This window comes from Lentzea kentuckyensis (assembly GCF_002150765.1).
GTDB classification, from domain to species: Bacteria; Actinomycetota; Actinomycetes; order Mycobacteriales; family Pseudonocardiaceae; genus Lentzea; species Lentzea kentuckyensis.
The window spans coordinates 1-53,954 of sequence record NZ_MUYM01000020.1 but is presented as its reverse complement, the minus strand read 5'-3'; the positions used below and the strand labels follow the sequence as shown (position 1 = coordinate 53,954).

Here is a 53,954-nt window from a genome sequence, read left to right as displayed (position 1 = left end):
CGTCCAGGATCAGGTCGTAGTCGCGGAAGATCTCCAGCGCGTTCTCGGAGTTGAGATGCGTCTGGTGCAGCACGACCTTCACGAACGGGTTGATCTCGGCGACCGAGTCGCGTGCGGACTCCGCCTTGGGGCGGCCGACGTCGGACTGGCCGTGAATGACCTGACGCTGCAGGTTCGACTCGTCCACGACGTCGAAGTCGACGACGCCGAGCGTGCCGACCCCGGCCGCGGCCAGGTACAGCAGTGCCGGGCTGCCCAGGCCGCCCGCGCCGACGACGAGCACCTTCGCGTTCTTCAGCCGCTTCTGCCCGTCCACCCCGACGTCCGGGATGATCAGGTGCCGGCTGTAGCGCGCGACTTCTTCCTTGGTCAGCTCCGCGGCTGGCTCAACGAGCGGCGGAAGCGCCATGCTGGTCCTCCTCGACGAATGTCTCCGTGTCCGAGACAACGTCTACCCTGCCTGGACTCTTCCCGGTTGGAAAGCCGTCTCAGCCAGCGGGAAACGGGTTCGGCTTGCAGATCTTGCCGTCCGCGGGCACCACGTCCTGACCCGCGTTGAGCTGCGACACGAAGTTGTTCGCCACGCCGAACGTCTGCTGCATCATCACCGGCGCCGGTGCGTCGTTCTCCGCACACGCCGCGTGGTTGTTGCCCAGCGCGTGGCCGACCTCGTGGTTGATCACGTAGGTCCGGTAGCCGGGGATGTCGGACCCGTAAGCCATCGCCCCGCGCACCCAGCGGGCGACGTTGATGACGACCCGCTTGCTCGGCTTGTCGTAGCACGACGTCTCGAACGGGATCTCCCGGCCGCAGATGGTGTGCGTCGTCTTCGTGGTGGTCAGGCTCACGACGAAGTCCGGGTTCTGGTTCGCCTCGACCCGCTGCAGCGCGACCTGCTTGGTGCCGATCCAGCTGCGCGGGTCGGACAGGATCCCCTCGACGGTCCGCGCGAACGCCGCGTCGTCGTTGTTGTAGTCGGCGGGCTGCACGCCGTCCTCGATGGCGATGGCGTACTTGCGGAACGTCCGCGCGTTGCCCTCGCCCACCCTGGCCCCGCCGCCCGCGATCGCCCGCCAGGTGCCGACGCCGTTCTCGGAGAACGCCGGTCCGGCCGGCAGTTCGGCGGTGGGGATGTCCAGCTTCGGCTTCTGGGCCTGCACCTCCGCCGGAGGCACCTCCGGCGTGGAGGTGGACGTGTCGGCCCGGTTGTCGGCCGCCCCACCTGCCGGGGGCGTCTTCGGCTGCACCGTGTCGAGCACCACCAGCGCGGTCAGCACGAGCAGGACCGGGATCGCGTAGATGCGCCACCCGTAGTTGGAGACGAGCTTCTTCACGCCGCCGCGCTTGCGGGGTCTGCGGTGCTGGGCCGTGCCGTCGGGTTCCCAGGCAGCCGCGAGCGGTTCGGCGCTGGTCCGGCGCTCGCCGCGGCGATAGCGGTCAGCCGACGGATCAGTTCGTCCTCGCTCGGGGGCGCGATTCACGTTGCCCAGGGTCCCACACCCCCCGTATGGCCGGTGTTCGTCACCATGTGTGTCGGTCGACCGCCTCCCACATGCCCAGCACGGCCCTGGCCACGGTGGCCGGCCGCTCGATCTGGGCGACGTGGCCGGTGCGCGGAAGCACCAACAGTCGTCCCCTGGGCAGCAGCCTGGCCGTCCGCGGCCCCTTCCGCACGCTGACGAGCCGGTCGTTCTCCCCCCACAACACCAGTGTGGGTGGCTTGACCAGCGGCAACAACCGCCAGAGCGACTTAGGGCCCGGTGTGAGCCAGCTCTGCATCAACCCGAACGTGCTGCGGTTGAGCGCCTGTGCCGCCCACTGCTGCCGGGCGCGCTCCTCGTTCTCCCTGATCGACTCCTCGATGCGGTGGTCGGGCACCACGCTCGGGTCGGCGAAGCAGAGGTCGAGCATCTGCTTCGTGCGCTCGTGCGCGGTCAGCTTGGCGAGTTCCCTGCGCACCTTGGACCCGATGATCGGCAGGACCGCGAGGGCCATCCGCGGGTCAGACATGCGGTCGAGCCGCGGCCGCAGATCAGGGACGGCCGGGCTCACGAGGGTGAGCGTCTTCACCAGATCCGGCCTGGTCGCGGCCGTGATGACCGAGATCGCGCCGCCCATGGAGTTGCCGAACAGGTGCACGGGCCCGTTCAGCGTCTCCAGGTACTTGATCACCGTGCGGGCGTGCGTGGCGAGGCTGAAGTCGTAGCCGGGAATCGGCTCGGAACGCCCGAACCCCGGCAGGTCGATCGAGTAGCCGGTGACATGTTCGCGGAGCTGGGCCGCCAGGTCCGTCCAGTTGGTCGCGGACCCGCCGAGCCCGTGTACGTAGACGGCAGGAGGCCCGTCGCCAGGCGTGACCCTGACGTGCACCTCGTGATCATCGACCTGGTGGAACTCACCTGGCCACGGCGTCTGCGACTTGTCCAGCGGCGGCAGGGCGACCGTGGACAGCGGGGCGGGGATCAGCGTGCTCACCGGACCAGGATGCGGGAAAGAAGCTCCGGATGGTTCCCGGATGTGAGCTACCAGCGAGTAAGGTTGCGTCACGCCTCGGTCAGGCCACCCCTCTCCGACGGCCGATCACTCGTGCTGGAGGCACCATGACGGAGACGGCGCAGAGCGCACCCGCAGGCAGGGGCGTTCGACTGCCGCGCACCGCCCGCCGCGCGCAACTGCTGGCAGCGGCGCAGGACGTGTTCGTCGCCAACGGCTACCACGCCGCGGCGATGGACGAGATCGCCGAGCGCGCGGGCGTGTCCAAGCCGGTGCTGTACCAGCACTTCCCCGGCAAGCTGGAGCTGTACATGGCCCTGCTCGAGTCCCATGTGGACGAGCTGGTCGGCCGCGTGCGCACCGCCATCGCCTCCTCGACGGACAACAAGCTGCGCGTGCGCGCCGCCGTGGCCGCCTTCTACGACTTCGTGGACAGCGAGGGCCAGGCCTTCCGCATGGTCTTCGAGTCCGACCTGCGCTCAGAGCCGTCCGTGCAGTCCGCCGTCGAGCGCGCCACCACGGACTCCGTCGACGCGATCACCGACACCATCACCGCGGACGCCGGCCTCGACCCCGAGCGCGCCCGGCTGCTGGCCGTCGGCCTGGTCGGCCTCTCACAGGTCACCGCCCGGTCGTGGCTCGCGGACAACCGCCGCGTGCCCAAGGAAGACGCCGTTGCGCTGATCTCGAACCTCGCGTGGCGCGGCATCGGCGGCGGTTTCCCGCTCCAGCACTGACGACACCACGAAAAGGGCCCGCTCGCGCGGGCCCTTTTCGCTACATCAGTGCGGCGATCCGCCTGGCCACGTCCTCGGACCGTTCCAACGGCAGCATGTGCCCGCTCTTCGGGTAGATCACGAACTCGGCGCTCGGCAGCGCCTCCGCCAGCACCCGCGAGTGCCGCATCGGCGTGAGCAGGTCCCACGACCCGGCCATCACCACGGTGGGGATCTCCGCCAGCACCGCCAGCGCCTCCCGCCGCTGGTGCAGCGTCAGCTCCTCGCGGATCCCGACGAACGCCGCACCGGTCGTGTTCCCCGCCATCGCCGCCGCGGCCCGCACGTCGGCCCAGCGCGGCCGACGCCCGAACGTCACCCGCAGGCCAGGCGTGATCAGGCGGCCGAACCCGACCTTCGGCCGCCTGATCAGCCACTTCCCCGCGAGCCGCTCCACACCGCTCAGCCGGGGCAGGTTCCCGCACGACGTGGCCACGAGCGCCACCCCCGTCACACGCGAGAACAACTCGGGACGTTGCTCGGCCAGCGCCATGATCGTCATGCCGCCCAGCGAGTGCCCGGCCAGCACGATCCGCCCGGTCGGGACGCGCTCCTCCAGCACCGCCGCCAGGTCGTCGGCGAGCTCGGAGATCGTTCCCGCGCCGGTGGACTTCCCGTGACCGCGCACGTCGTACCGGACCACCCGGCCGGGCAGAGCGGCGGTGACGCGGTCCCACGTCGTGTGGTCCATGGTCCAGCCGTGCAGCAGGACCGCCGTCACGTCGGAGGTCGAGTCTCCCGACTCGACGACGTTCAGCCGATCAAGAACGAACGACGCCATGAGCGCATCCCCGGCTTTCCGACGAGTCCGGCCTCATCCAGGAACGACATGATCCGTTCCCCCGACCAGCGAATGGTCTCCTGGAAGCGCTCGTTGCCCAGTGCCTGCCGGCGCGCCTCGCGCACGTCCAGGCCGACGGCGGCGTACACGTCCGGGTTGATGATCGTGCGCGTGATCATCATCGACACGTACCCGACCAGCCACTTCTGGTACGGCAGCTCGTAGCCCTTGAGCTCGCCCATCCCGCGCAGCAGTTCCTCCCGCGCGAACCGCACGTGCCGGGCCTCCTCCAGCACGTGGATGCGGTTCACCATCCGCACGATCGGCTGAACGGTCTCGTCGTTCATCGCCTCGCGCTGCAGCCGGTCGAGGATCTCCTCGGCGACCAGGATCGAGCCGTACATCGCGGGGCCGTAACCGATGGTCGGCAGCAGCTTGCCCAGCCGGTGGGTCGTCCGCACCGGGCCGTAGGGCGGGCAGCCGATCCGTTCGACCAGGCGCGCGAACATCGTCGAGTGCCGGCACTCGTCGGCCACCTCGGTCAGCGCGTACTGGGCGTGCCGCGACGTCGGGTCGGTGTTGTAGACGACCTTGACCAGCATCTGCATCAGCAACAGCTCGAACCACAGGCCCACCGAGGCGATGGACGCCAACTCGTGCTTGGACAGCTCGATGCGCTGCTCGTGGGTCAGGGACTCGTAGAGGGGCGTGCCGTAGAGCGAAATGCGCTGTTCAGGGATGTAGAAGAGACCGTCCACCAGAGGTGCGGACCAGTCGATGTCCACCTCTGGGTCGTAGAACTTCTCCGCGGACGACTTCAGCAGCCTCTCCGCCGTCTTCTCCCGATCGGCGACCCTCATCGGTTGCCCTCCCCGGTAAGTGTTACTTGAGGTAACGGTTACTTCTGGTAGCGTGCGTCACATGGCACGCACTGTCAAGGGGCCGGACGCGCGACGTGAGCGGTGGAAGGGTCATCGCGAACAGCGCAGGGCGGAGTTCGTGGAGGCCACGATCGCCGCCGTGGCGAGGAAGGGCCCCGACGTCGGCATGGAGGACGTGGCCGCGGAGGCCGGCGTCAGCAAGCCCGTGCTGTACCGGCACTTCACCGACAAGTCCGACCTGTACCTCGCGGTCGGCCAGCGCGCCACCGAGCTGCTGATGGAACGGATGGGCCCGGCGCTCGCCGCCGACGGACCGATCAAGGACCGCATCCGGCGGATCGTGGACGCCTACCTGTCCGTGGTCGAGGACAACCCGAACCTCTACCGGTTCGTGGTGAAGGGGTCATTTCTCGACCGGCCGGTCGAGAAGGACGTCGTGCAGGAGGACAAGAACCTCATCGCGAACACCCTGGCCCGGATCCTCGGCGACTACCTGCGGGCGTTCGACATGGACTCCGGCGGCGCGGAGCCGTGGGCGCACGCGCTCGTCGGCATGGTGCAGAACGCGGGCGACTGGTGGCTCGACCGCCAGACCATGTCCAGGGAGAACCTCAGCGATTACCTCGCCACGATCATCTGGCACGCCATCGACGGACTGCTCCGCTCGGCCGGCGTCCAGGCCGACCCGGCGAAGCCACTCACCCCACTCCGATTGGTGGACTAGATGAGCGACGAGCACGACGAAGAGGGCTACACCGGTTCAGCGACCCTCGTCTTCGGTTCCGACGAGGTGAGCGTCGAGGTCGAGCTGCGCGGCTACTTCCAGCCGATCGACGGCCGCTACCACTGGTACGGCCGGATCAAGCAGAACGACGAGGTCACCACCCGCACAGAGGCCGGCACCCGCACCGCTCTCCTGCGCACTCCCACCGGCGAGGCCCAGGGCACCCTGACCGATCCCGACCCTTGGAACCGCTACCGCATCAGCGGCATCTCCACCCCGCCCTACAAGATCCAAGAACCCGCCTAGCAAACGATGAAGGGACCCTTCATCCACGTCAGGTGGATGAAGGGTCCCTTCATCGTTGAACGACTCAGGCGCCGAACCCGACCTTGCGCGAGTCCTGCGGGCCGATCTCCACGTACGCGACGCGGCCAGCGGGCACGACGAACCGCGCACCCTTGGCGTCCACCAGCGACAGCACGCTGGACTTGCCGGACACCGCGTCCGCCACCAGAGCCTCAACATCTGACGGGTTGAGCTCACTGGTCACGACGAGTTCCCGCGGGCTGTCCGCGACGCCGATCCTGACCTCCACGCTGACCTCCGTGCTCAAAGAGAAACTGATCCTGAGCCTACCCAGTGCGGCGACCACAATCACCGCCAGACGCTCCCGGTGCTCAGCAGGGCACCTCGCGGCGCCGACCCCCGCCCNNGGGCGGGGGTCGGCGCCGCGATGCACCCGTCTGACCAGCGGGAATCGTCCGGCGGTGGTTGGTGGTCGCCGCACTAGCCCAGACCCAGCTGCGTCATGCGCCGCGCGTGCGACTGCTGGAGCCTGCGGAACAGCTGACCGATCCCGGCGAGGTCACCAGACCCCCGGACGATGAGCTCGGAGAGGCCGTCCCGCTCCGCCACCACGTACTGGGCCTGCGTCAACGCCTCGCCGAGCAGCCGCCGGCCCCACAGCGCGAGCCGGTCGCGCACCCGCGGATCCGACTCGACGGCGGCCAGAACTTCGCGCTCAGCGAACGCCGAGTGACCCGTGTCGGCGAGCACGGCGAGCACCAGCTCGCGCGTCGGCTCGTCCAGCCACTCCGCCACCTCGCGGTAGAAGTCGGCGGCCAGGCCGTCTCCCACGTAGGCCTTCACCAGCGACTCGAGCCACGACTTGGGGCTCGTCGACTCGTGGAACGCGTCGAAGCCCTTCACGAACGGCGTCATCGCGTCCTCGACGGTGATGCCCTCGGCGGCCAGGTACTTCTGCAACAGCGTGAAGTGACCGATCTCCGCCGCGGCCATCTGCGCCAACGCCGCGCGCCCCGCCAATGTCGGCGCCGTGCGCGAGTCCTCCGTCATCCGGTCGAAGGCCGAGAGCTCGCCATATGCAAGCGCTCCCAGAAGATCGACAACACCCTCCGCAACACCCATGAAAACCAACTCTAGTGGTCAACGGGGTCTCGCCAGGTAGAATGGCCACGGACGCCCGGCGTGACGAGTGTGACGAACCGCTGAGTCCCAATGATTTTTGGGCAGGCGCACGAAATGGTGCGCGTACACCTTTCCCGCAGCTGATCCGAAGCGCGGTCGAGAGGCCCGGCCAGGGCTCGTACGCGCTTGGTACGAGAGAGGCTGATCACCCTGACCGCTGAAGTAGAAGCACATCTGGACCCGGTCCTGCTGGAGCACAGCGAAGCCGGAGTTCCCGAAGAAGACCCGTCGCACCCGCTGCTCGCGGATGCCCCCGTGGACACCGAGTCCCCCACGTTCGCCGAACTGGGAGTGCGTGCCGAGATCGTCAAGGCGCTCGGCGAAGCCGGCATCGTCCGCACGTTCGCCATCCAGGAGCTGACGCTCCCCATCGCGCTGGCCGGTGACGACCTCATCGGTCAGGCCCGCACCGGCACCGGCAAGACCCTCGGGTTCGGCGTGCCGCTGCTGCACCGCCTCGACACGCCCGGCGACGGCACGCCGCAGGCACTTGTGGTCGTGCCCACCCGTGAGCTGTGTCTCCAGGTCGCGCACGACCTCACCGACGCCTCGAAGCACCTGGACGTGAAGGTCGCCGCCATCTACGGCGGCATCCCGTACGAGCGGCAGATCTCGCAGCTCCGCAAGGGCGTCGACGTCGTCATCGGCACGCCCGGCCGCCTGCTCGACCTGGCCGAACAGCGCCACCTGGTGCTCGGCAAGGTCCGCGCGCTGGTGCTGGACGAGGCCGACGAGATGCTCGACCTGGGCTTCCTGCCCGACATCGAGCGCATCCTCACCATGGTCCCCGACCAGCGTCAGACGATGCTGTTCAGCGCGACCATGCCGGGCCCGATCATCACGCTGGCCCGCACGTTCCTGAACCAGCCGACGCACATCCGTGCCGAGGAGAACGACGCAGGCCAGACGCACGAGCGCACCAAGCAGTTCGTCTACCGGGCGCACTCGCTGGACAAGCCGGAGATGCTGGCCCGCGTGCTGCAGGCCCGTGACCGCGGCCTGTCGATGATCTTCGCGCGGACCAAGCGGACCGCCCAGAAGGTCGCCGACGACCTGACCGAACGCGGGTTCGCCGCGGCCGCCGTGCACGGTGACCTGGGCCAGGGCGCACGCGAGAAGGCGCTGCGGGCGTTCCGCAGCGGCAAGGTCGACGTGCTGGTCGCCACGGACGTCGCGGCGCGCGGCATCGACATCGACGACGTGACGCACGTCATCAACTACCAGTGCCCCGAGGACGAGAAGACCTACGTCCACCGCATCGGCCGCACGGGCCGGGCCGGGCGCGAGGGCGTCGCCGTCACGTTCGTCGACTGGGACGAGACGACGCGCTGGCAGTCCGTCAACGAGCTGCTGAACCTCGGCCAGCCGGAGCCGATGGAGACCTACTCCACCTCGGACCACCTGTTCGAGGACCTGGGCATCCCGTCCGGTTCGACCGGCAGGCTGCCGCTCAGCCACCGCACGCGGGCCGGTCTGGACGCGGAGGTCGAGGAGAAGCTGGACCGCAAGGCGCCGCGCAAGCGTCGTCGCAGCGGCAGCGGCAGCCGTTCCGGCGCGGCGGGCGAGCAGACGGCGCCCGAGACGGCCGAGGAGACCCCGACCAGGCCGAAGCGCAACCGCAGCCGCACCCGCAGCCGTGGTGGCGTGCCGGTGGAAGGTGCCGAGGTCACGACCGATGCTCCGGCCGCGGAGGCGTCGGACCAGACCGCGTCGGACAAGCCCCGCAGGCGTCGGCGTCGCCGAAGCTCTGCCGAACAGGCCGCTCCTTCGGCAGACTGATCACATGTCGTCCCCCGGTTCCGACGTCACCGACATCGAGGACGTCCTCGACGAGCCCGCGAACCAGTTCGCACCCGAGCCCGTCGAGGAACGTCCGCGCGCCCGGTCGTGGCGCACCCGCGCCGACTACGTCGCGGTCGCGCTGATCGCCGTTGTCTCGGTCGTCGCGGCCGTGCTGACCTGGGCGTTCAGCGATGCTCGTGCCACGACGTCGGTCACCGGGCCGTCGTCGTGGGACCCGCTGCCCGAGGTGGTCGCGCTGCCTCCGTCGCTCGCCGAGGTCTGGCGCGCGAAGAGCGGCGCGTCGCTGTCGCCGGTGGTCGTGCAGACCCCGCTGAAGGACACGGGCGAGGAGAAGCCGTCGACGGTCGTCACCGGCGACGGCGGCGAGGTCAACGGGCGCGACCCGCTGACCGGTGACATCCGGTGGACGTACCGGCGCGACCTGCCGCTGTGCACGGTGAGCACGGCCTGGGGTCGCGCGATGGCCCTGTACTCCAAGGGCACGAACTGCTCGGAGCTCACGTCGCTCGACGGCATCACCGGCGAGCGCAAGGCGCAGCGCAACGGTGATGCCGAGCCGGGCACGGCGCTGCTCAACGAGGGCTCGCACCTGATCACGACCGGGTCGAAGTTCGTCGAGGTCTACCGGCGCGACGACCTGGTGCGCTCGCTGGAGTACGGCGGCCTGCGCGCGATCGTGAACCCGAACAAGCAGCCGCGGGTCGGCTGCACGTACGGCTCGGTGGCCGTCACGTCCGGCCGGTTCGCGATGGTCGAGCGCTGCCCGGACGACCCCACCGACCGGATCTCGGTGCTCAAGCCGAACCCCGACAAGTCCGACGAACCCAAGGTGTTCGCGAGCACCCTGACCGGCGGCACGAAGGTGCAGGTCGTGGCCTTGACGGACAAGCTCGTCGCGGTGGCGATCCCGAACCCGAGCCGGCTGGTCGTGTTCGACGCGGAGAGCGGCAACCAGATCAGCGACACGCCGATCGACGTGCCCGCGTCGGACTTCACCGACCCGCCGAACCACGTGTCGCGCGGGTTCACGACGAAGACGAACGCCTTCTGGTTCACCGGTTCCAGGACGATCGCGCTGTCCCTGGACACCCTCACTCCACTGTGGACCGCTGACGGCACGCTGGGCGCCGGCACGACGCTCGCGGGCCGCGCGCTCATCCCGGTGAAGGAGGGTCTGCGGGTGTACGAGCAGGCCACGGGCGCGGTCGTGGGCACGATCCGGGTGGGCCGTGAGGGCTACACCGGCCCTGTGCAACTCGCCACAGCCGGTCGCGTTGTGCTCGAGCAGCGTGGCGAAACCCTGGTCGCGCTGGGATAGTTCCCTCGTGTACTCGCAGATCAGCCCGCACCGGGCACAACGTGTCGACCTGCCGGGCCGCTACGGCACGATCGCGGCACTGCGGGCGCCCGCGGTGGGCGACGACGCGTTGCGCACGACGGCGCTGCTCGTGCCGGGCTACACAGGGTCCAAAGAGGACTTCGCGCCGATCATCGACCCAATCGCGGACGCCGGTTTCGAGGTTCTCGCGATCGACCTGCCGGGCCAGCAGGACTCGCCAGGCCCGGACGACGAGGCGCTGTACCGCCCCGGCCCGCTGGGATCGGTGCTCGCCGAACTGATCGGCAAGATCGCCGCGGACGGCCGGCGCGTGCTGCTGCTGGGTCATTCCTACGGCGGTCTGGTGACGCGGGCGGCGGTGTTCGCGGGTGCCCCGATCGCGGGCCTCACGCTGATGTCGTCCGGCCCGTCCGAACTCCCCGCGGGTGAACGGCGCACGGTGCTGGAGGTCGGCGAGCACGTGCTGGCCGAGCAGGGCGTCGAGGGCACCCAGAACCTGAACGAACTGCGGGCCTCGCAGAACCCGGCGTGGGTCGCGCTGCCGCAGGAACTGAAGGACTTCTACCGCAACAGGTTCCTGGCCTCACCGGCCGCGTCGCTGCTCGGCATGGGCAACGGCCTGCGCTTCGAACCGGACCAGGTGGCCAAGCTGTCCCGTGCGCTGCGGTCGTCCGGCATCCCGTGCCTCGTCGTGTGCGGCGACGCGGACGACGCGTGGACCCCGGCCGTCCAGCGCGACATGGCCGAGCGGCTGGACGCGGACTTCGCCGTGCTGCCCGGCGTGATGCACTCGCCGAACACCGAGGCACCGCACGACCTCGTGGCCACTTTGCTGCCGACGTGGCGGGCCTGGCTGACTTCGTGAAGTCACAAGGCAGCCAGGCCCCGTTGTTCACGAGACGATCATGATCTCACGGTCGTCCCTGGCGCTGCCGATCATGGGCGCGCCCAGGAAGGCCTCCGCGTAGGCGGTGCCACGGCGGAATGCGTTGTCGCGGGCCGTCAAAGTCATCGTGACGGTCTTGGACTCGCCGGTGCAGTCGATGCCGATGTCGTCGCTGCCACTGGCGATGCGCCCCCCGGCCACGGCCTCGGTGACCTGCAGGCTCAAGACGACCGTGGTACCCGCCGGGCAGGCGTAGGTGACGTTGACCTTGAGCACGACACCCCGCACCTCGGTCTTCGCGGGCGACTCGACCTGCACCACCATGGCCGACGGTGACTGAGTGCTCACCTGCGCCATGGCCGGTGCGACGGACGCGATGAGCGCGCCACCCGCGGCGGCGACGACCGCCAGCGTCCTTCCCCCAAATGATCTCTTCATGCTGTTGTCCCCTCAACAGTTCGTCCCTTGTGCACGGAAACCCCAGAACGGTCTGGCTGACCTGGAAACGCCGCAGCCGGCCAGACCGTTTTCACCTCACCAGGGGGAGATCCGGATCTCCTTCTCTTCCCTGGCCGCGTTGTTGTTCTGGTAGGTCCGAAGCTCGCTCTTCGAGAAAGCGGGAGCGATCACGTCGAACGGGCGGTCGCTGGCCGTCACGGTGACCGTGGTGGTCTCGAACCCGCCGTTGCAGTTCAGGTTGTCCTTGTACGCACTGCCGACCGCCACCCCCAGGAACTTGGCCTGGTTGAGGGTCACGTTGAAGTACCCGATGTGGCCGGCGGGGCACGCGTAGGTCACCTGCACCTCGACCGCGGCACCCAACGCCTTCAACTTCGCCGAATCCACTCTGATCGCACCCGCGGAAGGCGACTGCGCGCTTACCTCCGCCATGACGGGCGCGATGGAGGCGAGCACCGCGCCACCCGCGACGGCGACGACCGCCGCGGTCTTCCCCATGGAAAACTTCCTCATTCTGCCGCAGTCCCCTCACTCGTTCCGTCCGTTGTGGACGGAAACCCCAGACCGGCGCACAGGCCGGCGACGATGAGCACGACGGGCAGGTGCCACAGGAAGTCGAAGCCGCTGTGCACCAGCACGACGACGACCGCTGCCATCGCCCCCGCCCACAACGACGTGCCGCGCCCTCGCCACATGGCGATCAACACTGCGGCCACGACCCCCATCACCAGCAACAGCCCGACGACCCCCAACTCAACGAGCACCTGGAGGTACTCGTTGTGCACATAACGCATGAACCGCATACCCGCGTTGCCCTGCTCGAAGAAAAAAGATCCGTTTCCTGGCCCGACCCCGAACAGAGGTGCCTTCGAGGCCAGGTCGAGCGCGGCTTGAGTGGCTCCGGCGCGGTCCGGTGAGCTGAACGAGACCCGCGTGGCCAGCCGGTCCGAGAACGCGAACGCCGTCACGGCGCCACCTGCGGCGACCAGCACCGCGACCGGTACGACGAACCGTCCGAGCCTGGGCAGCCCGAGCGCCACCAGGGCACCCAGTATCAGCCCGGAGACGGCGATCAACGGCTGCGGCTCGTCGGCCACCCGCATGGTCGGCAGCAGCGCGGCGACCGCGACCACAGCCCCGAGCAGTGGCGGTGTGGCGGCCACGACGGTCTTCTTGAAGCCGGAGAACACGCACAGCACCAGCAACCCGGCCGCCAGCGCGATCACACCCGCGCGGCTCATCGTGGCGCCGATCCCGGTGCACAGCAGGAAAGCCATCACCGACGTGATCAGCGTCGGCCGCAGGACCAGCGCCAGCATCGCGGCGGCGGCCATCACGGCGGCGGCCGCGTTCGGATAGGTCAGCGTCGACGCGGCCCTCAACAACCCCTCGGCGACCGTCGTCCAGGACTGGATCCGGAACACCACGGCCACCCAGCCGGTGAACCCGACCAGCGCCGCGACGCCGACGATCACCGTGGCGAGTAGTTCGCGTTCCGCGGAATCAGCCTGTGCCGCAACGAGAACCGCCCCGACGAACACTCCGGCGGCGGCCACGGCGGGCACCGCCGAAAGCACATCGCCTTCGAGCAGTCCGCGCACGACCGCCCACAACGCGAACGCCCCGCCCGACACCGCGAGCAGGTTCGGCCGCGGACGGGCGAGCGCGACGGCCACCCCGACCAGCAGCCCGGACAACACCCGGCCGGGCAGGTAGTACCCGCCCTGCGCGACGACAGCGGCCGCGAACCCAGCGACCACCAGCAACACCGGAACCGGCAACGCGACCGAATCTCGGCGCGCGCCAACGACATCCCCCACAGCCATCGAATTCCCCCACCGCTTCACCTCCGCCTCCCCAAGCGGATTGAGAGCACACTGTAGGTGGCGGAACGGCGCTGCGGAAGGGCGAACCAGGCGTCAGCTCAGCAACACCGCGGTGAACGCGCCGAGCAACATGAACGGCCCGAACGGCAGCGTGCTCTTGAGCGTGACCTTCCGCAGGAGCAACAGGACCAGCGACACCACGGCCGACAGGACGAACGCGAGCGCGGCGCCGAGCAGCAGCACCGGCCAGCCGAGCCAGGCAAGCGCCATCCCGACGACGCCGGACAGCTTCACGTCGCCGTAGCCCATCCCCGCCGGGTTCACGAACTCCAGCACCCGGTAGACGAACGCGAGCAGCAGCCCGCCGAACACCGCACGGCCAAGCGCGCCGATGCTGCCACCGGTCAGCGCGGCGACGGTCAGCAGGATCAGCACCGCCGGGTACGCGGGCAGCGTCAGCACGTCCGGCAGCCGCCGCACGGCCGTGTCGATGAACGCGAGCGCGACGCCGACCGCGCCCAGGCACGCGAACGCGAGGACCTCCACCGAGCCGGCGAACTTGGTCGCGAGCACCGCCAGGACGGCGGCCGACACGAGCGGCAACGCGATGCCGGTGCGCGTGAACCGGTTGACCAGCTCGCGCAGCGCGACACCGGAGGCTAGTCCTCCGACAGCGCCTCCGACGGCCCAGAGAAGAGTCATGTGAGCGACGGTAGGTCGCTCTGGTGCACAACGGAACGTGACGAAGGCAGGTCTGGCCGACAGGTCGACAGCGTGTCCCCCGATCGACCGACATGTCCCCCTAACTGCGTGTTCGTTACACCTCTTCGCCCGATACCGAACAATATCGGTCGTCACGCAGAGTTGCGGTGTCCGAATCCGGAATCCAATTCCCCAGGAGACCGTCATGCTCACGTTCCTCAGCTACGTGCAGACGTTCCTCAACCACATCAAGCGCGAGAACGACGATCGCGGCGCCACAGCCGTCGAGTACGGCCTGATGGTCGCCCTCATCGCGATCGTGATCATCGCGGGCGTCGCACTGGTCGGCACCAACCTGCTCGCGCTGTTCAACGAGATCGCGGCAGAACTCACGTGACGACCCGTCGGCGTGACGTTGACCGCGGTGCCACGGCCGTCGAGTACGGCCTGATGCTGGCGTTGATCGTCGTCGCGGCGATGGTGGCCATCACGGCCGTCGGCACCAACATGGCCGCGATGTTCGACTTCATCGCCGACGTCATCGACGGCTGAACGTCTCCTGTCCCGCGCGGCCGGCGAATCCCCTCCGCCGGTCGCGCACCTTTCTTCGGAGCGGTCATGACCAAGAAAGCTCGCGATCGCGGCGCGACCGCTGTCGAAGTCGCTCTGCTGATGCCCATCCTGCTCGTGCTGGTGATGGGCATCGTCGACTTCGGGCTCGCCCTGCGCGCCCAGATCACCATCACCCAGGCAGCACGGGAAGGCGTCCGCGTGACGGCGTTGAAACAGACCGGTGCCGCCAGCCGTGCGGAGACTGCCGCCTCGGGGCTCGACATCGGCGTCTCGGTCGACGCCTGCCCGTCCGGTACGGGCGGCGACGCCACGGTGACGGTCACCCACACGTTCAACTTCGTGACCCCGGTCGGCGGCCTCGCCGGCCTGTTCGGCGACGGCAGCTTCGGCGATCCGATCACGTTGAGCGCCAAGGGAGTCATGCCATGCGAAGGCTGAAAGGCGACGACCGCGGCGCGCTCGGCGTGCTCATCGCCATCCTGCTCGGTTTCGGCGTCCTGCTCGGCATGGGCGCGATCGTCATCGACGTCGGCTTCATCTACCAGGAGCGCGCCGAGCTGCAGAACGGTGCCGACGCGGGTGCGCTCGCCGTCGCCCGCGGCTGCGCCACCGGTGCGTCGACCTGCCTGGTGAACAAGGCCAACTACTACGCGAACCACAACGCCAGGGACAACGTGTCCACTGTGGACAAAGTGTGCGGGTTTGACGGGAGCGGCGTGTTGTCCTCCTGTCCCTCCTCCACCGGCAAGATCACCGACTGTCCCGCGAAACCGTCCTCCAGCACCAAGTACGTGGACGTGCACACCTCGACGCAGACCGCCGGCGGCGACACGTTGCTCCCGCCCTCGTTCGCCCGCGCCCTGGCAGGCAACACCTCCTACGAGGGTTCCCGCGTCCTGGCCTGTGCCCGCGCCGCGTGGGGACCGCCGAAGACCGCGACCACCATCGCGCTCACCATCTCGTGGTGCGAGTGGTCGACGGCGACCTCCGGCGGCACGGTCTACGGCCCGACACCACCCGCCACACCGCCGTTGTCGGCGCACCGCGTGCTCAAGCTGCACACGACGAGCGGCACCGGCTGCCCGAGCGGTCCCTCCGGATCGGACGGCCCCGGTGAGTTCGGCTGGGTCGACGAGGCGGACAACGACTGCTCGGTGCTGATCAACAACAACACCTACAGCTCGGACACCGGCACGTCGGCCGGCAAGGACTGCAAGACCGCGTTGGCCGCGTCGTGGTCCTCGCACCAGCCCGTCTGGCTGCCGATCTACAAGAACGTGAGCGGCACCGGCACTGGCGGCACGTACACGCTGACGGGTTTCGCGGGGTTCGTGATCACCGGGTACTGGATCCCCGGCGCGTCGCAGAAGGACTGGCTGACCAACAAGAACGAGTGCACCGGCTCGGACAAGTGCATCGCGGGTTACTTCGTCCAGGGCCTCATCCCCTCCACCGGCACCATCGGCGGCCCCGATCTCGGTGCCCGCATCGTCCAGCTCACCGGCTGAATCCCAGGAGTCGTCATGAAGAACCGCGCTCTCATCATCATCCTGGCGGTGTTGCTGGCCGTCTGCGGCAGCGCCGGGGTGTTCCTCTACGTCAAAAGTGCCGACTCCCGCGCGATCGCGGGCCAGCAGGCCGTCACCGTGCTCGTCGCGAAGGAACGCATCCCCGCCGGCACGACCGCCGAGTCGGTGATGAAGCTCGTGGACAAACAGCAGATGCCCAAGAGCAGCGTCCCGGAGAACACACTGTCCGAACTGGACACTTCGATCGTCGACCTGGTGACGTCGTCGGAGATCGCCGAGGGCCAGCTGGTCACGAAGACGCTGTTCACCGAGCAGGCCTCACTCGCCAAGGGCATCTCCATCCCCGACGGGATGATCGCGGTGACCGTGCCGACCGAAGCGTGGCAACGGGCCGGCGGGCTCATCCAGAAGGGCTCCAAGGTGGCGGTGTTCGACACCTTCACCGTGATGGAGGGTCAGGGCAACACCCCGGCCGGTGACGGGCTTTCCAAGCAGTACGAACGCAACCAGTCCACCCGGCTGCTGCTGACCGGGCTCGAGGTCCTCTCCGTCGTCGACGAGAAGAAGGCGGCCGAGGACGGCGACGTCGGCAAGGCGATCGTCACGGTCGCGGTCAAGCAGGTGGACGCGGAGAAGCTCATCCACGGCCAGCAGACCGGAACGCTCTACTTCGCACTGCTCGGCGGCAAGTCCGAGATCAAGCCCGGCAACGGCGTCGACAACCGCTCCCTGTTCGGAAACTGAGGCGTGCCATGACGATCCTGTGCGAACCGGCCGCCCTCGCCGGACAGCTCTCCCCCGCGTTCGGCGGTGACGTCCGGACCGCCGAAACGCTGGTGGAGGCCCGCCGGTTGCTCACCGCCGATCCCGCCGAGTCGCTCGTCGTCATCGGCTCGGCCATCGATCTGAACGAGGCACTCGCCTTCACCGAGGCGATGCGGGTCGAACGTCCCGCGGTCGGTGTGGTGCTGCTGCGCGAAGTGCTGGACGTCGTCGTGCTGACGCAGGCACTGCGCGCGGGTGTTCGTGAGGTGGTCGCGCGGGACGACCTCGCGTCCCTGGTCGATGCCTGTGTTCGGTCGCGGGCGTTGTCCGCGCAGGTGACCGGGGTCCCCCAGCCCCGTGTCGACGAGCGCAGGCACGGCCAGGTGATCACCGTGTTCGCCGCGAAGGGCGGCTGCGGCAAGACGACGCTCGCGGTGAACCTCGCCGCGGTGCTCGCGGCCGGCGGTGAGCGGTCGGTCTGCCTGGTGGACCTCGACCTCGCGTTCGGCGACGTCGGCATCTGCCTGCGGGCCGAGCCCGTCCGCACGATCGTGCACGGTCTCGGGATGCTCGGTCACGTCGACGCGACGGGCGCGTCGTCGTTGCTCACCGCCTGCCGGCCGGGGTTGAGCGCCCTGCTCGCGCCGGTCGAACCCGGTGACGCGGAACGAATCCCGGCCTCGCTCGTCACCGAGCTGCTGGAGGTGCTGCCGACGATGTTCGACTTCGTCGTGGTCGACACCCCCTCTGCGTTCAGCGAGCACGTGCTGGCCGCGATGGACGCCTCGCACCACCACGTCCTGCTGACCACACCGGACGTGCCGGCGTTGAAGAACCTGCGCGTGACGCTGGACATGCTGGACCTGCTGTCCTACGCGCACGACATCCGCTCGGTCGTGCTGAACCGGTCCGACGCGAAGGTCGGCCTGACGATGGACGACATCGACCGCGTTGTGCGCAGCGACATCCGCGCGCACGTGCCGTCCAGCCGCGACGTGCCGATCTCGGTGAACAAGGGCAACCCGATCGTGCTGGACCTGCCCAGGCATCCGGTGAGCGAGGCGGTCTCGCGGTTCGCCCGCGAACACGTGCTCGCCGAACCCGTGGTCGCGGCCAAGACGTCGAAGAGGTGGTTCCGATGAGCCTGGCCAATCGCATTGCCGCGCAACGGGAATCCGGTTCGCCGACGCCTCAGCCGCGCCGGCACACCCGCACGGCGGACCCGTTCGCCGAGGTCAAGCGCAGCGTGCACGCGGGCCTGCTGGACGTGCTGGGCCCCAAGCTCTACGACGCGCACCTCGACCAGCGCGAGCTGGAAACCCGTGTGCGCCAGACGTTGCAGGCGGTGCTGGAACGCGACGAGACGCCGCTGACCAACTCCGACCGCGCCCGCGTCGCGACAGAGGTCCTGGACGAGATCCTCGGCCACGGACCGCTGGAGCCCTACCTGCGCGACCCGAGCATCTCCGAGATCATGGTCAACGGGTTCGACCAGGTCTACGTGGAACGCTCCGGACGTCTCGAACCGGTGCCCGTGGCGTTCGCGGACGAGTCGCACCTGCGCCGCACCATCGACAAGATCGTCGCCAAGGTCGGCCGCCGGGTCGACGAGGCGTCCCCGATGGTCGACGCCCGCCTGCCCGACGGCAGCCGCGTCAACGCCGTCGTGCCGCCGATCGCGCTGGACGGTTCGGTGCTGACGATCCGCAAGTTCGCCGCCGACCCGTTCACCGTCGACGACCTGGTCGGGTTCGGCACGCTCACTCCGGCGACCGCGTACCTGCTGCAGGCGTGCGTGCACGGGCGGATGAACATCCTGATCGGCGGCGGCACCGGCTCCGGCAAGACGACGTCGCTGAACGTGCTGTCGTCGTTCGTGCCGCCAGACGAACGCATCGTCACCATCGAGGACGCCGCCGAGCTCCAGCTGCGCCAGGACCACGTGCTGCGCCTGGAAGCCCGGCCGCCGAACGTCGAGTCGCGCGGCGAGGTGGCCGTGCGCGACCTCGTCCGCAACGCACTGCGCATGCGGCCGGACCGGATCATCGTCGGCGAGGTTCGCGACGGTGCCGCGCTGGACATGTTGCAGGCCATGAACACCGGCCACGACGGGTCGATCACCACCGTGCACTCGAACTCGCCGCGCGACTCGTTGTCCCGCCTGGAGACCATGGTGCTGATGGCGGGCGTGGACCTGCCGGCGCGGGCGATCCGCGAGCAGATGGCGTCCGCGATCGACCTGATCGTGCACCAGTCCCGGCTGAAGGACGGTACGCGGCGGATCACCCACATCACCGAGGTCATCGGGATGGAGGGCGATGTCGTGACGCTGCAGGACATCTTCCAGTTCGACTTCCACGCCGGTGTCGACGAGCACGGCCGCTACCGCGGTCAGCTGAAGTCGACCGGCCTGCGGCCGCACTTCGTGGAACGGCTGAAGGACCGCGGCATCGAGGTTCCGCCGCACCTGTTCGTGGGAGGTCTCCGATGAAGCGAGTGCTCGCCGGGTTCCTGATCGGTGCCGTGCTGACGTTCGTGTTCAGCGCTTTCGCCGTTGCCGCACCGTCTCGCGGGGTGGTGGTGCTGCTCGACACCTCCGGCTCGATGGCGCCGGACCGGATCGTCGTCGCACGACAGGCGATCGCCACCTACGTGTCGAGCCTGCCCGCGGACGTGCAGGTCGGTCTGGTCGCGTTCTCGTCGCAGCCCTCACTGGTGCTCGCGCCGACCGCGGACCGCAACGCCGTGACCGGTGCGCTGAACCAGTTGCAGGCCAAGGGTGACACGTCGTTGTTCGACGCCGTGCCGGTCGGGTTGTCCGCTCTGCAGGGCATCACCGAACGCCGCATGGTGATCGTGTCCGACGGCGAGGACACCGTCTCCAAGTCCACTGTGGACGCTGCCGTCACGGCGGTCGCCGCCGCCGGTGTGCCCACGGACGTGATCGGTTTCCAGTACAGCGACCAGGCTCTGGGCCGGATCGCCGCGGCCGCGGGCGGACGTCTGCTGACCGCCTCCGACGCCGCCGCGCTGGCCGCCGCCTTCGCCGCGCTCGCCGTGCCTTCCTCGGTCCCGCCCCCGCCCACCGCCGTCGCGACACCGGCGCCCGCACCGGCACCGGTCGCCGTCCCTGCCCCGACGCCCGGCCAGAACTGGCAGGCCGGCGTGCTGATCGCCGGCACGTTCGTCGTGGTGTTCTTCGTCGTGATGATGGTGCTGACACCGCGCCGTTCCGCCACCGGCCGCAAGCTCGAACGTCACCTGGAGCACTACGGCACCCAGGAGCCCGAGGTGCCGGAAGAAAGCCAGGCCGCGCAGACCGCCGTGGTGTGGACCCGCCGGGTGATGAGCGACGTCACCGCGGAACGCCTCGCGGACCGGCTCGACCTGGCCGGGATCAGGGCGAGCGCGGCGGAGTGGACGTTGCTGCGGTTCTGCGCCTCGGCCGTTCTCGCCGCCCTGCTGACCCTCGTCACGACGTGGTGGATCGGCGTGCCACTGGGCGTGCTGACCGGCTGGCTCGCGACGGCCCTGGTGGTCAGGGCGCGCACCTCGAAGCGCCGCGCCGCGTTCGCCGACCAGCTCCCGGACGTGCTGCAACTGATCGCCAGCTCGCTGCGCTCCGGCTTCTCGCTGGCCCAGTCGGTCGACGCCGTGGTGCGTGACGACACCCAGCCCATCGCGGGCGAGTTCTCCCGCGCCCTGGCCGCCACCCGCATCGGCGCCGAACTGGAGGACGCCCTGGACCGAGTAGCCCTCCGCATGCGCAGCGCCGACCTGACCTGGGTCGTCATGGCAGTGCGCATCCAACGCCAGGTGGGCGGCAACCTCGCCGAGGTGCTGATGAACACCGTCACCACCATGCGCGACCGCTCCCAGACCCGCCGCCACGTCCGCGCGCTGTCCGCGGAGGGCCGTCTGTCGGCCTACGTCCTGGTCGGCCTGCCGATCTTCCTGGCCGGCTTCCTCTTCTGGTTCCGCGCGGACTACATGCGACCGCTCTACACGACGCTGATCGGCATCGTGATGCTCGCGTTCGCCGCTGTGTTCGTCGTCCTCGGCTCGTTGTGGATGCGCAAACTCGTGCGCGTGGAGGTGTGACATGGTGCTCTACGTCGGGCTCGCCTGCCTTCTGCTCGCCCTCTCCCTCGCCGTGGTCGCGGTGGTGACCAAACCACGCGTGACCGCCGCCGGCTCCCTGGCCCTGATCGAGACCAGCTACTCGGCCGCCGTCGTCGCCAAAACCGACGTGACGGCCTCCCCGAGCTGGCTGCGTTCCATCGCCCTGCGCCTGTCCCCCGCAGGCGTGGCCCAGACCCTCCAGCGCCGCCTGGACCTGGCCGGCAACCCGCCGACCTGGACCCCGGACCGAGTGCTGGCCGCCAAGGGCCTGGGCCTGCTGCTGGGCGCCGCCCTGGGCGCCCTGCTCGGCTTCCGCTCGGCGGGCTTCCTGATCACCGGCCTGATCCTCGGCGCGGTCTTCGGCTTCTTCCTCCCGGACCTCCTGCTCCTGAACGCGGGCCAGAAACGCCAAACGCACATCCGCCGAGCCCTCCCGGACGCCCTGGACATGCTCACCGTGTGCGTGGAAGCAGGCCTGGGCTTCGACGCCGCCCTGGCCCAGGTGGCCCGCAACACCAACGGCCCACTGGCCCAGGAGTGCGCAAGAGTCCTGCAGGAGATGCAGATCGGCAAATCCCGCAACGAGGCCCTCCGAGCCCTGACCTACCGCACCACCGTCGCCGAGCTACGAGCGTTCGTCTCAGCGCTGGCGCAAGCAGGCGAACTGGGCGTCCCCATCGCCTCAGTGCTCCGCGAACAGGCCCGCGAAATGCGCCTGCGCCGCCGCCAGCGAGCAGAGGAACAGGCCCAGAAGGTCCCCGTAAAAATCCTGTTTCCGCTGATAGTGTGCCTGTTCCCGGCCATGTTCGTGGTCATCATCGGCCCCGGCGCGATCAGCATCGCCAAGGTCCTGATGAGTCTCTGATGACCCTGCGTAACAAGGTCCAACGACTCTATTAGCCCCTTCGGTGTAACCAACCGAGACATGTGGAACGACATGCGAGTTGAACCTTCAAGGAGAGGGGACAGCTCATGGCGATCCGAGTTGTCGTAGTCGACGGACACACGCTCACCCGCTTCGGCCTGACGACGCTCGCCGCCGCGAACCCCGACCTGGAGGTAGTCGCGGAGGCGAGCACAGCGGCCCAAGCCCCCGACGTAATCGCCACCCACACCCCGGACGTGGTCACCGTGGCAGTAGGCCTCCCCGACGGAGACGGCCTGAAACTGGCCCGCGACCTGCGCGACCGCTACCCAACCCTCGGCATAGTGGTCCTGACCGCCCAAGGCGAAGACGACGTCCTGTTCCGAGCCCTGGAAACCGGCGCCTCGGCCTTCGTGGGCAAAACGGCCCCAATCGAAGAAATCATCTGCGCCATCCGCCACGCAGCAGTAGCCGCCTCGTCCTTCACGGCAGCAGGCCTGGCCACAGCCATGGCCCGCCGCCAGTCCACCACCGCCCGCCTGGCCCTGAGCCCCCGCGAACGCGAAGTGCTGGCCCTCCTACGCGAAGGCGTGTCAATCCCAGCGATAGCCCGAACCCTGTACGTCTCGCCCTCAACGGCCAAGACCTACGTCTCCCGCCTCTACGACAAGCTGGGAGCCTCCAACCGCTCCCAAGCCCTGATGGCGGCCCTACGCAACGGCCTGATCAGAAGCGACGCGGCAACCGCCTAAGCCCACCAAAAGGTCCACAAGGTGGCCCCGGCAACCGCCAACACCCCAAGCGAAGCCACCGGAGCGCGCCAGTCCGCATACCGGTCAGCCACAACCTGCCCGCCAGCCACCAACACGGCAGCCACAACGTGCGCAACAACGGACAAAGCGCCCGGACCGGGCAAGTCACGAGAGTTCGCATAAAACTGGACGCCAATGTTCCCCAAGGCGAGCAACACCAGCCCCACCGCGAGCACCCCACTCACAGCGCGCAGGATTCCAAAGGTCCGCGACGGCCGCTCAGCAACTTTCACGTCCACCCAAACCACCCTACGGGCACCCCAACACAAGGGGCGACCACGCCCCATCAAGCCGATGGCGAAGGCGCAGCCGAGCTGCTTGTGCTCTTCGCATGCGCTCCGGGTGGGGTCCCGTCCGGACCCACGGCCCCGGCAAAGTCCCGTCAGGCCACCCACCTGGCTGCCAATGGCGTGTGCAAGTACCACCAACCCAACATCAACAAGCACTTTGCTACTACCAACTGGCCTCGTCGATCCCAGCGCCCGGCTCAGCCATGTTCGGTAATTGACGACCATGTTGGGTGTAGTTGGCGGCGATTTGATCAAGAGTTGGTAGTACTTGCAGACGCCCACCAGCAGAAACGACTTTGCCGGGGCCTGGGGGCTCCGGCACGAGTCGTGCCTCAGCACTCGCCGCGCACGAGGTGACCACCCGCCCGGCCGCGACTCGGAACGTGACCCGGCCTACGGAGCCAACAACGACCAGGGCTCAATCGACGGCACAGCCTCCTGCCCCTCAACACAGCTACGCCGAAAATCGCACCACTGACACTGCCGCCCCACCACAGGAGGGAACAAAACCTCCCGATCCCCACCAGCCTTCAAAGTCTCAGAAGCCAAATCAATCTCATCTGCAGCTTCCTCAGCCCGCCGAACATGCCGCCCCAACGACTCCTCGGAATGCTCCCACTCAGCCACAGTCCCAGACGGCAGATGATGCAACTCCACCCGCCGGCAAGGCTTCCGCAACGTCCGCCGAGCAGCCACCGCGTACAACGCCAAAGCCTGCGACCCCCGAGCATCGTCGGAAGTCAGCACATGCCGTCCGGTCTTGTAGTCGACGATCACCAGTTCCCCATCCCGGTAATCGATCCGGTCGACCCGCCCCTCTGCAACAATCCGCTCGGTAGGCGAGGAAACCCACCGCTCAACCCCCAACGGCTCGAACGCGACATCCAGCGAAGACACGTAGTCGTGCACCCACCGGCCAGCCCGCTCCCGGTAGACAGCGGCCTGATCCACATCCCGGAACCCGTCCGACTTCCACTGCCGATTCACCAACGCCACCGCCTGCTCCGGTGTACGCCGCTCAGCCGGCAGATCGAACAGCGCCTTCAACGCGTTGTGCACCACCGCACCCAACGTGTTGTGCGCCCAGGCCCCACCCCGCGGCGGCGACGGCCGATCGAGATACGTCATGCGGAAGCGGCGCGGGCAGTCCGTCCACGTGGCGAGCTTCGCGGGCGTGACGCGCACGAGCCGACGCGGTGCCGCAGTGCCGAAGTCGAAGCCGAGTTGTTCCACCCACCCAACGCTACCGAGGCACCCTGACAGAAAATGAACGGCATGGAGATCTGGCACAACCCCCGCTGCTCGAAGAGCCGCGCCGCGAAGCAACGCCTCGACGACAACAACATCGAGTACACCGAACGCCGCTACCTCGATGACGCCCCAACGGCCCAGGAGCTCGACCACGTCCTCAAGCTCCTCAACCAGGAGCCCTGGGAGATCGCGCGCAAGAAGGAGCCCGCCTACCCCAGCGAGCTCGAACACGACCGCGCCAAGTGGATCGCGCACATGGTCGCCAACCCGAGCCTGATCGAGCGCCCGATCATCATCGACGGCGACTCAGCGCACATCGAGCGCTGACCCCGCGGAATCGTCAGACCCCCGAAGCGATGAACCCCTGCACCGAGGACGCGACCAGCTGCACGGCGATCGCGGCCAGCAGCAGACCGGCGATCTTGGCCATCAGCAGGATCCCGCTCTCCTTGAACACCTTGATCAGCAGCCCGGCGGACCGCAGCGTCCCCAGCAGCACGAGGTGCACGGCCACGATCGCCGCGGCCAGCGCGACGTAAGAGCCGACGGCGCCGTCCGCCTGCCGCACGAACACGATCGTCGCGGCGATGGCACCGGGGCCGGCCAGCAGCGGCGTTCCGAGCGGCACCAGCGCGATGTTCACGTCCTCGACCTCAGGGTGGTTGGTCGCGCCCTTGCCGGTCAGCAGGTCCAAAGCGATCAGCAACAGCAGCAGACCTCCCGCGCCCTGCAAGGCGGGAATGCCGATGTGCATGTACGCGAGGATCGAGTTGCCCGCGACCGCGAACAGCGTGATCACCAGGAACGACACCAGCACGCCCTGCCGCGCGGCCTGTTTGCGGGCTTCCCGCGACTTGCGGCCGACCAGCCCGAGGAACACCGGCACGGTGCCGGGCGGGTCCATGATCACCAGCAGCGTGATCGAGGCTTCGATGAAGAGCCGCAGGTTGAACACGAAGACACCGCCCTATCCGACGAGGATCTTGCCGCCTGTCGCCCGTTCGGCCAGAGCATCCAGCATCTCCGGCGCCGTCGTCTCCGCGCCGAGCCGCACCGTCTTGTTCGTGCCGTGGTAGTCACTCGACCCGGTGATGATGAGATCCAGCTCGGAGGCCAGCGACCGCAGCGCCACCCGCGTCGGCGCATCGTGGTCCGGGTGGTCCACCTCGATCCCGCCGAGACCGGCTTCGGCCAACGAACGCACGACGTCCGCGGTCACGATCGGACCGCGGGAAACAGCGAACGGGTGCGCCAGCACGGTCACGCCACCGGCCTCGGCGATCATCTCGATCGCGCGCTCGACGGGCGTGTCCGTCCGCCCCACGTAATAACGCCCACCCGTCAGGTAGGTCGCGAACGCCTCGTCGACGGACGAGACGACCCCGGCGCGGATCAGCGCCTGCGCCAGGTGCGGCCGACCGGCCGGCGCGTCGAACGGCAGCCGCGACATCAGGTCGGCGGGGTCGATCGGGAACCCGTCGGCCTTCATCATCTCGGCCATCTTCTCCAGCCGATACCGTCGCTCAAGCCGCAACCGCGACTGCTCGGCCATCAACGCCGCGTGCGTCGGGTCGTAGAGGTACGCCAGCAGATGAACGGTGATCGTGCGCCCGCGGCCGTCCGGGCAGGCGCACGACAGCTCGGCCCCGCGCACGAGCCGCAGGCCAGGAGGCAGTGCCGCAGCGGCAGCGGCCCATCCGGCGGCGGTGTCGTGGTCGGTGATCGCCACCGCGTCGAGTCCGGCTAGACCCGCGGCCCTCACCAGTTCGGCAGGGCTGTCGGTGCCGTCGGACTCGGTCGAATGGGTGTGCAGATCGATGACCACGTCGTCCAGTGTGGACGACTCCCCTGTGAGGTCCAGCTACTGGGGTTGCGGTCAGCGCCCGAGCAATGCCCTGGGCCAGGCGTTTCTGCGATGTCCACGGCTGCGGGTTGGGCACGCCAGCAGGCACGGGCCGATGGGCTGCTGCGGCCGGATCAACGACAAGATGGCGCTCGACATCCGGTCGTGGGCCTGTCTGTGCGGCAGTACCCACGACCGCGACATCAACGCCGCCAAGAACATCAAGGCCGCCGGGCACGCGGACTTCAACGACCGTGGAGCGCGGGTGAGACCAGCAGCGATGCCGGCACCGCGCGGCGAAGCGGCAACCCACCCGGACACCGCACGTTCCACACGCAGCGGTGTGGAGGGAATCTCCACCCGTTAGGGCGGAGAGGATGTCAAGGGACCATCTTCTTCCCGCGCGCAGCCCGCTGTGCCTTGATCATCGAGAACCGCTCCGCCTGTGCCTTCTTGTCGCCGAAGGTCAGCTCCGAGATGGCGTCGTACACCTCTTCGGGGTCCGGCAGGAACTCCAGGCGGTTCAGCGCCTGGATCTGACCGGCCGACTCCACGATGAGCGTGCCGTAGCCGAACATGCGTCCGCCCACGGTGCGCTCGTAGGTGAGGTCGGTGACCTTGCTGATGGGCATCATCGCGACCTTGGTCTCGAAGACGCCCGATGTCAGCATGAACCGCTTGTCGGTCACGACGATGCGCTCGACCCACCACTCGATGATGAAGTAGGCCAACCGCAGCAGCACGAGCAGCCCGCCGTACCACAGGACGTTCTGGATCACGCCCGCGTTCGACGGCAGCAGGTACGAGATCATCATGAAGCCGGCCAGCAGTGCCGCCGCCTCCAGGACGTCCCAGATCAGATAGGACCAGTGCCTGCGCACCCGGATGACCCGACGCTCGCTCGACAGCAGGTAGTCGTCCGGATCACGTGGTGCGAACATGCGCTACCAGCCCTTTCTGGTACCAGCCAGTGCCCTGTCCTGCCCTCCCGGAATGCCGGGTGAACTAGAACAATTGTCGCACGAAGGTGATCAGGGCCTCAGCTGCAGTTCGCAGTGAGTTGAGGATGTTGGTGACCAGCTGCGCGGCCTGCTGCGGCTCCGCGATGAGGAAGAACAGCAGCAAGGCGATGCCGGCGAAAGTGAGGATCTTCTTCAGGTTCACGGTGTCCACCCCGTCCGCGTCCGCACCCGTTTGGCGCCGTTCGTGACCGTTGTACAGCACGATTCAGCACCTTGGGAGATTTGTACCGCAGCCGGGGTAGTGAGCTGCACCGCCGTTCCGGGGTGACTACGCTTCGTGATCGTGACGGCGAGCAGTGAGCGCACGATCCGTTGTGTCGGAGCCCTCGTGCATGACTCGAATGGGCGACTACTGCTCGTGCGACGAGCCAATCCTCCAGGTGAAGGCCTGTGGTCGATACCAGGCGGGCGCGTGGAGCCAGAAGAGACGGACGAGGCTGCCGTGACTAGGGAAGTCGCCGAGGAGACGGGACTCTCCGTCACCGTCGGCCGCCTCGTCGGCAGCGTCGAACGTCCGGCCCCGAACGGGGTTTTCTTGATCTTCGACTACGAATGCCAGGTCACGTCGGGTGTGCTCCGAGCGGGCGACGACGCATCGGATGTCACCTGGGCCGACAGTGCGACCTTGGCCACACTTCCGACCACCGACGGTCTGCTGGAAGCGCTTTCCGACTGGAACTGCCTGCCCAGGGCCTGATCAGGGTTCACGCGATCGAGGAAGAGGCTCAACGCCAAACGAGACGTTGCCCGTGGGCCTCGGTGGTGGCCAGAGTGGTCGTCTCGACCTCCGCGTCACGCACCCGGATGAGTCGCAGCTCACCGCCCTCGTGCGCGGCCCACCACGCAGGTCTGCCCAAAGCCGACAAAGCAGGCACCAGGTCGAGCCCGGACCCGCTCGTGATGACGACGAGCGGCGCCTCGATCGGCTCGACCGCCCTCGCCAGGTCCGCGACCGGATCGCCGGCGACCAGCCGCGGCGGGTTCTTGCGCAGCACCCCGCACGCCACCCCGAACAGCCGCAGCCGTTCCGGCTGATCGGCCCACACGCACGCCTCCAGCCACGCGTAGGCGTCCTCGTCGGTCAGGTCGGCGGGTGCGACGCCGATGCCCGCCTTCGCGGCCACCTTGACCGTCTTGGGCAGCTTCGGCAGCACCGCTCCCGGCGCGAGCTCCAGCGCGCAGTGCAGGCCCAGCGCGGCCTTGGCGGGACCAGCGACGAGCTGTCCGGCCTCCTGGGTCTGGTAGCGGTACGAGTACTGGTCGAGCCCGAGCAGCAGGCCCGCCGTGGTCGCGGCCTCCACGAGCCCGATCGGCCCGCCCGCCTGCTTCGCCGCGGCGGCCACCGCCGGGTAGAGCAGGGCCGCGCGCCGCACCTCGTTCGTCTGGATCACCTGCGAACTGACCAGCTTGCGCACGCGTTCGGCGCGCTCCAGCAGGAAGTCGCGGAACAACGGCCAGGTGCTCTCGTCCGCGCCATAAGTGCCACCGAGCGACGGGTAGTAGTTCGAGAGCTGATGGAACGGTTCCGCTTGCACGAGCCGATGCGCCGCCGCCAGCAGGAGTTCGCCCGAGGCGTTGTCCTCGCCGGCGGCGGTCAGCAGATCGGCCACCTCCGGATCCTCGGCAGCACGCGACGCGAGGTGTTCGTAGAGCGGCGAGATGCCCGCCGCCTCCTCCGCGAACGCCCTGAGACGCTGCTGTGCCAGATCCAGAGAACTCACGTCACTCCTTGGGTTCAGGGCGCCCCGGCTGCTCGCCGCCGCGGGCCTCACCGTAGGACTGCTTCGGCACCATGACCTTGCGGCGGAAGATGCACACGACCGTGCCGTCCTGCTTGTAACCGCGGGTCTCCACGTAGACCACGCCCCGGTCGTCCTTCGACTTGGACGGCGTCTTGTCGAGCACCTCTGTCTCACCGTAGATCGTGTCACCGTGGAACGTCGGCTTCACGTGCCGCAGCGACTCGATCTCCAGGTTGGCGATCGCCTTGCCGGAGACGTCCGGCACGGACATGCCCAGCAGCAACGAGTAGATGTAGTTGCCGACGACGACGTTCTTGCCGAAGTCCGTCGTGTTCTCCGCGTAGTTCACGTCCATGTGGAGCGGGTGGTGATTCATCGTGAGCAGGCAGAACAGGTGGTCGTCGTACTCCGTGACCGTCTTGCCCGGCCAGTGCTTGTAGATCGCTCCGACCTCGAACTCCTCGTAGTACCGACCGAACTGCACCGCGCCTCCAACTACGTGTGATCGAGATCTGTGTCAGGTGGGGAGACAGTCTGAACAGAGAGGGAGTACCCTCGGCAACCGGTGTGTGAGGATTTCCACCACCAGTGACTTCGCCCCGAGGAGGTGAGGACCCCTAAATGAGCAAGGACCCCCACCCTGCCAGTACCAAGCGCGTCCTCACCGAGGTGGCCTGCTAGATCGTTCTAGTTCGCCGAGTTTCCCGGTCGCAGGACGCCCGTCGTGCTTTTCGTGCACTTGAACGACGTGTGGCCCTGGAGGAACTCACCATGCCCAGCTTGCCCTCGATCCGCGGTCGTGGCGCCCAGCAGCGTCCGGCGCCGCACATCTCCGTGCCGTTGTCGCACTACGTCGTCGACTGCGCGGTGTACATCGACGGCAAGCGCTTGCCAGGCCGCTGGACGCACACCGACGCCGTCAAAGAGGTGCGCAAGCGCAAGGACGGGTTCGTCTGGATCGGACTGCACGAGCCGGACGCCGGGCAGATCGAAGGCATCGCGGAGACGTTCGGACTCCACGAGCTGGCGGTGGAGGACGCGGTGCACGCGCACCAGCGACCGAAGCTCGAGCGGTACGACAACACGCTCTTCATGGTGTTCAAGACGGTTCGCTACGTGACCAACGAGTCCCCCGACACCGCCAACGAGATCGTCGAATCCGGCGAGATCATGGTGTTCCTGGGCAAGGACTTCGTCATCACCGTGCGGCACGGCAACCACTCCGGACTGTCCAAGCTGCGCCGCGACATGGAAGAGGACGCGGAGCAGCTGGAGATCGGCCCCGCCGCGGTGCTGCACGCGATCGCGGACCACGTCGTCGACAACTACCTCGACGTCACCTCCCACATCGAGTCCGACATCGACCTGATGGAGGAGCGGATCTTCGCACCGCGCAGCCAGGTGAGCGCGGAGCAGATCTACATGTTCAAGCGCGAGGTGCTCGAACTGCGCCGCGCGGTGATGCCGCTCGCGAACCCGTTGCGCCGCTTGGCCGAGGGCTACACGCCGCTCATCCCCGAGGAGGTGCGCGCGTTCTTCCGCGACGTCGACGACCACCTCACCGAGGTGTCCGAGCGCGTGACCGCGTTCGACGAGTTGCTGACCACGCTGGTCGACGCGACCCTCGCGAAGATCACGCTGCAGCAGAACACCGACATGCGCAAGATCACCTCGTGGGTCGCGATCATCTCCGTGCCCACCATGGTCGTCGGCGTGTACGGCATGAACTTCGACTACATGCCCGAACTCAAGTGGAAGTTCGGCTACCCGCTGATCATGAGCCTGGTCCTGATCGCCTGCCTCACGCTCTACCGAATACTGCGCCGAAATCGCTGGCTCTAGTCCCGGTTTCGCCCGCTTTGTTCGTTGTAGAAGGGCCCTGTCATGACCAGAATCCTCACCAACATCCGCTTCTGGATCCTCGCGTTCCTGCTCTGCTGGATCACCACCGTGTTCGTGCTGATCTCGGGGACGCCCTGACGTGTACGAGCGGCTGACGAACCTCAGGTTCTGGCTGCTGGTGTTCCCGGCCGGCTGGCTCACGATGGTGTTCGTGCTCATCGCGCTCTGGCCGGATCCGGGCGCCGAGTCACCGGACGTGCTCGCCGCCGACGTGACGAACGCCTTGCGCGCACACGACTTCCACAAGCTGAAGCCGTTGCTCGCGGTCGGCGGCGAGGACGTGGCGAAGTCGACCGTCGAGCGCTTCGCCACCGCCAGGGTGGACGGCGGTCAGTACCGCGATGGCGCGGTCGTCGTGGAGTACACCCGCTCCGGCACGCGCAACGTGTTCCGGATGCCCGTCGAGGAACTGGACGGGCGCTACGTGGTGAACGCGGTGGTCACTCCCACGGGGTGACGTCCCACGTGAACGGCGTGCCATGGCCTTCGCCGACGCCGAGGCACAGCGAGATCCCGGCCGGCCAGAGCTTCAGCATCAGCGCGAACTTGAAGTCGATTTCGCGGCGCGGCTCGAACACCAGCAGTGCCAACGGTGTCGTGGGCGTCGCCTTCGCGGCCGCGTCGGCCAGCACGGCCCGGCCCATCGCCCTGTCCGCGGGCGAAACGTACTGCCACACCACGGAATGCCACACGACCGTCAGCACGTCGCGTTCGGCGCGGGCGAGCTGTTTCGCGAGCCATTCGGGGCCGGGTGACCGCTCGACCTTCACCGGGTCCGTCGCGGCCAGGTCCAGCGCGTCCCTCAGCCGGTTCCACCTGTCGAGCTGGTCGGCCCAGACGAACGAGCTCAGGTGCAGCCGTCCGTCCTCTGTGGACACGTCGACCGGGTTGAGGTCGCAGCCCGCCCTGCCGACGACGCGCAGCCGGTGGCTCAGGTCGGCCGGCGGCCGGCCGGTCCACTGCGGGTCGAGGACGAGGAGGCTGTCCGGGTCGCCGAGCACGGTGTCCTCCAGCCGGTAGCCCACGTGGTGCGGACGCAGGTTGAGCCCGCCACTCGCGCCGACCTCCAGCAACCGCACGCAGAACGGCACGTGCCGGCCGGCCGCCTCGGCCGCCTCCTGGGCGGCGACCAGCAAGCCCCCGTAGAGGGGCGCGCTGCGGCCGGGTTCGTTGGTCTGCACGACGGTGGCCTGCACGCGTTGCCTCAGCAGGTCCGCGTGCTGGTGGAGAGCGGGCAGCGCGTCCTCCCACAGCGTCGGCAGGTGCGGCTGACCGCCGACCGACGGGTAGTGCTTCGCGAGGCCCGGCGCGCGTCCTTCGAGCACGAGCCGGTGGACGGCGCCCGCGAACCGCAGCCCGGGCACGGCGCCCTCCCGGTCGCGTTCGGAGCCCGCCATGATCCTGGTCGTCACGCCGCCCCGGCTCAGGTCCTCGGCGGCGTCGTCGAGTAGTCGCTGGGTCAACGGACTGCGGTCGCGGCAGCCGTTGGCGGCCGCGGCGAACAGCTCGGCAAGCACGGTGTCGACGCTAGTGGCAGCGGTGTGCCGCGTCATCTGGAGATGGGTTAATTACGCTGCTGAAGTGCCCAGGATTTTGGCAGTGGCGGACGAAGTGGCCGAACAGCTGTGGACCGAACAGGTGCACGCCCTCGACGTGGACCTGATCCTCGCGGCCGGTGACCTCCCCTTCGACTACCTGGAGTTCCTGGCCAACGCGCTGGACAGACCGCTGGTGTTCGTCCCCGGCAACCACGACGTCGACCTGTCCGGCTACTCGAACGTGCGCGGTCTGTGGACCAAGGCAGGCGTGCCGGTCCGCTGGCCAGGTCCAACCGGTGCGGTGAACGCGGACGAACGCGTGGTCGACGTCGCCGGCCTGCGCATCGCCGGTCTCGGTGGTTCGATCCGCTACAACAAGGGCCCGAACCAGTGGACGGAACGGCAGCAGGCCCGCCGCGCCCGCCGGGTGTCCCGGCTGGCGGGGTGGCGCAGGCTGCGGGACGGACGTGGCGTGGACGTGCTGCTGACCCACTCACCACCGCTCGGCTGCGGTGACGAACCAGACGCGCCACACCGCGGTTTCGAGTGTCTGCGCGGTTTGGTCTCACGGCTGCAGCCCGGTTTCATGCTGCACGGCCACATCCATCCCCACGGCGTGCCGCGGCCTGACCGTGCGTTGGGCTCAACGCGCGTGGTCAACGTGGTTCCGTACAAGGTGCTGGACATTTCGGGAGCTCGCGATGAGACGTGACACCGGTTTTCCCGTCGCCGACGCCGAGAACGACTTCCTGCGAGCCCGGCGCCGCCAGGTCATGTCGCGCCTGGCCACCTGGCTGCGCCGCGAGCCGGACGACGTGAACATCATGCTGCCGTTCCACGAGGTCGTGGACGCGCTGGGCATGGTGTCCGAGAAGCGTCTGGGCCTGCAGTCGATCCGGCTGGACTCGATCGTGGGCAGCGTCGACCGCACCCGCGACTTCGACCGCCGCTTCCGCCCGACCTCCGGCCGCGTCCGCGAACGCTGGCAACGCCTGGCCCTGGCCGCACGCCGGGGCGAGAACGTCCCGCCGATCGAGGTCTATCGCATCGGCGAGCTGCACTTCATCATCGACGGCCACCACCGCGTCTCCGTCGCGCACGCGCTGGGCCTGACGGTGATCGACGCCTACGTGACCCAGGTGATCACCCGCGTGAACTCGTCCGGCATCCGGTACCGCGGCGACCTGATCGTGAAGGACTACCGCCGCCTGTTCCTCGACCGCGTGCCCCTGTCCGGCGAGGCCCGCGCCGCCGTCGTGCTGTCGGACCCGTGGGACTACGCCGAACTCGGCGAGCACATCGAGGCCTGGGGCTTCCGCCTGATGCAGGACACGGGCCAGTTCCTGGACCGCGCGGAACTCGCCCGCCGCTGGTACGCCGACGAGTACCAACCCGTGGTGGCGATGCTGCGGCAGGCCGACATGATCGGGAACCGGACCGAGACCGAGGCCTACATGTGGGTGGCGGCCGAGCGGTACCGGCTGATCCGCACGCACCGGTGGGACGCCGAGGTGATCAACGCGGTGCGGGAGCGGAGCCACGACTGAGCACCGCGCCGCCCACGACGACGACCACCGGCACCACCAGCACGTACGCCAGATGGAAACGCACGCCTAGGAGATACGAGAACAACCACGTCAGCTGCGTCCCGGCCAACATTCCGACGTACCCGATCACCGCGATGGCGGCGACCGCGTGCCGAGCGCTCCCCCGCGCCGCCGCCAGGCTGAGCGCCACCGGGAACACGCACGACAGGCCGAGCCCGGTGACCACGAACCCGGCCAGTGACACGTCCATCTCACCCACGAACAAGAGCCAGCCCAGCCCGAGCGCGGTGAGCCCGGCGCTCACGTTCAACAGGTTCCGCACACCGATCCGAGCCGCGACCAGCCCACCCGCGAGCCCACCGACCGCCATCCCGAGCGCAAGAGCGTGCGTGCCGGTCAAGTCGATGCCGCCCACCGCAACGTCCAACCGCCACGACACGCTGCTGGGCACCACGTCCACCGCCACCCCCGATGCGAACGCCAGCACCGCGAGCATCCCGAAGTCGTGCGGCAGCCGCGGCCTGACGTCCTCCACTTCCACGTCCGGCAGCGACTTGGCGAGACCGATGGCAAGAGCCAGGCTGACCCCCGCAGTCCACAACAACTGCTCGATCTGCGGCACGTGCGCGGCGATCCGCTGCATGGCAAGCCAGCCGCCGATCAGCCCGCCGAGCGCCATCATCCCGTGACACCAGGGCAGGACCAGCCGCCCGCTCCCGCGCTCGACACCGGCCGCGAGGAGGTTCATCGCGACGAGCAGCGCACCGTTGGCCAACGCCAGCCCGACCATGGCCAGCGCGAGCACACCAAAACTCCCCGCGAACACAGCTCCCCCGAGGACGACCGCAGCCGCAACCGCCGACGCCACCGCGACGGCCCTCGCACCCCACTGCCCGGCCAGCCAGGCCCCGAGCGGCATGCCGAGCGGCGTCAGGGCAACCCCCAGCACCAGCACCGCCAGGCCGACCACGATGCCCCCGCCCAGGTCGCCCGGACTGGCGACCCGGCTGGTGAACATGGTCATCGCGGACAGCCAACTGACGCTGACCGCCCCATGCAGGAAGAAGTACCCGCCGAGCGCGAACCGACCTCTCATGACCATTCCGTTACCTGACTTGTGGGCGGACATGAGTTCGCTGTGTTCAGGCAGCCGGCGCGTCGCCGCGTCGGCGTTGACCCGTACCTGGGTGGTGCGGGTCTTCCCGTGGCGGTACCCGTTGCCCGCGTGGTGCGGGTCTTACCCGGGTTTCCAGCGGGCTCGTTTTGTGTCGCCCCGCAACTCGGGGAGGACATCTCGCGGTGCACGAGCGCGGCGAGGTTGCGCGCGGCGTTGAGGTCTCGGTCGCAGACCAGGCCGCACGCGTCGCAGCGGAAAGTGCGTTCGGACAGGCGCAGCTTGGCTTTCACCACACCACAGCCCGAACACGTCTTGGAACTGGGATACCAGCGGTCAGCGACCAGCAGGCGCACGCCCGCCCATCCGGCTTTGTACTCGATCTGGCGGCGTAGCTCGGCCATGCCGACCCCGGCGATGTGCCGGGCCGGACAGCGGTTGCGCATCATGCCGGCCACGTTCAGGTCCTCGATCACGACCACGCCGTGGGTACGGATCAGCCGGGTGGTGAGCTTGTGCGGCCCGTCGCGACGGGCATTCGCGATCTCGGTGTGGAGCCGGGTGACGCGCGCCTGGGTCTTGCGCCACCGGACGGTGGGTTCCTGGCGGGTGCGCCGGTCCGGGCCGGTACGGCGTGCGACCTGCCGTTGCAGGCGGCGCGGCTCCCGAAGCGCGGTCTCCAGGTGCCGCGGGTTCGGGATCGTCTCGCCCGTGGACAGCACGGCCAGGGACTTCACCCCGAGATCGACACCCACCACGCTCCCCGGTCGCCCAGGTGCGGCGTCGGTGCGGGTGACGTGCCGGGCGAGTTTGCGGGTGGACTCGTGGGCACGCACCAGGCCGATCCGGGGCAGCTTCACGTGCCGACGGTCGTCGGCGAGGCCGAACACACCGGTGGTGAACCGGCACGACAACCCAGACCGGCGGCCCTTGAACCGAGGAAACCCAAGCCTGGGGCCTCGTCGCATGCCCTTCGCACAACCGGCCCAGTTCCCGAGCGCGGCCGCGAGGTTGGCCAGGCCGGACGAATAGGCCTCCTTCGAGTTCTCAGCCCACCACGGCGCGATCACGTCTTTGGCCTGGTTCCAGTCTTTGCGCTGACTGTAGGCCGACCACGACACCGACGGGGTGAGCTGATCGTCGGGGATGTCGTAGGTCTTCTCCGCGGCACGCTGGTCCAGGTTCGCCTTGATCCGCGCCAAACCCCAGTTGAACGCGAACCGCTGCCCACCACAATGCGACCGCAGAGCCGCCTGCTGCCCCACAGTCGGATCGAGCGCGAACCGAAACGCCTGGATCACCATGACCATCTCACCGACACCGTAGCGGGCGACACCGACAACCCCACCCCGCCGAACAGGCACTCACATCATTCCGCGTATGCACGTTCCACCAGCAGTTACGAACCCCAAAAGGTCGCCGGGCGTCCAAACCATGTGGTGCGTCCCGGAACGTTGGCGAGGCAATTCACGCTCAGCGAGGCGGCACCACGAGGCCCCCGTCTGACCACCGAACACGGAGCAGTGGCTGCCAGTCGCGACGCGACCCCGCCTCCCAGCGGGACGCACCGAAACTCGCTCGCACCACCACGCAGGCCCTGGTTAGCGTGCGCCCGTGACCGATCTTGTCTCCGAACGCCTCATCCTGCGCCCCTGGACCTCCACCGAGGTCCAGGCCGTGATCGACGGCGACCGCCAGACCCCGTGGGCCGCCGACTTCCCTGCCGAGGGCGACGGCGTGATCGCCAGTCTCTTCGACTCGAACCCCGATTGGCTCTCGCCGTTCGGGCACCGCCTGATCATCGAGCGGTCCAGCTCTGAGGTTGTGGGATCGCTGGGTCTCTTCTGGCCCCCTTCGGACGGACAGGTGGAGATCGGTTACGGCGTCGTGCCGTCACGCCAGGGACGCGGCTATGCCTCGGAGGCGACCGCGGCGCTGACGGCGTTCGCGCTGTCTCTCGACGGCGTCGACACCGTGCACGCCAACGTCGAGCCGTCCAACCCGGCCTCCGCACGCGTGCTGGAGAAGGCGGGCTTCAGCCGGTACGCCAGCACCGACGAGCTGATCAGCTACCGGCGCACCGCGAGCTGACCGAGCCGGGCGAACAAGGATCGGGTCAGCCGGCGGGGCCGAACTCGCGGTCGAGCACCTCTGGCCAGTCCCCGTGCCCGAGGCCACCGTTCAGCAGCACGTCGCGCCAGTCCACCCGCAGCTCACGAACCTGCTGCCGCACAACCGACACGTCACCGGCGGCAGCCAGTACCACCGCGGCCAGCACCCGTTCGACGTCCTGGTTGTCGGGCCACGCACCGGCGAGCCAGCCCAGCACCTCGTCGACCTGGTCGCCGCGGAAGTCCCGGCGCACCCGCGCGGCGACCCGGTCCGTGATGACGTTCATCGCGGCGCCACCCTCGGGCTGTCCGCGTCGGGCAGCGGGCGGGCCTGGTCCAGCACCTCGTCGGTGTACTTGTCCAGCAAGCGAGTTCCGATCTGTTGCGCGTACCCGAAAATGACCGCCCACAGCAGCAAAGCCGCCGCCGAGGGTATCCCGATCAGCCCGCTCGTGACACCGGCTCCCAGCGCGAGGATCCCGACCACCGCCAGTGCCGCACCGAGCATGATCTTGATCAGCGCCTGGTAGCCGATCATCACGTACGGCGAGAGCGATGGCCGGCGGCGTAAGAGCAGGACCACGGCCGCCAGCACCGCGCCGAACGAACCGAGCACCTGCACCAGCCACACGTCCACACCGGACGCCTTGGCCGTGCCGCCGGGACACACCGTCGGCAGCGCGTTCTCCTTCGGGTCGACGCACAGCGGGATGATGCCCGGCTTCACGATGCCGACGACGCCCAGGACCGTGTTGATCACGAACAGCACCAGCGACGCCGCGATCAGCTTGTTGCGCAACGCGCGGGAGCCGGCGTGCGCGAAGTCCGAGTTGTCGTACGCCGCCCGCAGCGCGTCCACCACGATCGCGCGCTCGACCGCCGGCGTGAACTCCCCCGGCCGCAACGCTTCCAGCGCCCGGCGGCGGGGATCGTCCTCATCGAGGTACTGCCCCACCCGCGCCTGCAGCCCCGGCAACCGCCCGAGGAACCCGCGCTCCGCCGAGATCGCCGCCACCTCGGCCTCGTGCAGGGCGCGCCAGGCCCGTTCGATGTACCAGCCCGACCACCACGACGGCAGCATCCGCCACCACGGCTCCCGGTCGCTCAGCATCGCGTCCACCACCGCCGCCTGCTCCTCGGCGGTGCGACGCCACACGTCGCCCTCGGGATCGACCGGATCCGACGGTCCGAGCGCGGCCAGATCCGCGCGGACCCGGTCCAACCGGGACTGCACGACGAGTCGCCAGTCGGTGACTCTGGGTTTGCGCTCAGCCATGTCCCGATGGTGACAGGAGGGTCTGACAATTTCCGCAGCCATCCGTGTGACGTGCACAAACATCACCAGAACGCCGTATATCCTTGCGCTTATATACGCATTAAGTTATACAACTACCCGTGGATGTCTTCGAGGCAGTGGCCGAGCCGAACCGCCGGCACCTCATCAAGCTGCTCGCCGAACGCGAACACACCGCGGGCGAACTCGTCGGCAGCCTGCCGACGCTGACCCAGCCCGCCGTGTCCCGCCACCTCCGGATCCTGCGCGAGGTCGGCCTGGTCGAGGTGCGACCCGACGGCCAGCGTCGCATCTACGCGTTGAAACCCGATGGCCTGCAACGCATCGACGACTGGATCACCCCGTACCGCCGCTTCTGGCGCGACCACCTGGCAGCCCTCGAACAGCACCTGGAGAATCGATGAACGACCTCGGCACCGTGACCCGCACCGACACCCACGCGACCCTCACGTTCGAACGCAGGCTGCCGTTCCCGATCGCCGACGTCTGGGCCGCGATCACCGACCCGGCCGAACGCAAGGCCTGGCTCGGCACCACGCACATCGAGGACGACACCATCGTCATCGAGCCGGAGGACCCGCCCGCCCCGCCGGAGGCCAAGCGCGTCACGGGCCGCGTCCTCACCTGGCAGCCACCGCAGGACGGCCGCGCGGTCTTCGAACACGAGTGGCGGCAACGAATCGTCGAGGACAGCGTGGTCCGCTACGAGCTCGAGTCCGACGGCGACGCGACCCTGCTGACCTTCACCCACACCGGGCTGTCCGAACGCAACGCACTCGGCTTCGTCCCCGGCACGCACGCGTTCCTCGACCGCCTGCAAGCGCACCTCGACGGCGAGGAACCGCCGAACTGGAGCGAGCGCTACGCCGAGGTCGCACCGGCGTACCCGGCCTGGAAGTGAAGGCTCACAGCCACTTCCGGGCGTCCGGATCCCAGACGTCCCGGGCTTCCCCACCGGCCAGCGGGTCCACGAACTCGATCACAGCGGCGACGACCTCCCCGAAGCGATCGGGCAGATGCACGCCGTCCACACCAAGCCGCCGCTTGAACGCGCGGTAGGCGTTCTCCCGCAACGACACGAACTCTCCGAGGACCACGGAAAGCGGTTGGAGTTCGACACCGCGATGGCTCGTCGTCGCGTCCAGGGCGGCACGAACCGACTCGTACGACAACGCCTGCCGCCCTGTCAGGGTGTAGAGATCCACGTAGTCGCGCACTCGGGTGCTCGTGTCACCGAGCGCGATCGCCGTGCTCGACTTCTCGGCCAGCACCGTTTCAACCGGATAGCCGAGCACTGGTACACCCGGAACCCCGGGCCGTTGCGAGGGCAGCTCGAGAACACGGGGCGCCGGCGTGATCGGATCACCGAAGTTCACGTCGAGCCACAGCTTCACCTTCGCCGTCGACAGTTCGCAGTCCATGCCGACCCTGACACCGGAGTACAGGTCGTCGTCACGAATCGTCCTCGCGACCGCGGTGCCGGTCAGGAAGCGGACGCCGTCGTCGGGATCCTGCACCCCCTCGGCGATCTCGATCACCCGCGCGACGACCGACGCCTCGTCGTTGGAGATGTTCCTGGCAAGCAGGTCGGCGTCGGTAGTAGGACGACGCGCCTCGAACACCGCGAGCAGCACACCTCCCTTGAGGACGAACTCGCTGGCGTGCCGTGACTCGGCGAGGCGAGCGAGCCAGCGCTCCAGCACGTACAACGTCAGCAGTTCCTGGGTGGACCGCTTGTCCCGGCGAGCCCTGTTCTGAAGATCCAGGTACGCACGCCCCGCCGGGGTGTCCTTCATCGGTCGGGTCACTCGGCCGTCACCGCGTCCATCGCGGCACGCACGGGGCCGAGGATGTTGAGCTCCCGAGCCACCACCAGCAGATCACGTGGTCGTGCCTCCCGGCTGCGCAGGTATCGCCGCAGAGCCGACAGCGCGAGCGGTTCCCCCAGCCTGTTCCTCAACCGCATGAGATCGGCAACTGTCCTTTCCCGGTTGTAGACACGAACCATCTCGCCTGGTGCGGCCTCCACCGAGGACAGCCCCAGCTCGAACTTCTCAGCGGTGAAGCGGAACACCTCGGTCGGCGGATAGTCGATCTGCGGCGGCCGATGCCTGCGTGGCACCGCGAACTGGACAGCGACGGGTATCTCGTCGGTCAGGTCGTACACCGCCGCCGCCGACACACAGCACACGACAGCGATCGGCACCCGCCTGGACACGGCGAGCAGGTCCGGGAACGTCGGCACCGGGGCATCCGCCCAGCGGAACACGCCGCGGGACAACTCGATCAGCGTGCCGTCGTCTCGCAGGCCGTAGAGCTCGCGGCGGTGCATGCCGCTGCCGAGCGCCTCTGCCGTGGTGAACGTGGTCGCGAGTGTGCCGGTCATGGACAAAAGTGTCGCCACCCGACGGTCGGGTGGCAACACTTTTGTCCATCGACCTAGGCGGTCTGCGAAGGCTCCACCAGCGCACGGAGCCGGGGAGGCATCCTCTTCTCCAACCCGTACGGTTCGAGGTGGGCCTGCAGCACGCCCGTGAACGCCCGCTCCACCGAAGCGGTGTCCCAGTTGTCGCTCTCCAGGATCGGTTGCTTGAAGTACGGCTGCCCCACGATGTGGAGCTGACGGCCGTTGCAGCGGATGACCTGGCCGGTGATGCCCTCGGCGCGGTCGGACAGCAGGAACAGCACCAGCGGCGCCACCTTGCCCGGCGTGCGGTCCGCCGGAATGGCGCGCAGCGAGCGTTCCGACTTCCACACCATCCGCGTGTGCGCGACCGGGCACACGGCGTTCACGCGGATGCCTTCCGACTCCAGGTCGAGAGCCCACGAGTAGCTCAGCGACGCCACCGCGCCCTTGGTCGCCGAATAGGTGGCGAGTTTGCGCTGGCCGAAGGAGGCGCCGGAGGAAATGTTGATGATCGAGCCGCCACCGGACACCCTCATCGCCCTCATCGCGGCGATTCCGACGTAGATGACGCCCAGGACGTTCACCTCGACGACGTGCTTGATCGTCTCGGGGTCGTCCTCCCACGGCGCGGTCTCGTAGTTCAGTCCGGCGTTGTTCACCAGACCGTCGACCCGGCCGAATTCGTCGACGCACAGGTCGACGATCTTGGCTGCCTCGCTCGGGTCGGCGACCGTGTGGTTCGAGGCGACGGCCCTGCCGCCGTAGCCGCGGATGTGCTCCGCGACCCGTTCTGCCAGGTCACCGTCGTTGTCGTTGACCACCACCGAGGCGCCCGCGAGGGCGGCGTGCATGGCGTAGGCCTCACCCAGCCCTCGACCTGCCCCCGTGATGACGACCGCTTTTCCGTCCAGGATCCCCATTGCACGCTCTCTTTCACTCAGCGGCGGTTCCCCGGAACCCCCCTGTTGGTCCTGTACCCGCCTTCGACAAGCGTGCTGACTAACCGAAGCGGCGTAGAACATGTTTCGATGAGATGTCGCTGCCGAGCGCCCAATGGCTCCTCGAGTTCGGTCCGGCAGTTGGCCCCGACTAATCAGCCCGTCCGGACCAAGGGCCTTGGACCTAACCCGAACGAGTGACAAAAAGAGGCCGCCTTCCCGTGCGGGGAAGGCGGCCGGAAAAACGAGAATTCACCGTTCCGTGTAGGTCAGGTTCCTGCCGTTGGACGGGTCGAAGACCTGTACCTTGTCCGCGTCGAACCAGATGTCCGCCGAGGCTCCCTCCACCGCGCCGGACGCCGACGACAGCCGCGTCACGAGCGAGATGCCGTCACCCGGCACGTCGTCCGCTCCCGCGTCCGCCGCGAGCTCCTGCAGCTCGGCCGAGGCCGCCTGCTCGCCGGTGAGGTTGAAGTAGGCGTACTTGTCCGACCCCATCGACTCCAGCACGTCCACCTGCGAGGTGAACTTGCCGCCAGACGACAGCGCCGCCGCGTCGACCAGAGCGGCGTCCTCGAAGTGCTCCGGGCGGATGCCCATGATCACCTCGCGGGGCGCGTCGGCGCTCTCCACCAGCTGCCGCACCCGGTCCGTCAGCGTCACGTCGCCGAGCACCGACCGCAGCGCGCCGTTCTCCAGCGTCGCCGGCACGAAGTTCATCGACGGCGAGCCGATGAACCCCGCGACGAACAGGTTCGCCGGCTGGTCGTAGAGGAACTGCGGTGCGCCGATCTGCTGCACGACCCCGCCGCGCATGACCACGACCCGGTCGCCGAGGGTCATCGCCTCGGTCTGGTCGTGCGTCACGTACACCGTGGTCGTGCCGAGCTGCTTCTGCAGCCGCGACACCGAGGTGCGCATCTGCACGCGCAGCTTGGCGTCCAGGTTGGACAGCGGTTCGTCCATGAGGAACGCCTTGGGGCTGCGCACGATCGCGCGGCCCATCGCCACGCGCTGCCGCTGGCCACCGGACAGGTTGGACGGCTTGCGGTCGAGATGTTGGGTGAGGTCCAAGATTTCTGCCGCCTCGGCCACCTTCCGCTCGACCGTGGCGTTGTCCACCTTGGCCAGCCGCAACGGGAAGGCCATGTTCTCCTTCACCGTCATGTGCGGGTAGAGCGCGTAGGACTGGAACACCATCGCGATGTCGCGGTCCTTCGGCGCCCGCTCGTTGACGCGCTGCCCGCCGATGCGCAGCTCGCCGTCGGTGATGTCCTCCAGGCCCGCGATCATGTTGAGGGTGGTGGACTTCCCGCAGCCGGACGGTCCGACCAGGATGATGAACTCGCCGTCGGCGATCTCCAGGTTGACCTCCTGCACGGCCAGCGCGCCGTCGGGGTACCTCTTGGTCACCTTGTCCAGAACGATCTCTGCCATTGGTCAACTCACCCCTTGACGGCGCCGGAGGTCAGGCCGGCGACGATCCGGCGCTGGAAGAACAACACGAAGAGGATGATCGGGATGGTGATCACGACGGCCGCCGCCGCGATCGACCCGGCCGGGTCCTCGAACTGCGAGCTGCCGGTGAAGAACGACAGCGCCACCGGCACGGTCCGCGACTGCTCGGTCGAGGTGAGCGAGATCGCGAACAGGAAGTCGTTCCAGCAGAAGATGAACACCAGGATCGCCGTCGTGAACACACCCGGCGCGGCCAGCGGCGCGATGACCCGCCGGAACGCCTGCCCCGGCGTCGCGCCGTCCATCTTCGCCGCCTTCTCGAGCTCCCAGGGGATCTCGCGGAAGAACGCCGACAGGGTGTAGATCGCGAGCGGCAGCGCGAACGTGATGTACGGCAGGATCAGGCCGGGCCACGTGTCGAAGAGCCCCATCGAGCGCTCGATCTCGAACAACGGGGACACCAGCGAGACCTGCGGGAACATCGCGATCAGCAGTGAGACGCCGACCAGCAGGTTCTTGCCGGGGAAGTCCAGCCTGGCGATGGCGTACGCGGCCATCGTGCCGAACACCACGGCGATCGCGGTCGCGATGATCGCGATGCCGATGGAGTTGATCAACGCCCTGGTGAACTCGGACGTCGAGAAGATGTTCTGGTAGTTCTCCAGACTCCACTCGCGTGGGATGAAGTTGCCGTCCGCCAACGTCTTGGACGACTTGAACGACAGCGACAGGATCCACAGCACCGGGAACAGCGCGTAGATCACGACCACCGCGTTGAGCACGCCCCAGCCCCACTTCTTGGCGGGGGTGTCCGCTCCTCCGATGCCGGCCATCAGCGCTTCCCCCCGTCGTCGCTGCCGGGCGCAGCGGTGCCGAAGAGCTTGATGAACACGAACGCGATGATCGCCACCATGATGAAGATCAGCACCGACATCGTCGATCCGATACCGAGGTTCAAGCCCTTGATCAGGTTGTTGTAGGTCAGCATCGACACCGACGACGTGCCCTGCGAGCCCGCGGTGAGCACGAACAGGTTGTCGAAGATGCGGAACGCGTCCAGCGTGCGGAACAGCAGTGCCACCAGGATCGCCGGCTTCATGATCGGCACGGTGATCTTGATGAACCGCTGCCACCCGCTCGCGCCGTCCATCGCGGCGGCCTTGAGCAGGTCGTCCGGCACCAGCGCCAGCCCGGCCATCAGCAGCAGGGCCATGAACGGCGTGGTCTTCCAGATCTCCGCGAGGCCCACGACCATCAGCGCCGGGATCTTCTCGGTGAGCACGGGCTCACCGCCGAGCGCCTCCGAGAGGTAGCCGGTGCCGGGTGTCCAGGCGAAGCGCCACGAGAACGCGGCCACGACCGTCACGATGCCGTACGGGATCAGCGTCGTCGTGCGCACGATGCCGCGACCGACCAGTGCCCGGTGCATGATCAGCGCGAGTGCCATGCCCAGCACCAGTTCGACGGCGACCGTGACGACGGTCAGCAGCACCGTCACCCAGACCGCGTTCCACCAGTACGGGCTGCTGAGCACCGTGACGTAGTTGTCGAACCAGATCCACTCGGTGCGGTCCGGGAACTTCAGGTCGAACCGCTGCATCGACAGCAGCAGCGAGTAGAGGATCGGCCAGCCGGTCACCGCGATCATGGTGATCGCGGCGGGCGCGCAGAGCAGCCAGCCGAGCCTGCGCTCGGCCTTCTTGCCCTCGCTCAGCGCGACTTTCTTCTTCGGGGCAACGGTTTTCGGTGACGTCTCGGTCGTCGCTGTGCCTTCTGTCGTCGTCTGGCTCACGGCAGCACCCCCTTGGAGTCGAGAGCGTCCTGCAGTTCCTTGCGCAGCCTGTCCGCCGTGGCCTGCGGGTCGATGCTCGCGGGCGGTGACAGGATCGTGGAGATGACCGTCGAGACGTTCTGGTACGCGGGCGTGCGCGGCCGCACACTCGCGTTCTTCAACGTCTCCTTGATGTCGTCGCGCATCGGGTACGCCTCGGCCATCTCGGGCTCGTCGTAGACGGCCTCGATGGTCGGCGGCACACCGTCCTTGAGCGCGGCGAGCTTCTGGCTTTCCGCGCCGCGCAAGCACAACACCGCGTCGAACGACTGGTCCGGGTGCGCGGTGTAGTTGCTGACGGCGTAGTTGATCCCGCCGACGGTGACCTTCGCGGCGTCACCGCTCACCGTGGGGTACGGCGCCCACTTGAAGTTCTTCGCGAAGTCCGGCTTCTTCTGGGCCGCCGCGTAGACGTAGGGCCAGTTGAGCTCGAACGCCGCGCTGCCACCCTCCATGGCGAGCCGCGCGTTGTCCTCGGCCGCGTTGGAGAAGGACGGGTCGATCGCCTTCGACGTGGCCAGCTTCTTCAACGCCGCCAACGCCTGCACGGCCTTGTCGTCGACGACGGCCTTGGTGCCGTTCTCGTCGAGGATGGTGCCGCCGTTGGAGTTGACCAGGGTGTTGTACAGCACGACGAGCCCCTCGTACTGCTTACCCTGCCCCACGATTCGGCCGGGCTTCCCTTCCGCCACCAGCGCCTCGGCCATGGAGATCATCTCGTCCCACGTCTTCGGCGGCGTGGGCACCAGATCCGATCGGTACCAGAGCAACTGGACGTTCGTGTTGTCCGGCGCTCCGTACAACTTGCCCTCGTAGGTCGCCGTGTCGAGCGGCGTCTTCAGCGTGCCGTTCTCCACCTGCGACTTGACCGAGCCGGTGAACTCCCTGATCCAGCCGGCCTTCGCCAGTTCCGCGGTCCACGTGACGTCGAGCCCGAGCACGTCCATGCTGTCGTCTTCTGCCGCGAGTCTGCGCACCATCTGTTCGCGCTGACCATCCGCCTCGCGCGGCAGCTTGTTGTAGACGATTTTGTAGCGCCCACCGGCCTTCGCGTTGCAGCTGTCGACGATGGCCTGGAAGTTCTCCTGGGGATACTTGTAGACGTTGACGGTGATGCCGCCGTCGCCCGACCCGCACGCCGTGAGGGTTCCTGCCGCGAGCACCGCGGCTCCCACTCCGGCGGCAAGTCGATAGCGCCGTGTCCCACCCATCGGCCCTGCCTCCTTCCCGACTACACGGAGGAGCCAGACCGTCTTCTGCCCGGCACCTCGTCGTGCCACCGGCCGCACCGGGCGAACCGGTCAACCGAACCTAGGCCCGGTGATCAGGAGCCGCAACCAAGGGAAGCAACGATTCAGAACCAATGCACTTTTCGGCGTCTCAACTGCCGGGGTTCACGGGCCGCATCGCGAGCTTCGCGAGCAGGTCACGACCCTGCTCGGCCGATTTCGGGTGGCAGAGAACGTCATACCGGCCCGCGACCAACTGACTCGCCGACTGGAAGTCCCGCTTGCCGCGCGCCGACCCGTACCCGACCGCCGCGAACACCAGGCCGAAGAACACACCGGTGATCAGACCGGTCAGCACCGGCCCGACCGTCACCCCTGGCTCCGGGCTGAAGAGCGTGAGCAGCAGGCCGACGAACAGACCGAACCAGGCACCGCTGGCCGCACCCGTCGCGAGCACGCGGCCCCAGGTGAGCTTGCCCGTGACGCGTTCGACCAGCATCAGGTCGACGCCGACCACGGTGATGTCCTGGACCGGGAAGTCCTCAACGGCCAGGAAATCGACCGCGCGCTGCGCTTCCTCGTACGTGGCGTACGAGCCGATCGGCCACCCCGTCGGCGGGGTGGGCAGGCGGGGCGGGACGCCGGGCCGGTTCGGGTTGGCGAACGGACTCGTCACAGGGACCACCTCTGTCGGACGCGCTGATCGTTCCATCCTGCCAGTGCCCGGTGCGGAGTGCTGAGACGCCTACGGGTGTTTTGCCGGGATCAGCTCTCGGGCGGCATGACCACGTGGTCCTCGTCGCGGTAGGGCCGGAAGAACCGCCAGTCCTCGCTCCCCGAATCACCGCGCGGAGCCTCGATCCGGAGACCGCCCGAGAGGTGCACGGTCAGGCTTCCCGCTGTGGTCACCTCGACCGACGTCACGAGGACCGGCTCGGCCTCCAGGCTCGTCCTCAGCTTCGCGGCCAGGACGTCGAACCTGTTGGGCCCCTGCACGTCCCAGTCGAACTCGCCCTCGCCGGTCCAGCCGGACGGCGGCAGGTAGACGTCGGACGACCCGGTGAGGCGCCTTTCCCCGAGGCACAGCCGCCACCCGCACTGCAGGTGCAGCGCGTACTCGGAGGTCTCGCGAGCACTGCCCCATTGGTCGGTGACCTCGCGAATCGGCCCGAAGCCCAACCACACGAGGTCGCAGGCGCGGCCGACACGACGCCACCGCTCACCGACCAGCTCTGCCAGGGACTGGCGTGCCGTCTCCATCACCCGGACAGTGTCGCCGTGACACGTCAGCCGGAAAACGCAATTTCGAACCGGTGCGCGAACGCCCGATACGACCTCGCGTACACGTCCACCTTGTCCGCCACCCGTTCGCGCTCCTTCTTCAGCACCTCGCCGGCCGCGCCCGCGTTCCCGTTCAGCACGTGGATGATCGCGAGCTTCCGCGCCCGGTCGAAGTCCAGCAACGTCTCCGGCGTGCCGACGAGCTCCTTCGACACCGCGTCCCACTTCGCCCGCTTGTCGATGTACGGCAATCCGTGCTTGCGAACGGCGTCCACCAGCGACGCGGCGACCGGAGCGTGGTCGCCGCCGGGTGCGAAGGCCCACCGCCACACGGGCTTCTCCCCCATCAGGTAGCCGACCGGCGTGGACACCACGGGCGTGCCGGGGATTCCGACGCCGAGCGCGCGGCAGACGTCGTCGTAGCGGCGGAAGCAGACACCGACCAGCGGGGTGAGTTCGAGCGAGCCGGCCAGGCCGAACCCGAGCCAACCGCAGACGCCGTCGCCGCGGTCCTGGAGCCAGACGTGGCCGCGGCGGACGAAGCCGATCGGGCGCAGGGCGGTGTCCACGGCTACGAGCACGTCGGTTTTGGTGGATGGCCTCACGGAGGACAGAGTCCCACCGATGATCGGTCAGTGCAGGACGGGCGCGAGGAACTTCGCCAGCGCGTCCACCGCCTCCGACGGTACGTCGTCGAGGTGCTCAGTGAGCTGCAACAAGAGCCGCCCGCCACCCAGATCGGTGACGGAAAAGCACGGCGCTTCCGAGCAAACCTGTTGCACGCCACCCAGAGCGGCGACCTGACGCGGGCCGAGCAGCGTCGCCCAGTGCGGGCCGCGCGCCAGTTCCGCTGCCGTGAAAAGAGATTCGTCGAGGCCCACCCCCGCGGCGACTTCGTGCGTGGTCCGCACCCCCACCCGGTCCAGGGTGATCCAGCCACCCGACGCGCGCACCAGCGACGCGCCCGACCGGAACACCGACAACCAATCTTGTTGCACGGCATGGGAAATCCAGCCGCCGAACAACGAGCGGGACGCGGTGACCACGATCTGATGCGGGAAGGCGGGGTCGTCCTTCAGCAGGATCTCCGCGCACCAGCCGTCGTCGACCAGGGGCAGGCCCTGGAAGTCGAGCTGGACGAGCTGCACGCGCAGGAACGACGGCAGGTCCGAAAGCGCGGCTTCCCACGACGATCGGGTGAAGTCACCCGAAGAGAGCAGCAGGCGGGCGTAACCCGGTGGGCCCCAAGGAGTTGTGTCAGTTGGCAAGTAATCGCGGGCCACCGCCACGAGTTCGTCCACCGAGGCCGGGCAGAGGGGCGCGAGCAGGCCGGTGAACAGGGCCCCGAACCAGGTGGCCAGCGCGGGACGGTCGACGACGGAGAACGTGTCCAGCTCCAGGCGGACCACGTGCGGCGGCGACACAGGTCTCGGAAGCGTCAGATCTGTGCTCAAAGTGAGCGAACCCTATGGCTCCCAGACGAAAACCGTTAGGGGCCACTCTCGTGAAAGAATGGCCCCTAACGGAGGAATCCCTAGCCGCGCGACTGGTAGTCGCGGAGCAGGCCGCGGGAGATGATCGTCTTCTGGATCTCCGAGGTGCCTTCGCCGATCAGCAGGAACGGGGCCTCGCGCATCAGGCGCTCGATCTCGTACTCCTTGGAATAGCCGTAGCCGCCGTGGATGCGGAACGACTCCTGCGTCACCTCGGCGCAGTACTCGGACGCGATGAGCTTGGCCATGCCGGCCTCGACATCGTTGCGCTGGCCCGAGTCCTTGAGGCGCGCGGCGTTGACCATCATCAGGTGCGCCGCCTCGACCTTGGTGGCCATCTCGGCGAGCTTGAAGGCGATGGCCTGGTGCTCGGCGATGGCCTTGCCGAACGTCCTGCGCTGCTGCGAGTACTCGATCGCGAGCTCGAAGGCGCGGATCGCGATGCCGCACGCGCGGGCGGCCACGTTCACGCGGCCCACCTCGACGCCGTCCATCATGTGCCGGAAGCCCTGGCCGGTGACACCGCCGAGCACCTGGTCGGCGGCGATCTCGAAGCCGTCGAACACCATCTCGGTGGTGTCGACGCCCTTGTAGCCCATCTTGTCGATCTTGCCGGGGATCGTGAGGCCCGGCAGGACCTCGCCGTAGCCCTCGGGCTTCTCGACCAGGAACGTCGTGAGGTTCTGGTGCGGCTTGTCGGCACCCTCGTCGGTCTTGACCAGCACCGCGGTCAGGTTCGACGTGCCGCCGTTGGTCAGCCACATCTTCTGGCCGTTGATCGTGTAGCCCGAATCGCCACGAACGGCACGAGTGCGGATCGCGGCCACGTCGGACCCGAGTTCCGGCTCGGACATGGAGAACGAGCCGCGCACCTCACCGGCGGCCATCCGCGGCAGGTACTTCTCCTTCTGCTCGGGCGTCCCGTGCTGCTTGAGCATGTGCGCCACGATGAAGTGCGTGTTGATGACACCGGAGACGCTCATCCAGCCGCGCGCGATCTGCTCGACGACCAGCGCGTAGGTCAGCAGGGACTCGCCGAGGCCGCCGTACTCCTCCGGGATCGTCAGGCCGAAGAGGCCCATCTCCTTCATGCCCTCGACGATGTCCGCGGGGTACGTGTCGCCGTGCTCCAGCGTCTGGGCGTGCGGAATGATTTCCTTGTCCACGAACGTGCGAACGGTCGCGAGGATTTCTTCCTGGATGTCCGTGAGACCCGCGGTCTGGGCGAGGCGCGCCATCGCACTTCCCTTCAAAGCAAGAGTTACCGGCGAGTATGGACCGGTTAACGCTCGTTTGCGACAGCGGTGTGCTCTCCGCAACACAGCTGCGTCACCTGTACCGAAACAGCATCCCTGACTGGTGGAATCGCGCACCCACACGCGACGAACTCGCTGGCCGGACCTTAAGATCCCGGCTCACCACACCTAGGGGGACCAGCGATGACCTACGACCCGTACAACCCGAAGCAGCCGGGTGATCCGTACGGCCAGCAACAGCCTTACGGCCAACAACAGCCCTACGGCCAGCCTGGCCCGTACGGCCAGCAGCCCATGTACGGCTACGGATACCCGCCACCACCGCCGAAGTCGCAGACGAACGCGATTCTGGCGCTCGTGCTGTCGATCGTGGGCTTCGCGACCTGTGGCGTGACGGCGATCGTCGGCGTCATCTTCGGCCACATCGCGATGGGACGGATCAAGCGGGGCGAGGAGGACGGCCACGGCATGGCGCTCGCGGGCATCATCATCGGCTACGTCGTCATCGCCGGCTGGCTGCTCTACCTGGCGATCATCATCATCGCGGTCATCGCGGCGGCCAACCAGGGTTCGTACTGAGCTCAGCCCGCGAGGGCGATCTCCAGGGTGCCACCGCAGTGGCGGCAGACGTCGGCGAACACGTGGACGTCGGCATCGCATCCCGGGCAGCTGCGGAAGCTGCGCTCGAGCAGGTCGTCCTCGCGGCGCTTGAAGAGCCGCAACCGTCTGCTCGCCTTGCCGTTACTCGAATGTGACATGCCAAGAGCATGCCCCCACACCGGGGCAAGATCGCAAACTTCGGTGACGGATTGTGCGCCACCTCACCCGTTTTGAATGCAACCTGTGACGGTCGAACACGTCCAGTAATATTTGGGGTGAAGTAGCGCACAATCCGTAACGGAATCAGTCCTCCGGCGGCGTCCACACGTTCGCGCGCGACATGCCCGCGGCACGGCCCTTGCCAGAGATCACCAACGCCATCTTGCGCGACGCCTCGTCGATCATCTCGTCGCCGAGCATCACCGCGCCGCGCTTACCGCCCGCCTCGGACGTGTAGAACTCGTACGCGTCGAGGATGTTCTCGGCGTGGTCGTAGTCGTCCTGCTTCGGGCTGAAGACCTCGTTGGCCGCGTCGATCTGGCCGGGGTGCAGCACCCACTTGCCGTCGAAGCCCAGCGCCGCCGAACGACCGGCCACGCGCTTGTAGCCCTCGACGTCGCGAATCTGCAGGTAGGGGCCGTCGATGGCCTGCTTGTCGTGAGCCCGCGCGGCCATCAGGATCCGCATCAGGATGTAGTGGTAGGCGTCACCCACGTCGTAGCCGGGCGGCTGCTCGCCGACGACCAGCGACTTCATGTTGATCGACGCCATGAAGTCCGCCGGGCCGAAGATGATCGTCTCGACGCGCGGGGACGCGGTGGCGATCGCGTTGACGTTGTTCAGGCCCAGGGCGTTCTCGATCTGCGCCTCGATGCCGATCTTGCCGACCTCGTAGCCCATCGTCTTCTCGATCTGGGTGATCAGGAAGTCGAGCGCGACGACCTGCTCCGGCGTCTGGACCTTCGGCAGCATGATGCAGTCGAGGTTCGCACCGGCGCCCTCGACGACCTCGGTGACGTCGCGGTAGGTCCACTCCGTCGTCCAGTCGTTCACGCGGACGACGCGGGCCTTGTCGCCCCAGCCGCCCTCGTTCAGGGAAGCGACGATGGTCTTGCGGGCGTCCGGCTTGGCCAGCGGCGCGCAGGCGTCCTCCAGGTCCAGGAACACCTGGTCCGCCGGCAGCGTGCGCGCCTTGTCGATCATCTTCTGGCTCGAGCCGGGGACCGCCAGACACGAGCGACGGGGACGCTGCTGGTCGACCACTGGAGTACCTCCTCGTACCGGCCGGTAACTATGTGCGCCACAGTGGCACGCATCATCTCCGGGCGCATATTCGCTGAGTCCCGTTTCACAAACCCTGGCAGGCTGAACCGGTGGAGATCACTCGAATCCTCGATGCGGCGCTGCGCAAAGCGGCGGCCGTCTGGATCACCTCGCCCGGTCACGAACCCCGCCTCGTGCACGCGCACTGGCGGGACGACGCGCTGTGGGTGATCACCGGCGGCACCGAGCAGAAGGCGCCCCTGACCGACGGAGAACAGGTCACCGTCACCGTCCGCTCCCCCAGCACGCACTCGCACCTCATCGACGCCCAGGCCGTCGCGCACCTCACCGAGCCGGACGAGGAGACGACCCAGGCCCTGCGGACCGCGCGGCTCAACACCAAGCCGGAGTGGGAAGCGGTGTACCGCTTGGAGTTCAGCGCATGATCACGGTCCCCGAAGGCTTCGGAAAGGTACTCGGCGAACGGGCGGACGAGTGGGTCGCGTCACTGCCGAAGCTCGCCACCAAGGCGTGCTCGCGGTGGCGGCTGACCCCGGACGGGCCGTTGATGAACGGGATGTGCGCCGTCGTTCTCCCCGTCCGTCAGGCCGACGGGCACCCGGCGGCCCTCAAGATCACCTGGGTCGGCACCGAGACCGAGAACGAACCGCTGGCCCTGCGCCTCTACAACGGCGATGGCGCGGTGCGGTTGCTCGACCACGACGAGGAGCTCGGCGCGTTGCTGCTCGAACGCCTCGACCACACGCGCTCGCTGGACGACGAGCCGATCGACAAGGCGATCGGGGTGATCTGCGGGCTGCTGCGCCGCCACCGCGACCTGACCGCGCCCGCGGAGATCCGCCGGTTCGAGGGCGAGCTGCGCGAACACCCGGCGATCCCGCGCGAGCTGCTCGACGCCGCACGTGACGTTGCCCGCACCAGGACCATGGGCACCACGCTGGTGAACGAGGACCTGCACTTCGAGAACGTGCTGCGCGGCGACCGCGAACCGTGGTTGATGATCGACCCGAAGCCGCTGTCCGGCGACCGCGAGTACGGCGTGATCCCGTTGCTGTGGAACAGGTTCGACGAGCTCGACGGCCGCAAGGGCCTGACCGACCGCTTCCTCGCGATCTGCGACGCCGCCGAGCTCGACGTGGCGAAGGCACGGGACTGGACGCTCTACCGGGCGGTCGCGAACTGGGCCTGGTGCCTGGAAGAGGACTTGGCGGACTTTGCGGTCTTCTGCGCAGAGATCGCCCGGTGGGCGGTCAGGTCCTGATCTAGCCTGGTCATGTGGTGGCTGTGAACCGGGTCTACATCGCTCAGCTGGCCGGACTTCCCGTCTTCGGCCCCGACGGCGAACCCGTCGGCAAAGCCCGTGACGTCGTGATCAGCCTCCGAATAGACCGGCAGCCACCGCGGGTGCTCGGCATGGTCGTCGAACTGGTGACCCGCCGGCGGATCTTCGTGCCGATGCTGCGGCTCACCTCGATCGAGCCGAACGCCGTCACGCTCGCGACCGGGTCGGTGAACCTGCGGCCGTTCCACCAGCGCGTCAACGAGGTGCTGGTGATCGGCGAGCTGCTCGACGCCAGGATCCAGCTCGAGGACGGCGGCACGGCCGTGGTCGTGGACGTCGCGATGGAGCTGACCCGCACCCGCGACTGGCGGATGGTCCGCGTCGCGGGCCGGGAGCGCACCGGCCGGTTCAGCCTCA

Annotated in this window: 66 protein-coding genes and 1 pseudogene (1 of these 67 running past the window's edge); 30 read left to right on the top strand and 37 right to left on the bottom strand. The window is 68.2% G+C overall.

Annotated features, from left to right (window positions below):
• The 3 genes from moeZ to B0F77_RS12910 form a co-directional block, all read right to left on the bottom strand.
• Positions 1-409: the start of an adenylyltransferase/sulfurtransferase MoeZ gene (moeZ, locus tag B0F77_RS12920; protein WP_086663107.1), read on the bottom strand. Its footprint begins 764 nt before the window's first position; the window shows 409 of its 1,173 coding nt (coding positions 1-409); its start codon is at positions 407-409; its stop codon lies off the left edge, out of view.
• Between the two features lie 79 nt (positions 410-488).
• Positions 489-1,481: a DUF3152 domain-containing protein gene (locus tag B0F77_RS12915; protein WP_245848020.1), complete on the bottom strand. Its 993-nt coding sequence runs from the start codon at positions 1,479-1,481 to the stop codon at positions 489-491.
• Between the two features lie 40 nt (positions 1,482-1,521).
• On the bottom strand, positions 1,522-2,475 hold the full coding sequence (locus B0F77_RS12910) for an alpha/beta fold hydrolase (RefSeq protein WP_086663105.1): 954 nt from the start codon (positions 2,473-2,475) through the stop codon (positions 1,522-1,524).
• A gap of 125 nt (positions 2,476-2,600) precedes the next feature.
• Between B0F77_RS12910 and B0F77_RS12905 the strand changes: the two genes are divergently transcribed.
• A complete protein-coding gene (locus tag B0F77_RS12905) occupies positions 2,601-3,230 on the top strand; it encodes a TetR/AcrR family transcriptional regulator (protein WP_086663104.1) in 630 nt (209 codons plus the stop codon).
• A gap of 40 nt (positions 3,231-3,270) precedes the next feature.
• On the opposite strand, the gene B0F77_RS12900 is transcribed toward B0F77_RS12905, so the two are convergent.
• Complete coding sequence (locus B0F77_RS12900; RefSeq protein ID WP_086663103.1) at positions 3,271-4,050, bottom strand: alpha/beta fold hydrolase; 780 nt, start codon at positions 4,048-4,050, stop codon at positions 3,271-3,273.
• On the bottom strand, positions 4,023-4,910 hold the full coding sequence (locus B0F77_RS12895; RefSeq protein ID WP_086663102.1) for an AurF N-oxygenase family protein: 888 nt from the start codon (positions 4,908-4,910) through the stop codon (positions 4,023-4,025). Before B0F77_RS12895 ends, B0F77_RS12900 begins: the two co-directional genes overlap by 28 nt.
• A gap of 61 nt (positions 4,911-4,971) precedes the next feature.
• Here B0F77_RS12895 and B0F77_RS12890 point away from each other — a divergent pair, with 61 nt between their 5' ends.
• Positions 4,972-5,655 (top strand): TetR/AcrR family transcriptional regulator, encoded by a 684-nt coding sequence (locus B0F77_RS12890; protein WP_086663101.1) that lies wholly within the window; start codon positions 4,972-4,974, stop codon positions 5,653-5,655.
• Positions 5,656-5,961, top strand: coding sequence for a DUF4873 domain-containing protein (locus tag B0F77_RS12885; RefSeq protein ID WP_086663100.1), 306 nt, complete (start codon positions 5,656-5,658; stop codon positions 5,959-5,961).
• 64 nt (positions 5,962-6,025) lie between these two features.
• Here the strand turns inward: B0F77_RS12885 and B0F77_RS12880 are convergent, their stop codons facing one another.
• Together B0F77_RS12880 and B0F77_RS12875 are read right to left on the bottom strand one after the other, a co-directional pair.
• Positions 6,026-6,250, bottom strand: coding sequence for a DUF3107 domain-containing protein (locus B0F77_RS12880; RefSeq protein ID WP_030474076.1), 225 nt, complete (start codon positions 6,248-6,250; stop codon positions 6,026-6,028).
• Positions 6,251-6,441: 191 nt separating this feature from the next.
• Entirely contained in the window at positions 6,442-7,083 is a 642-nt protein-coding gene (locus tag B0F77_RS12875; RefSeq protein ID WP_086663099.1) for a ferritin-like fold-containing protein, read from the bottom strand.
• A 186-nt stretch (positions 7,084-7,269) separates the two neighbouring features.
• Here B0F77_RS12875 and B0F77_RS12870 point away from each other — a divergent pair, with 186 nt between their 5' ends.
• From B0F77_RS12870 to B0F77_RS12860, 3 genes are read left to right on the top strand one after another with little or no spacing between them, the layout of a single operon-like run.
• Positions 7,270-8,922: a DEAD/DEAH box helicase gene (locus B0F77_RS12870; RefSeq protein ID WP_086663098.1), complete on the top strand. Its 1,653-nt coding sequence runs from the start codon at positions 7,270-7,272 to the stop codon at positions 8,920-8,922.
• Positions 8,923-8,926: 4 nt separating this feature from the next.
• Positions 8,927-10,264, top strand: a complete 1,338-nt coding sequence (locus tag B0F77_RS12865) for an Rv3212 family protein (protein ID WP_086663097.1) — start codon at positions 8,927-8,929, stop codon at positions 10,262-10,264.
• Between the two features lie 7 nt (positions 10,265-10,271).
• Positions 10,272-11,150: an alpha/beta fold hydrolase gene (locus B0F77_RS12860; RefSeq protein ID WP_086663096.1), complete on the top strand. Its 879-nt coding sequence runs from the start codon at positions 10,272-10,274 to the stop codon at positions 11,148-11,150.
• A gap of 27 nt (positions 11,151-11,177) precedes the next feature.
• Here B0F77_RS12860 and B0F77_RS12855 read toward each other — a convergent pair whose 3' ends face one another.
• The 4 genes from B0F77_RS12855 to B0F77_RS12840 all read right to left on the bottom strand — a co-directional run bounded on the left by B0F77_RS12855 (position 11,178) and on the right by B0F77_RS12840 (position 14,158).
• Complete coding sequence (locus B0F77_RS12855) at positions 11,178-11,609, bottom strand: hypothetical protein (RefSeq protein ID WP_086663095.1); 432 nt, start codon at positions 11,607-11,609, stop codon at positions 11,178-11,180.
• A gap of 96 nt (positions 11,610-11,705) precedes the next feature.
• A complete protein-coding gene (locus B0F77_RS12850) occupies positions 11,706-12,128 on the bottom strand; it encodes a hypothetical protein (protein WP_086663094.1) in 423 nt (140 codons plus the stop codon).
• Between the two features lie 11 nt (positions 12,129-12,139).
• Positions 12,140-13,450, bottom strand: coding sequence for an O-antigen ligase family protein (locus B0F77_RS12845; protein ID WP_158102678.1), 1,311 nt, complete (start codon positions 13,448-13,450; stop codon positions 12,140-12,142).
• Between the two features lie 99 nt (positions 13,451-13,549).
• Entirely contained in the window at positions 13,550-14,158 is a 609-nt protein-coding gene (locus B0F77_RS12840; protein ID WP_158102677.1) for a prepilin peptidase, read from the bottom strand.
• A gap of 205 nt (positions 14,159-14,363) precedes the next feature.
• Between B0F77_RS12840 and B0F77_RS12835 the strand changes: the two genes are divergently transcribed.
• The 10 genes from B0F77_RS12835 to B0F77_RS12790 all read left to right on the top strand — a co-directional run bounded on the left by B0F77_RS12835 (position 14,364) and on the right by B0F77_RS12790 (position 22,764).
• The gene (locus B0F77_RS12835; RefSeq protein ID WP_086663091.1) at positions 14,364-14,555 is read left to right on the top strand and encodes a Flp family type IVb pilin; all 192 of its coding nucleotides are present in this window, start codon (positions 14,364-14,366) and stop codon (positions 14,553-14,555) included.
• Positions 14,552-14,710, top strand: coding sequence for a Flp family type IVb pilin (locus B0F77_RS47070; protein ID WP_143466700.1), 159 nt, complete (start codon positions 14,552-14,554; stop codon positions 14,708-14,710). The genes B0F77_RS12835 and B0F77_RS47070 overlap by 4 nt, the downstream gene beginning before the upstream one ends.
• A gap of 66 nt (positions 14,711-14,776) precedes the next feature.
• Entirely contained in the window at positions 14,777-15,169 is a 393-nt protein-coding gene (locus B0F77_RS12825) for a TadE/TadG family type IV pilus assembly protein (RefSeq protein ID WP_086663090.1), read from the top strand.
• Positions 15,157-16,239: a TadE/TadG family type IV pilus assembly protein gene (locus tag B0F77_RS12820; RefSeq protein ID WP_086663089.1), complete on the top strand. Its 1,083-nt coding sequence runs from the start codon at positions 15,157-15,159 to the stop codon at positions 16,237-16,239. Before B0F77_RS12825 ends, B0F77_RS12820 begins: the two co-directional genes overlap by 13 nt.
• 15 nt (positions 16,240-16,254) lie before the next feature.
• The gene (cpaB, locus tag B0F77_RS12815; protein WP_086663088.1) at positions 16,255-17,004 is read left to right on the top strand and encodes a Flp pilus assembly protein CpaB; all 750 of its coding nucleotides are present in this window, start codon (positions 16,255-16,257) and stop codon (positions 17,002-17,004) included.
• Between the two features lie 8 nt (positions 17,005-17,012).
• The gene (locus B0F77_RS12810) at positions 17,013-18,167 is read left to right on the top strand and encodes a CpaE/TadZ family protein (protein WP_086663087.1); all 1,155 of its coding nucleotides are present in this window, start codon (positions 17,013-17,015) and stop codon (positions 18,165-18,167) included.
• Positions 18,164-19,516 carry a TadA family conjugal transfer-associated ATPase gene (locus B0F77_RS12805; RefSeq protein WP_086663086.1) on the top strand — a complete coding sequence of 451 codons (1,353 nt, stop codon included), beginning with the start codon at positions 18,164-18,166 and terminating at the stop codon, positions 19,514-19,516. Before B0F77_RS12810 ends, B0F77_RS12805 begins: the two co-directional genes overlap by 4 nt.
• Positions 19,513-21,126, top strand: a complete 1,614-nt coding sequence (locus B0F77_RS12800) for a VWA domain-containing protein (RefSeq protein WP_086663085.1) — start codon at positions 19,513-19,515, stop codon at positions 21,124-21,126. Before B0F77_RS12805 ends, B0F77_RS12800 begins: the two co-directional genes overlap by 4 nt.
• Position 21,127: 1 nt before the next feature.
• Positions 21,128-22,012, top strand: a complete 885-nt coding sequence (locus tag B0F77_RS12795) for a type II secretion system F family protein (RefSeq protein ID WP_086663084.1) — start codon at positions 21,128-21,130, stop codon at positions 22,010-22,012.
• 107 nt (positions 22,013-22,119) lie between these two features.
• Entirely contained in the window at positions 22,120-22,764 is a 645-nt protein-coding gene (locus B0F77_RS12790) for a response regulator transcription factor (protein ID WP_086663083.1), read from the top strand.
• A gap of 743 nt (positions 22,765-23,507) precedes the next feature.
• On the opposite strand, the gene B0F77_RS12780 is transcribed toward B0F77_RS12790, so the two are convergent.
• The gene (locus tag B0F77_RS12780; protein WP_086663081.1) at positions 23,508-24,347 is read right to left on the bottom strand and encodes a RecB family exonuclease; all 840 of its coding nucleotides are present in this window, start codon (positions 24,345-24,347) and stop codon (positions 23,508-23,510) included.
• Between the two features lie 33 nt (positions 24,348-24,380).
• Here B0F77_RS12780 and B0F77_RS12775 point away from each other — a divergent pair, with 33 nt between their 5' ends.
• Positions 24,381-24,692, top strand: coding sequence for an ArsC/Spx/MgsR family protein (locus B0F77_RS12775; RefSeq protein WP_245848018.1), 312 nt, complete (start codon positions 24,381-24,383; stop codon positions 24,690-24,692).
• A gap of 13 nt (positions 24,693-24,705) precedes the next feature.
• Here the strand turns inward: B0F77_RS12775 and B0F77_RS12770 are convergent, their stop codons facing one another.
• Positions 24,706-25,320: a MarC family protein gene (locus B0F77_RS12770; RefSeq protein ID WP_281252494.1), complete on the bottom strand. Its 615-nt coding sequence runs from the start codon at positions 25,318-25,320 to the stop codon at positions 24,706-24,708.
• A 12-nt stretch (positions 25,321-25,332) separates the two neighbouring features.
• Positions 25,333-26,190, bottom strand: coding sequence for a PHP domain-containing protein (locus B0F77_RS12765; protein ID WP_425435655.1), 858 nt, complete (start codon positions 26,188-26,190; stop codon positions 25,333-25,335).
• Between B0F77_RS12765 and B0F77_RS48985 the strand changes: the two genes are divergently transcribed.
• A complete protein-coding gene (locus tag B0F77_RS48985) occupies positions 26,183-26,575 on the top strand; it encodes a zinc ribbon domain-containing protein (protein WP_211293764.1) in 393 nt (130 codons plus the stop codon). The two genes, B0F77_RS12765 and B0F77_RS48985, sit on opposite strands and share 8 nt — an antisense overlap.
• Before the next feature lie 13 nt (positions 26,576-26,588).
• Here B0F77_RS48985 and B0F77_RS12755 read toward each other — a convergent pair whose 3' ends face one another.
• Together B0F77_RS12755 and B0F77_RS12750 are read right to left on the bottom strand one after the other, a co-directional pair.
• Positions 26,589-27,149, bottom strand: coding sequence for a PH domain-containing protein (locus B0F77_RS12755; protein ID WP_086663078.1), 561 nt, complete (start codon positions 27,147-27,149; stop codon positions 26,589-26,591).
• Between the two features lie 64 nt (positions 27,150-27,213).
• Positions 27,214-27,432 carry a hypothetical protein gene (locus B0F77_RS12750; protein WP_086663077.1) on the bottom strand — a complete coding sequence of 73 codons (219 nt, stop codon included), beginning with the start codon at positions 27,430-27,432 and terminating at the stop codon, positions 27,214-27,216.
• 75 nt (positions 27,433-27,507) lie between these two features.
• Between B0F77_RS12750 and B0F77_RS12745 the strand changes: the two genes are divergently transcribed.
• A complete protein-coding gene (locus B0F77_RS12745) occupies positions 27,508-27,927 on the top strand; it encodes an NUDIX hydrolase (RefSeq protein ID WP_425435654.1) in 420 nt (139 codons plus the stop codon).
• A 28-nt stretch (positions 27,928-27,955) separates the two neighbouring features.
• Here B0F77_RS12745 and B0F77_RS12740 read toward each other — a convergent pair whose 3' ends face one another.
• On the bottom strand, positions 27,956-28,951 hold the full coding sequence (locus B0F77_RS12740; RefSeq protein WP_086663076.1) for a DUF2332 domain-containing protein: 996 nt from the start codon (positions 28,949-28,951) through the stop codon (positions 27,956-27,958).
• A 1-nt stretch (position 28,952) separates the two neighbouring features.
• A complete protein-coding gene (locus tag B0F77_RS12735; RefSeq protein ID WP_086663075.1) occupies positions 28,953-29,456 on the bottom strand; it encodes a MaoC family dehydratase in 504 nt (167 codons plus the stop codon).
• A 287-nt stretch (positions 29,457-29,743) separates the two neighbouring features.
• Here B0F77_RS12735 and corA point away from each other — a divergent pair, with 287 nt between their 5' ends.
• Both corA and B0F77_RS12725 read left to right on the top strand, forming a co-directional pair.
• The gene (corA, locus tag B0F77_RS12730; RefSeq protein ID WP_086663135.1) at positions 29,744-30,814 is read left to right on the top strand and encodes a magnesium/cobalt transporter CorA; all 1,071 of its coding nucleotides are present in this window, start codon (positions 29,744-29,746) and stop codon (positions 30,812-30,814) included.
• A gap of 139 nt (positions 30,815-30,953) precedes the next feature.
• Complete coding sequence (locus B0F77_RS12725; protein ID WP_086663074.1) at positions 30,954-31,331, top strand: hypothetical protein; 378 nt, start codon at positions 30,954-30,956, stop codon at positions 31,329-31,331.
• Here the strand turns inward: B0F77_RS12725 and B0F77_RS12720 are convergent.
• Positions 31,315-32,391 carry a DUF2332 domain-containing protein gene (locus tag B0F77_RS12720; protein ID WP_086663073.1) on the bottom strand — a complete coding sequence of 359 codons (1,077 nt, stop codon included), beginning with the start codon at positions 32,389-32,391 and terminating at the stop codon, positions 31,315-31,317. The genes B0F77_RS12725 and B0F77_RS12720 overlap by 17 nt on opposite strands.
• A 64-nt stretch (positions 32,392-32,455) precedes the next feature.
• Here B0F77_RS12720 and B0F77_RS12715 point away from each other — a divergent pair, with 64 nt between their 5' ends.
• A complete protein-coding gene (locus B0F77_RS12715; protein ID WP_086663072.1) occupies positions 32,456-33,124 on the top strand; it encodes a metallophosphoesterase family protein in 669 nt (222 codons plus the stop codon).
• The gene (locus tag B0F77_RS12710) at positions 33,114-33,959 is read left to right on the top strand and encodes a ParB N-terminal domain-containing protein (RefSeq protein WP_086663071.1); all 846 of its coding nucleotides are present in this window, start codon (positions 33,114-33,116) and stop codon (positions 33,957-33,959) included. Before B0F77_RS12715 ends, B0F77_RS12710 begins: the two co-directional genes overlap by 11 nt.
• On the opposite strand, the gene B0F77_RS12705 is transcribed toward B0F77_RS12710, so the two are convergent.
• Together B0F77_RS12705 and B0F77_RS12700 are read right to left on the bottom strand one after the other, a co-directional pair.
• Complete coding sequence (locus B0F77_RS12705) at positions 33,928-35,055, bottom strand: MFS transporter (RefSeq protein WP_143466699.1); 1,128 nt, start codon at positions 35,053-35,055, stop codon at positions 33,928-33,930. The two genes, B0F77_RS12710 and B0F77_RS12705, sit on opposite strands and share 32 nt — an antisense overlap.
• Positions 35,052-36,383 carry an RNA-guided endonuclease TnpB family protein gene (locus tag B0F77_RS12700; protein WP_211293763.1) on the bottom strand — a complete coding sequence of 444 codons (1,332 nt, stop codon included), beginning with the start codon at positions 36,381-36,383 and terminating at the stop codon, positions 35,052-35,054. The genes B0F77_RS12705 and B0F77_RS12700 overlap by 4 nt, the downstream gene beginning before the upstream one ends.
• 304 nt (positions 36,384-36,687) lie before the next feature.
• Between B0F77_RS12700 and B0F77_RS12695 the strand changes: the two genes are divergently transcribed.
• On the top strand, positions 36,688-37,164 hold the full coding sequence (locus tag B0F77_RS12695) for a GNAT family N-acetyltransferase (protein WP_086663069.1): 477 nt from the start codon (positions 36,688-36,690) through the stop codon (positions 37,162-37,164).
• 25 nt (positions 37,165-37,189) lie between these two features.
• Here the strand turns inward: B0F77_RS12695 and B0F77_RS12690 are convergent, their stop codons facing one another.
• Positions 37,190-37,471 carry a hypothetical protein gene (locus tag B0F77_RS12690; protein ID WP_086663068.1) on the bottom strand — a complete coding sequence of 94 codons (282 nt, stop codon included), beginning with the start codon at positions 37,469-37,471 and terminating at the stop codon, positions 37,190-37,192.
• Complete coding sequence (locus B0F77_RS12685) at positions 37,468-38,460, bottom strand: hypothetical protein (protein ID WP_086663067.1); 993 nt, start codon at positions 38,458-38,460, stop codon at positions 37,468-37,470. The genes B0F77_RS12690 and B0F77_RS12685 overlap by 4 nt, the downstream gene beginning before the upstream one ends.
• A gap of 119 nt (positions 38,461-38,579) precedes the next feature.
• On the opposite strand from B0F77_RS12685, the gene B0F77_RS12680 reads away from it, so the two are divergent.
• Positions 38,580-38,882, top strand: coding sequence for an ArsR/SmtB family transcription factor (locus B0F77_RS12680; protein WP_086663066.1), 303 nt, complete (start codon positions 38,580-38,582; stop codon positions 38,880-38,882).
• Entirely contained in the window at positions 38,879-39,379 is a 501-nt protein-coding gene (locus tag B0F77_RS12675) for an SRPBCC family protein (RefSeq protein ID WP_086663065.1), read from the top strand. The genes B0F77_RS12680 and B0F77_RS12675 overlap by 4 nt, the downstream gene beginning before the upstream one ends.
• 4 nt (positions 39,380-39,383) lie before the next feature.
• Here the strand turns inward: B0F77_RS12675 and B0F77_RS12670 are convergent, their stop codons facing one another.
• The 12 genes from B0F77_RS12670 to B0F77_RS12615 all read right to left on the bottom strand — a co-directional run bounded on the left by B0F77_RS12670 (position 39,384) and on the right by B0F77_RS12615 (position 50,353).
• Positions 39,384-40,286, bottom strand: coding sequence for a nucleotidyl transferase AbiEii/AbiGii toxin family protein (locus tag B0F77_RS12670; RefSeq protein ID WP_086663064.1), 903 nt, complete (start codon positions 40,284-40,286; stop codon positions 39,384-39,386).
• On the bottom strand, positions 40,283-40,864 hold the full coding sequence (locus B0F77_RS12665; RefSeq protein ID WP_086663063.1) for a type IV toxin-antitoxin system AbiEi family antitoxin domain-containing protein: 582 nt from the start codon (positions 40,862-40,864) through the stop codon (positions 40,283-40,285). The genes B0F77_RS12670 and B0F77_RS12665 overlap by 4 nt, the downstream gene beginning before the upstream one ends.
• A gap of 53 nt (positions 40,865-40,917) precedes the next feature.
• A complete protein-coding gene (locus tag B0F77_RS12660) occupies positions 40,918-41,805 on the bottom strand; it encodes an SDR family NAD(P)-dependent oxidoreductase (protein ID WP_086663062.1) in 888 nt (295 codons plus the stop codon).
• Between the two features lie 270 nt (positions 41,806-42,075).
• The gene (locus tag B0F77_RS12655; RefSeq protein WP_086663061.1) at positions 42,076-43,260 is read right to left on the bottom strand and encodes an ABC transporter ATP-binding protein; all 1,185 of its coding nucleotides are present in this window, start codon (positions 43,258-43,260) and stop codon (positions 42,076-42,078) included.
• A gap of 8 nt (positions 43,261-43,268) precedes the next feature.
• The gene (locus tag B0F77_RS12650) at positions 43,269-44,114 is read right to left on the bottom strand and encodes a carbohydrate ABC transporter permease (protein WP_086663060.1); all 846 of its coding nucleotides are present in this window, start codon (positions 44,112-44,114) and stop codon (positions 43,269-43,271) included.
• Positions 44,114-45,073, bottom strand: coding sequence for a carbohydrate ABC transporter permease (locus tag B0F77_RS12645; protein WP_086663059.1), 960 nt, complete (start codon positions 45,071-45,073; stop codon positions 44,114-44,116). Before B0F77_RS12645 ends, B0F77_RS12650 begins: the two co-directional genes overlap by 1 nt.
• Positions 45,070-46,323, bottom strand: a complete 1,254-nt coding sequence (locus B0F77_RS12640; RefSeq protein WP_086663058.1) for an ABC transporter substrate-binding protein — start codon at positions 46,321-46,323, stop codon at positions 45,070-45,072. Before B0F77_RS12640 ends, B0F77_RS12645 begins: the two co-directional genes overlap by 4 nt.
• Positions 46,324-46,492: 169 nt before the next feature.
• Positions 46,493-47,053, bottom strand: a complete 561-nt coding sequence (locus B0F77_RS12635; protein WP_169730928.1) for a YflT domain-containing protein — start codon at positions 47,051-47,053, stop codon at positions 46,493-46,495.
• A gap of 53 nt (positions 47,054-47,106) precedes the next feature.
• The gene (locus tag B0F77_RS12630) at positions 47,107-47,601 is read right to left on the bottom strand and encodes a hypothetical protein (protein WP_086663056.1); all 495 of its coding nucleotides are present in this window, start codon (positions 47,599-47,601) and stop codon (positions 47,107-47,109) included.
• 26 nt (positions 47,602-47,627) lie between these two features.
• On the bottom strand, positions 47,628-48,227 hold the full coding sequence (locus B0F77_RS12625) for a hypothetical protein (RefSeq protein WP_143466698.1): 600 nt from the start codon (positions 48,225-48,227) through the stop codon (positions 47,628-47,630).
• Positions 48,228-48,254: 27 nt separating this feature from the next.
• Positions 48,255-49,076 (bottom strand): hypothetical protein, encoded by an 822-nt coding sequence (locus tag B0F77_RS12620; protein WP_143466697.1) that lies wholly within the window; start codon positions 49,074-49,076, stop codon positions 48,255-48,257.
• An 80-nt stretch (positions 49,077-49,156) separates the two neighbouring features.
• A complete protein-coding gene (locus tag B0F77_RS12615; protein ID WP_086663053.1) occupies positions 49,157-50,353 on the bottom strand; it encodes an acyl-CoA dehydrogenase family protein in 1,197 nt (398 codons plus the stop codon).
• A 201-nt stretch (positions 50,354-50,554) separates the two neighbouring features.
• On the opposite strand from B0F77_RS12615, the gene B0F77_RS12610 reads away from it, so the two are divergent.
• A complete protein-coding gene (locus B0F77_RS12610; protein WP_086663052.1) occupies positions 50,555-50,950 on the top strand; it encodes a DUF4190 domain-containing protein in 396 nt (131 codons plus the stop codon).
• A gap of 2 nt (positions 50,951-50,952) precedes the next feature.
• Here the strand turns inward: B0F77_RS12610 and B0F77_RS47830 are convergent, their stop codons facing one another.
• Both B0F77_RS47830 and B0F77_RS12605 read right to left on the bottom strand, forming a co-directional pair.
• Complete coding sequence (locus B0F77_RS47830; RefSeq protein WP_158102676.1) at positions 50,953-51,129, bottom strand: hypothetical protein; 177 nt, start codon at positions 51,127-51,129, stop codon at positions 50,953-50,955.
• 145 nt (positions 51,130-51,274) lie between these two features.
• On the bottom strand, positions 51,275-52,234 hold the full coding sequence (locus B0F77_RS12605) for an HpcH/HpaI aldolase/citrate lyase family protein (RefSeq protein ID WP_086663051.1): 960 nt from the start codon (positions 52,232-52,234) through the stop codon (positions 51,275-51,277).
• A 110-nt stretch (positions 52,235-52,344) separates the two neighbouring features.
• Between B0F77_RS12605 and B0F77_RS12600 the strand changes: the two genes are divergently transcribed.
• The 3 genes and pseudogenes from B0F77_RS12600 to B0F77_RS12590 form a co-directional block, all read left to right on the top strand.
• Positions 52,345-52,680, top strand: a complete 336-nt coding sequence (locus B0F77_RS12600; protein ID WP_245848011.1) for a hypothetical protein — start codon at positions 52,345-52,347, stop codon at positions 52,678-52,680.
• Positions 52,677-53,516, top strand: a complete 840-nt coding sequence (locus B0F77_RS12595) for an aminoglycoside phosphotransferase family protein (RefSeq protein ID WP_086663050.1) — start codon at positions 52,677-52,679, stop codon at positions 53,514-53,516. Before B0F77_RS12600 ends, B0F77_RS12595 begins: the two co-directional genes overlap by 4 nt.
• A gap of 14 nt (positions 53,517-53,530) precedes the next feature.
• A pseudogene (locus tag B0F77_RS12590) lies at positions 53,531-53,954 on the top strand (magnesium transporter); the annotation flags it as partial.

Excerpts from the sequence above, each read along its gene's own strand:
- B0F77_RS12905 (WP_086663104.1), top strand. The coding sequence starts at position 2,601 with ATGACGGAGACGGCGCAGAGCGCACCCGCAGGCAGGGGCGTTCGACTG.
- B0F77_RS12900 (WP_086663103.1), bottom strand. The coding sequence starts at position 4,050 with ATGGCGTCGTTCGTTCTTGATCGGCTGAACGTCGTCGAGTCGGGAGAC.
- B0F77_RS12895 (WP_086663102.1), bottom strand. The coding sequence starts at position 4,910 with ATGAGGGTCGCCGATCGGGAGAAGACGGCGGAGAGGCTGCTGAAGTCG.
- B0F77_RS12890 (WP_086663101.1), top strand. The coding sequence starts at position 4,972 with ATGGCACGCACTGTCAAGGGGCCGGACGCGCGACGTGAGCGGTGGAAG.
- B0F77_RS12885 (WP_086663100.1), top strand. The coding sequence starts at position 5,656 with ATGAGCGACGAGCACGACGAAGAGGGCTACACCGGTTCAGCGACCCTC.
- B0F77_RS12875 (WP_086663099.1), bottom strand. The coding sequence starts at position 7,083 with ATGGGTGTTGCGGAGGGTGTTGTCGATCTTCTGGGAGCGCTTGCATAT.
- B0F77_RS12865 (WP_086663097.1), top strand. The coding sequence starts at position 8,927 with ATGTCGTCCCCCGGTTCCGACGTCACCGACATCGAGGACGTCCTCGAC.
- B0F77_RS12855 (WP_086663095.1), bottom strand. The coding sequence starts at position 11,609 with ATGAAGAGATCATTTGGGGGAAGGACGCTGGCGGTCGTCGCCGCCGCG.
- B0F77_RS12850 (WP_086663094.1), bottom strand. The coding sequence starts at position 12,128 with ATGGGGAAGACCGCGGCGGTCGTCGCCGTCGCGGGTGGCGCGGTGCTC.
- B0F77_RS12840 (WP_158102677.1), bottom strand. The coding sequence starts at position 14,158 with ATGACTCTTCTCTGGGCCGTCGGAGGCGCTGTCGGAGGACTAGCCTCC.
- B0F77_RS12835 (WP_086663091.1), top strand. The coding sequence starts at position 14,364 with ATGCTCACGTTCCTCAGCTACGTGCAGACGTTCCTCAACCACATCAAG.
- B0F77_RS12825 (WP_086663090.1), top strand. The coding sequence starts at position 14,777 with ATGACCAAGAAAGCTCGCGATCGCGGCGCGACCGCTGTCGAAGTCGCT.
- B0F77_RS12820 (WP_086663089.1), top strand. The coding sequence starts at position 15,157 with ATGCGAAGGCTGAAAGGCGACGACCGCGGCGCGCTCGGCGTGCTCATC.
- cpaB (WP_086663088.1), top strand. The coding sequence starts at position 16,255 with ATGAAGAACCGCGCTCTCATCATCATCCTGGCGGTGTTGCTGGCCGTC.
- B0F77_RS12810 (WP_086663087.1), top strand. The coding sequence starts at position 17,013 with ATGACGATCCTGTGCGAACCGGCCGCCCTCGCCGGACAGCTCTCCCCC.
- B0F77_RS12805 (WP_086663086.1), top strand. The coding sequence starts at position 18,164 with ATGAGCCTGGCCAATCGCATTGCCGCGCAACGGGAATCCGGTTCGCCG.
- B0F77_RS12800 (WP_086663085.1), top strand. The coding sequence starts at position 19,513 with ATGAAGCGAGTGCTCGCCGGGTTCCTGATCGGTGCCGTGCTGACGTTC.
- B0F77_RS12795 (WP_086663084.1), top strand. The coding sequence starts at position 21,128 with ATGGTGCTCTACGTCGGGCTCGCCTGCCTTCTGCTCGCCCTCTCCCTC.
- B0F77_RS12790 (WP_086663083.1), top strand. The coding sequence starts at position 22,120 with ATGGCGATCCGAGTTGTCGTAGTCGACGGACACACGCTCACCCGCTTC.
- B0F77_RS12775 (WP_245848018.1), top strand. The coding sequence starts at position 24,381 with ATGAACGGCATGGAGATCTGGCACAACCCCCGCTGCTCGAAGAGCCGC.
- B0F77_RS48985 (WP_211293764.1), top strand. The coding sequence starts at position 26,183 with ATGACCACGTCGTCCAGTGTGGACGACTCCCCTGTGAGGTCCAGCTAC.
- B0F77_RS12755 (WP_086663078.1), bottom strand. The coding sequence starts at position 27,149 with ATGTTCGCACCACGTGATCCGGACGACTACCTGCTGTCGAGCGAGCGT.
- corA (WP_086663135.1), top strand. The coding sequence starts at position 29,744 with ATGCCCAGCTTGCCCTCGATCCGCGGTCGTGGCGCCCAGCAGCGTCCG.
- B0F77_RS12710 (WP_086663071.1), top strand. The coding sequence starts at position 33,114 with ATGAGACGTGACACCGGTTTTCCCGTCGCCGACGCCGAGAACGACTTC.
- B0F77_RS12705 (WP_143466699.1), bottom strand. The coding sequence starts at position 35,055 with ATGAGAGGTCGGTTCGCGCTCGGCGGGTACTTCTTCCTGCATGGGGCG.
- B0F77_RS12700 (WP_211293763.1), bottom strand. The coding sequence starts at position 36,383 with ATGGTCATGGTGATCCAGGCGTTTCGGTTCGCGCTCGATCCGACTGTG.
- B0F77_RS12690 (WP_086663068.1), bottom strand. The coding sequence starts at position 37,471 with ATGAACGTCATCACGGACCGGGTCGCCGCGCGGGTGCGCCGGGACTTC.
- B0F77_RS12685 (WP_086663067.1), bottom strand. The coding sequence starts at position 38,460 with ATGGCTGAGCGCAAACCCAGAGTCACCGACTGGCGACTCGTCGTGCAG.
- B0F77_RS12675 (WP_086663065.1), top strand. The coding sequence starts at position 38,879 with ATGAACGACCTCGGCACCGTGACCCGCACCGACACCCACGCGACCCTC.
- B0F77_RS12665 (WP_086663063.1), bottom strand. The coding sequence starts at position 40,864 with ATGACCGGCACACTCGCGACCACGTTCACCACGGCAGAGGCGCTCGGC.
- B0F77_RS12660 (WP_086663062.1), bottom strand. The coding sequence starts at position 41,805 with ATGGGGATCCTGGACGGAAAAGCGGTCGTCATCACGGGGGCAGGTCGA.
- B0F77_RS12655 (WP_086663061.1), bottom strand. The coding sequence starts at position 43,260 with ATGGCAGAGATCGTTCTGGACAAGGTGACCAAGAGGTACCCCGACGGC.
- B0F77_RS12650 (WP_086663060.1), bottom strand. The coding sequence starts at position 44,114 with ATGGCCGGCATCGGAGGAGCGGACACCCCCGCCAAGAAGTGGGGCTGG.
- B0F77_RS12640 (WP_086663058.1), bottom strand. The coding sequence starts at position 46,323 with ATGGGTGGGACACGGCGCTATCGACTTGCCGCCGGAGTGGGAGCCGCG.
- B0F77_RS12635 (WP_169730928.1), bottom strand. The coding sequence starts at position 47,053 with ATGGAACGATCAGCGCGTCCGACAGAGGTGGTCCCTGTGACGAGTCCG.
- B0F77_RS12630 (WP_086663056.1), bottom strand. The coding sequence starts at position 47,601 with ATGGAGACGGCACGCCAGTCCCTGGCAGAGCTGGTCGGTGAGCGGTGG.
- B0F77_RS12615 (WP_086663053.1), bottom strand. The coding sequence starts at position 50,353 with ATGGCGCGCCTCGCCCAGACCGCGGGTCTCACGGACATCCAGGAAGAA.
- B0F77_RS12610 (WP_086663052.1), top strand. The coding sequence starts at position 50,555 with ATGACCTACGACCCGTACAACCCGAAGCAGCCGGGTGATCCGTACGGC.
- B0F77_RS47830 (WP_158102676.1), bottom strand. The coding sequence starts at position 51,129 with ATGTCACATTCGAGTAACGGCAAGGCGAGCAGACGGTTGCGGCTCTTC.
- B0F77_RS12595 (WP_086663050.1), top strand. The coding sequence starts at position 52,677 with ATGATCACGGTCCCCGAAGGCTTCGGAAAGGTACTCGGCGAACGGGCG.